57 protein-coding genes, 1 pseudogene and 2 riboswitches (2 of these 60 cut by a window edge) are annotated in these 56,704 nt (G+C 63.9%); of the genes and pseudogenes, 35 read left to right on the top strand and 23 right to left on the bottom strand.

All coding sequences use genetic code 11. The annotated features are described in order from the left end of the window. Nucleotides 1-457 carry the end of a solute symporter family protein gene (locus D9V28_RS02215; protein ID WP_121658075.1) on the top strand. It extends 1,124 nt beyond the left edge of the window, so the window shows 457 of its 1,581 coding nt (coding positions 1,125-1,581); its start codon lies off the left edge, out of view; its stop codon occupies nt 455-457. A gap of 168 nt (nt 458-625) precedes the next feature. After that, on the top strand, nt 626-1,918 hold the full coding sequence (locus tag D9V28_RS02210) for a CAP domain-containing protein (protein WP_183086402.1): 1,293 nt from the start codon (nt 626-628) through the stop codon (nt 1,916-1,918). 92 nt (nt 1,919-2,010) lie between these two features. On the opposite strand, the gene gcvP is transcribed toward D9V28_RS02210, so the two are convergent. From gcvP to gcvT, 3 genes are read right to left on the bottom strand one after another with little or no spacing between them, the layout of a single operon-like run. Continuing rightward, complete coding sequence (gene gcvP / locus D9V28_RS02205; RefSeq protein WP_121658073.1) at nt 2,011-4,869, bottom strand: aminomethyl-transferring glycine dehydrogenase; 2,859 nt, start codon at nt 4,867-4,869, stop codon at nt 2,011-2,013. Further along, complete coding sequence (gene gcvH, locus D9V28_RS02200; RefSeq protein WP_121658072.1) at nt 4,869-5,243, bottom strand: glycine cleavage system protein GcvH; 375 nt, start codon at nt 5,241-5,243, stop codon at nt 4,869-4,871. The genes gcvP and gcvH overlap by 1 nt, the downstream gene beginning before the upstream one ends. A 3-nt stretch (nt 5,244-5,246) precedes the next feature. Continuing rightward, complete coding sequence (gene gcvT, locus D9V28_RS02195) at nt 5,247-6,386, bottom strand: glycine cleavage system aminomethyltransferase GcvT (RefSeq protein WP_121658071.1); 1,140 nt, start codon at nt 6,384-6,386, stop codon at nt 5,247-5,249. Nucleotides 6,387-6,439: 53 nt separating this feature from the next. Continuing rightward, nucleotides 6,440-6,541: riboswitch (glycine riboswitch) on the bottom strand. 1 nt (nt 6,542) lies between these two features. Then, a riboswitch (glycine riboswitch) is annotated at nt 6,543-6,631 on the bottom strand. A 167-nt stretch (nt 6,632-6,798) separates the two neighbouring features. Here gcvT and D9V28_RS02190 point away from each other — a divergent pair. The 10 genes from D9V28_RS02190 to D9V28_RS02145 all read left to right on the top strand — a co-directional run bounded on the left by D9V28_RS02190 (nt 6,799) and on the right by D9V28_RS02145 (nt 17,598). Beyond that, nucleotides 6,799-7,515 (top strand): NUDIX hydrolase, encoded by a 717-nt coding sequence (locus D9V28_RS02190; protein ID WP_121658850.1) that lies wholly within the window; start codon nt 6,799-6,801, stop codon nt 7,513-7,515. Beyond that, nucleotides 7,512-8,810, top strand: a complete 1,299-nt coding sequence (gene nadA, locus D9V28_RS02185) for a quinolinate synthase NadA (protein ID WP_121658070.1) — start codon at nt 7,512-7,514, stop codon at nt 8,808-8,810. The genes D9V28_RS02190 and nadA overlap by 4 nt, the downstream gene beginning before the upstream one ends. A gap of 2 nt (nt 8,811-8,812) precedes the next feature. Continuing rightward, nucleotides 8,813-10,393 (top strand): L-aspartate oxidase, encoded by a 1,581-nt coding sequence (gene nadB / locus D9V28_RS02180; protein WP_121658069.1) that lies wholly within the window; start codon nt 8,813-8,815, stop codon nt 10,391-10,393. Then, complete coding sequence (gene nadC, locus D9V28_RS02175) at nt 10,387-11,262, top strand: carboxylating nicotinate-nucleotide diphosphorylase (protein WP_121658068.1); 876 nt, start codon at nt 10,387-10,389, stop codon at nt 11,260-11,262. Before nadB ends, nadC begins: the two co-directional genes overlap by 7 nt. Beyond that, on the top strand, nt 11,246-12,388 hold the full coding sequence (locus D9V28_RS02170; protein ID WP_121658067.1) for a cysteine desulfurase family protein: 1,143 nt from the start codon (nt 11,246-11,248) through the stop codon (nt 12,386-12,388). Before nadC ends, D9V28_RS02170 begins: the two co-directional genes overlap by 17 nt. Before the next feature lie 97 nt (nt 12,389-12,485). Next, nucleotides 12,486-13,034 (top strand): PadR family transcriptional regulator, encoded by a 549-nt coding sequence (locus D9V28_RS02165; RefSeq protein ID WP_121658066.1) that lies wholly within the window; start codon nt 12,486-12,488, stop codon nt 13,032-13,034. Between the two features lie 5 nt (nt 13,035-13,039). Beyond that, entirely contained in the window at nt 13,040-14,749 is a 1,710-nt protein-coding gene (locus D9V28_RS02160; protein WP_121658065.1) for an ABC1 kinase family protein, read from the top strand. Nucleotides 14,750-15,043: 294 nt separating this feature from the next. Further along, nucleotides 15,044-16,036: a ThuA domain-containing protein gene (locus D9V28_RS02155; RefSeq protein ID WP_121658064.1), complete on the top strand. Its 993-nt coding sequence runs from the start codon at nt 15,044-15,046 to the stop codon at nt 16,034-16,036. A 171-nt stretch (nt 16,037-16,207) separates the two neighbouring features. Then, entirely contained in the window at nt 16,208-16,939 is a 732-nt protein-coding gene (locus D9V28_RS02150) for an IclR family transcriptional regulator (protein ID WP_121658063.1), read from the top strand. Between the two features lie 5 nt (nt 16,940-16,944). Continuing rightward, a complete protein-coding gene (locus D9V28_RS02145) occupies nt 16,945-17,598 on the top strand; it encodes an IclR family transcriptional regulator (protein ID WP_121658062.1) in 654 nt (217 codons plus the stop codon). 123 nt (nt 17,599-17,721) lie between these two features. On the opposite strand, the gene D9V28_RS02140 is transcribed toward D9V28_RS02145, so the two are convergent. Next, entirely contained in the window at nt 17,722-20,409 is a 2,688-nt protein-coding gene (locus D9V28_RS02140; RefSeq protein WP_121658061.1) for an outer membrane protein assembly factor BamB family protein, read from the bottom strand. Nucleotides 20,410-20,938: 529 nt separating this feature from the next. Between D9V28_RS02140 and D9V28_RS02135 the strand changes: the two genes are divergently transcribed. The 5 genes from D9V28_RS02135 (at nt 20,939) to D9V28_RS02115 (ending at nt 23,750) form a co-directional block, all read left to right on the top strand. Continuing rightward, nucleotides 20,939-21,451 (top strand): GNAT family N-acetyltransferase, encoded by a 513-nt coding sequence (locus D9V28_RS02135; protein WP_121658060.1) that lies wholly within the window; start codon nt 20,939-20,941, stop codon nt 21,449-21,451. Between the two features lie 115 nt (nt 21,452-21,566). Next, nucleotides 21,567-21,914 (top strand): LysR family transcriptional regulator, encoded by a 348-nt coding sequence (locus D9V28_RS02130; protein WP_121658059.1) that lies wholly within the window; start codon nt 21,567-21,569, stop codon nt 21,912-21,914. A 25-nt stretch (nt 21,915-21,939) separates the two neighbouring features. Next, nucleotides 21,940-22,407 carry a DoxX family protein gene (locus D9V28_RS02125; protein ID WP_121658058.1) on the top strand — a complete coding sequence of 156 codons (468 nt, stop codon included), beginning with the start codon at nt 21,940-21,942 and terminating at the stop codon, nt 22,405-22,407. A gap of 63 nt (nt 22,408-22,470) precedes the next feature. After that, nucleotides 22,471-23,121, top strand: a complete 651-nt coding sequence (locus tag D9V28_RS02120; RefSeq protein ID WP_121658057.1) for an alpha/beta hydrolase family protein — start codon at nt 22,471-22,473, stop codon at nt 23,119-23,121. A gap of 65 nt (nt 23,122-23,186) precedes the next feature. Further along, complete coding sequence (locus D9V28_RS02115) at nt 23,187-23,750, top strand: hypothetical protein (RefSeq protein WP_121658849.1); 564 nt, start codon at nt 23,187-23,189, stop codon at nt 23,748-23,750. Between the two features lie 19 nt (nt 23,751-23,769). On the opposite strand, the gene D9V28_RS02110 is transcribed toward D9V28_RS02115, so the two are convergent. Then, a complete protein-coding gene (locus D9V28_RS02110; RefSeq protein ID WP_121658056.1) occupies nt 23,770-24,345 on the bottom strand; it encodes an HhH-GPD-type base excision DNA repair protein in 576 nt (191 codons plus the stop codon). A gap of 231 nt (nt 24,346-24,576) precedes the next feature. Between D9V28_RS02110 and D9V28_RS02105 the strand changes: the two genes are divergently transcribed. Then, the gene (locus D9V28_RS02105) at nt 24,577-26,031 is read left to right on the top strand and encodes an HNH endonuclease signature motif containing protein (RefSeq protein WP_183086401.1); all 1,455 of its coding nucleotides are present in this window, start codon (nt 24,577-24,579) and stop codon (nt 26,029-26,031) included. Nucleotides 26,032-26,153: 122 nt separating this feature from the next. Here the strand turns inward: D9V28_RS02105 and D9V28_RS02100 are convergent, their stop codons facing one another. Continuing rightward, nucleotides 26,154-26,684 (bottom strand): MarR family winged helix-turn-helix transcriptional regulator, encoded by a 531-nt coding sequence (locus D9V28_RS02100; protein WP_121658054.1) that lies wholly within the window; start codon nt 26,682-26,684, stop codon nt 26,154-26,156. A 39-nt stretch (nt 26,685-26,723) separates the two neighbouring features. On the opposite strand from D9V28_RS02100, the gene D9V28_RS02095 reads away from it, so the two are divergent. Further along, on the top strand, nt 26,724-27,683 hold the full coding sequence (locus D9V28_RS02095; protein WP_121658053.1) for an EamA family transporter: 960 nt from the start codon (nt 26,724-26,726) through the stop codon (nt 27,681-27,683). Here the strand turns inward: D9V28_RS02095 and D9V28_RS02090 are convergent. Both D9V28_RS02090 and D9V28_RS02085 read right to left on the bottom strand, forming a co-directional pair. Beyond that, nucleotides 27,655-28,236, bottom strand: coding sequence for a GIY-YIG nuclease family protein (locus tag D9V28_RS02090; RefSeq protein WP_121658052.1), 582 nt, complete (start codon nt 28,234-28,236; stop codon nt 27,655-27,657). The two genes, D9V28_RS02095 and D9V28_RS02090, sit on opposite strands and share 29 nt — an antisense overlap. A gap of 81 nt (nt 28,237-28,317) precedes the next feature. Continuing rightward, a complete protein-coding gene (locus D9V28_RS02085) occupies nt 28,318-29,907 on the bottom strand; it encodes an ABC-F family ATP-binding cassette domain-containing protein (protein WP_121658051.1) in 1,590 nt (529 codons plus the stop codon). Between the two features lie 174 nt (nt 29,908-30,081). On the opposite strand from D9V28_RS02085, the gene D9V28_RS02080 reads away from it, so the two are divergent. Continuing rightward, nucleotides 30,082-30,660, top strand: a complete 579-nt coding sequence (locus tag D9V28_RS02080) for a GNAT family N-acetyltransferase (protein ID WP_308472394.1) — start codon at nt 30,082-30,084, stop codon at nt 30,658-30,660. Between the two features lie 245 nt (nt 30,661-30,905). Next, nucleotides 30,906-31,448 (top strand): CarD family transcriptional regulator, encoded by a 543-nt coding sequence (locus tag D9V28_RS02075; RefSeq protein ID WP_121658049.1) that lies wholly within the window; start codon nt 30,906-30,908, stop codon nt 31,446-31,448. A 474-nt stretch (nt 31,449-31,922) separates the two neighbouring features. Here the strand turns inward: D9V28_RS02075 and D9V28_RS02070 are convergent, their stop codons facing one another. Both D9V28_RS02070 and D9V28_RS02065 read right to left on the bottom strand, forming a co-directional pair. Continuing rightward, complete coding sequence (locus D9V28_RS02070) at nt 31,923-32,309, bottom strand: PLD nuclease N-terminal domain-containing protein (protein ID WP_121658848.1); 387 nt, start codon at nt 32,307-32,309, stop codon at nt 31,923-31,925. Between the two features lie 88 nt (nt 32,310-32,397). Continuing rightward, nucleotides 32,398-32,721 carry a DUF2975 domain-containing protein gene (locus D9V28_RS02065; protein ID WP_268234401.1) on the bottom strand — a complete coding sequence of 108 codons (324 nt, stop codon included), beginning with the start codon at nt 32,719-32,721 and terminating at the stop codon, nt 32,398-32,400. On the opposite strand from D9V28_RS02065, the gene ligD reads away from it, so the two are divergent. The 3 genes from ligD to D9V28_RS02050 all read left to right on the top strand — a co-directional run bounded on the left by ligD (nt 32,712) and on the right by D9V28_RS02050 (nt 36,026). Continuing rightward, a complete protein-coding gene (ligD, locus tag D9V28_RS02060) occupies nt 32,712-33,935 on the top strand; it encodes a non-homologous end-joining DNA ligase (protein WP_121658047.1) in 1,224 nt (407 codons plus the stop codon). The two genes, D9V28_RS02065 and ligD, sit on opposite strands and share 10 nt — an antisense overlap. A gap of 249 nt (nt 33,936-34,184) precedes the next feature. Further along, the gene (locus tag D9V28_RS02055) at nt 34,185-35,177 is read left to right on the top strand and encodes a hypothetical protein (RefSeq protein ID WP_147440893.1); all 993 of its coding nucleotides are present in this window, start codon (nt 34,185-34,187) and stop codon (nt 35,175-35,177) included. Nucleotides 35,178-35,405: 228 nt separating this feature from the next. Continuing rightward, nucleotides 35,406-36,026, top strand: coding sequence for a dihydrofolate reductase family protein (locus D9V28_RS02050; protein ID WP_229727681.1), 621 nt, complete (start codon nt 35,406-35,408; stop codon nt 36,024-36,026). 111 nt (nt 36,027-36,137) lie between these two features. On the opposite strand, the gene D9V28_RS02045 is transcribed toward D9V28_RS02050, so the two are convergent. Further along, entirely contained in the window at nt 36,138-36,518 is a 381-nt protein-coding gene (locus D9V28_RS02045) for a DoxX family protein (protein WP_121658044.1), read from the bottom strand. Nucleotides 36,519-36,599: 81 nt separating this feature from the next. On the opposite strand from D9V28_RS02045, the gene D9V28_RS02040 reads away from it, so the two are divergent. The 4 genes and pseudogenes from D9V28_RS02040 (at nt 36,600) to D9V28_RS02025 (ending at nt 39,149) form a co-directional block, all read left to right on the top strand. Next, on the top strand, nt 36,600-37,481 hold the full coding sequence (locus D9V28_RS02040) for a sigma-70 family RNA polymerase sigma factor (RefSeq protein WP_121658043.1): 882 nt from the start codon (nt 36,600-36,602) through the stop codon (nt 37,479-37,481). 8 nt (nt 37,482-37,489) lie between these two features. Then, nucleotides 37,490-37,744 (top strand): annotated as a pseudogene (locus D9V28_RS02035) (VOC family protein); the annotation flags it as partial. A 60-nt stretch (nt 37,745-37,804) separates the two neighbouring features. Beyond that, nucleotides 37,805-38,344 (top strand): PadR family transcriptional regulator, encoded by a 540-nt coding sequence (locus tag D9V28_RS02030; RefSeq protein ID WP_121658042.1) that lies wholly within the window; start codon nt 37,805-37,807, stop codon nt 38,342-38,344. After that, complete coding sequence (locus D9V28_RS02025; protein WP_121658041.1) at nt 38,337-39,149, top strand: alpha/beta fold hydrolase; 813 nt, start codon at nt 38,337-38,339, stop codon at nt 39,147-39,149. Before D9V28_RS02030 ends, D9V28_RS02025 begins: the two co-directional genes overlap by 8 nt. A gap of 290 nt (nt 39,150-39,439) precedes the next feature. On the opposite strand, the gene ychF is transcribed toward D9V28_RS02025, so the two are convergent. Together ychF and D9V28_RS02015 are read right to left on the bottom strand one after the other, a co-directional pair. Further along, nucleotides 39,440-40,513: a redox-regulated ATPase YchF gene (gene ychF, locus D9V28_RS02020; RefSeq protein ID WP_121658040.1), complete on the bottom strand. Its 1,074-nt coding sequence runs from the start codon at nt 40,511-40,513 to the stop codon at nt 39,440-39,442. 95 nt (nt 40,514-40,608) lie between these two features. Further along, on the bottom strand, nt 40,609-41,499 hold the full coding sequence (locus tag D9V28_RS02015; protein WP_183086400.1) for a DMT family transporter: 891 nt from the start codon (nt 41,497-41,499) through the stop codon (nt 40,609-40,611). 66 nt (nt 41,500-41,565) lie between these two features. Between D9V28_RS02015 and D9V28_RS02010 the strand changes: the two genes are divergently transcribed. Beyond that, on the top strand, nt 41,566-42,939 hold the full coding sequence (locus D9V28_RS02010; RefSeq protein WP_121658038.1) for a DNA recombination protein RmuC: 1,374 nt from the start codon (nt 41,566-41,568) through the stop codon (nt 42,937-42,939). Nucleotides 42,940-43,016: 77 nt separating this feature from the next. Here D9V28_RS02010 and glpX read toward each other — a convergent pair whose 3' ends face one another. After that, complete coding sequence (gene glpX / locus D9V28_RS02005) at nt 43,017-44,009, bottom strand: class II fructose-bisphosphatase (RefSeq protein WP_121658037.1); 993 nt, start codon at nt 44,007-44,009, stop codon at nt 43,017-43,019. 229 nt (nt 44,010-44,238) lie between these two features. After that, nucleotides 44,239-45,216, bottom strand: a complete 978-nt coding sequence (locus D9V28_RS02000; RefSeq protein ID WP_121658036.1) for a class II fructose-bisphosphatase family protein — start codon at nt 45,214-45,216, stop codon at nt 44,239-44,241. An 84-nt stretch (nt 45,217-45,300) separates the two neighbouring features. On the opposite strand from D9V28_RS02000, the gene fbaA reads away from it, so the two are divergent. Continuing rightward, complete coding sequence (fbaA, locus tag D9V28_RS01995; RefSeq protein WP_121658035.1) at nt 45,301-46,326, top strand: class II fructose-bisphosphate aldolase; 1,026 nt, start codon at nt 45,301-45,303, stop codon at nt 46,324-46,326. 69 nt (nt 46,327-46,395) lie between these two features. On the opposite strand, the gene D9V28_RS01990 is transcribed toward fbaA, so the two are convergent. Further along, complete coding sequence (locus D9V28_RS01990; protein ID WP_121658034.1) at nt 46,396-46,959, bottom strand: DUF6264 family protein; 564 nt, start codon at nt 46,957-46,959, stop codon at nt 46,396-46,398. Next, the gene (locus tag D9V28_RS01985; protein ID WP_121658033.1) at nt 46,959-47,990 is read right to left on the bottom strand and encodes a 4-hydroxy-3-methylbut-2-enyl diphosphate reductase; all 1,032 of its coding nucleotides are present in this window, start codon (nt 47,988-47,990) and stop codon (nt 46,959-46,961) included. The genes D9V28_RS01990 and D9V28_RS01985 overlap by 1 nt, the downstream gene beginning before the upstream one ends. 87 nt (nt 47,991-48,077) lie before the next feature. Here D9V28_RS01985 and xseA point away from each other — a divergent pair, with 87 nt between their 5' ends. From xseA to D9V28_RS01960, 5 genes are read left to right on the top strand one after another with little or no spacing between them, the layout of a single operon-like run. Then, nucleotides 48,078-49,301, top strand: a complete 1,224-nt coding sequence (gene xseA, locus D9V28_RS01980) for an exodeoxyribonuclease VII large subunit (RefSeq protein WP_121658032.1) — start codon at nt 48,078-48,080, stop codon at nt 49,299-49,301. Nucleotides 49,302-49,326: 25 nt separating this feature from the next. Further along, nucleotides 49,327-49,557 carry an exodeoxyribonuclease VII small subunit gene (locus D9V28_RS01975; protein WP_121658031.1) on the top strand — a complete coding sequence of 77 codons (231 nt, stop codon included), beginning with the start codon at nt 49,327-49,329 and terminating at the stop codon, nt 49,555-49,557. Next, nucleotides 49,554-50,207, top strand: coding sequence for a DUF4245 domain-containing protein (locus D9V28_RS01970; RefSeq protein WP_121658030.1), 654 nt, complete (start codon nt 49,554-49,556; stop codon nt 50,205-50,207). The genes D9V28_RS01975 and D9V28_RS01970 overlap by 4 nt, the downstream gene beginning before the upstream one ends. Continuing rightward, complete coding sequence (locus tag D9V28_RS01965) at nt 50,207-50,860, top strand: carbonic anhydrase (protein WP_121658029.1); 654 nt, start codon at nt 50,207-50,209, stop codon at nt 50,858-50,860. Before D9V28_RS01970 ends, D9V28_RS01965 begins: the two co-directional genes overlap by 1 nt. Before the next feature lie 30 nt (nt 50,861-50,890). Next, a complete protein-coding gene (locus D9V28_RS01960; RefSeq protein WP_121658028.1) occupies nt 50,891-52,288 on the top strand; it encodes a class II fumarate hydratase in 1,398 nt (465 codons plus the stop codon). A 64-nt stretch (nt 52,289-52,352) separates the two neighbouring features. Here D9V28_RS01960 and D9V28_RS01955 read toward each other — a convergent pair whose 3' ends face one another. The 6 genes from D9V28_RS01955 to D9V28_RS01930 form a co-directional block, all read right to left on the bottom strand. Further along, nucleotides 52,353-53,336, bottom strand: a complete 984-nt coding sequence (locus D9V28_RS01955; RefSeq protein ID WP_121658027.1) for an aldo/keto reductase — start codon at nt 53,334-53,336, stop codon at nt 52,353-52,355. Between the two features lie 9 nt (nt 53,337-53,345). After that, nucleotides 53,346-53,843: a prepilin peptidase gene (locus tag D9V28_RS01950; protein WP_183086399.1), complete on the bottom strand. Its 498-nt coding sequence runs from the start codon at nt 53,841-53,843 to the stop codon at nt 53,346-53,348. A 17-nt stretch (nt 53,844-53,860) separates the two neighbouring features. After that, the gene (locus D9V28_RS01945) at nt 53,861-54,118 is read right to left on the bottom strand and encodes a hypothetical protein (protein WP_121658025.1); all 258 of its coding nucleotides are present in this window, start codon (nt 54,116-54,118) and stop codon (nt 53,861-53,863) included. A 257-nt stretch (nt 54,119-54,375) separates the two neighbouring features. Beyond that, a complete protein-coding gene (locus D9V28_RS01940; protein WP_121658024.1) occupies nt 54,376-54,975 on the bottom strand; it encodes a prepilin peptidase in 600 nt (199 codons plus the stop codon). 69 nt (nt 54,976-55,044) lie between these two features. Continuing rightward, complete coding sequence (phoH2, locus tag D9V28_RS01935; RefSeq protein WP_121658023.1) at nt 55,045-56,418, bottom strand: RNA 5'-3' helicase PhoH2; 1,374 nt, start codon at nt 56,416-56,418, stop codon at nt 55,045-55,047. 196 nt (nt 56,419-56,614) lie between these two features. Next, on the bottom strand, nt 56,615-56,704 hold the end of the coding sequence (locus D9V28_RS01930; protein WP_121658022.1) for an aminotransferase class V-fold PLP-dependent enzyme. Its footprint extends 1,032 nt past the window's final position; only the last 90 of its 1,122 coding nucleotides appear in the window; its start codon lies off the right edge, out of view; the stop codon is at nt 56,615-56,617.

The following is a 56,704-nucleotide window of genomic DNA, read 5'->3' as shown; positions in this document are numbered from 1 at the left end:
CGGCGAGGTCAAGGTTGCCCGAATTACGGTGGTGGTCATCGGCCTCCTCGCGATCGTCGGCGGCATCGGCGTGCAGGGCCAGAACATCGCGTTCCTTGTGGCGCTCGCGTTCGCCATCGCGGCCAGCGCGAACCTGCCGACCATCCTCTACTCGCTGTTCTGGCGCAAGTTCACCACCCGTGGTGCCCTGTGGAGCATGTACGGCGGGCTCGCGTCCGCGTTGATTCTGATCATCTTCTCGCCGGTGATCTCCGGGGCCGAGACGTCGATGTTCCCCACGGCGGACTTCGCCTGGTTCCCGCTGAACAACCCGGGTATCGTCTCGATCCCGCTCGGCTTCCTGCTCGGCTGGCTCGGAACTGTCACCTCCAGCGTGAAGGAAGACCCACGTATCGCCGCCGAAATGGAGGTGCGCTCACTCACCGGCCACGGTGCAGAGAAGGCGTCGTCGCACTAGGCGCGTAGTTCAAGGCCCGGGGCGAAACGAGGTCGACTTCTTTCGCTCCGGGCCTTTCGCACGTCCACTTCGGGCTGGCCGCTCCTCGAGAATTTCTGGTTGCAGTTGATAGGGTCTGCGGAAGTGGAGCGCCACTCGGCGCCACTTTTTCTCGGGGGGAGAAAATACTTGTTCACTTTGCACGCGCCCGCCAATCGCGGCCGATTACTCACCGCCACACTGGCTGCCGTCGCCCTGGCGGTTGCCCTAATATCCGTACCAGCGCCAGCCAGGGCAGCCGAACCGGTCGTCGGTGGCTATTCTCTGAGCCAGGCGCGCAAGATTATTCTTGATGACACCAACGCCATCCGCACGGGTCTGGGCCTCAAGCCCGTGGTGGAAAGTGCGGCGTTGAACAGCGTCGCCCAGAACTGGTCGACCAGTCAGGCACAGGTCGGCGCCATGTCCCACAATCCTGCGTACTCAAGCCAGTACCCAGCCGGGTGGACAACGGCTAGCGAGAACGTCGCCTACGGCTATGCGGTGACCGCAGTCGTTGCCGGCTGGAAAGCGTCGCCCGGCCACTACAGAAACATCACCCAGTCCTCCGCCAATGTGATCGGTATTGGGGTCGCCGCTGACAGTAATGGGCGTCTCTACTACACGCAGAACTTCGCAACCTATCCGGCAAGTGCCGTCCCGGCACCACCAACCGCGTCGCCGGGCACACCAGCACCGTCGTCCGCCTCCATCAGGAACGCCGGAGATGTCGTCGTCATTGATGGCGCCGGCTCGCTGTGGAATTACGGCAAACAAGGAGAGATCGGAGCAGTCGCGCCGACACGCATCGGGACGGGCTGGCAGGGAATCAAGGAACTGCACGTCACGGACTGGAACAGCGACGGTGTACAGGATCTCGTGGCCCAGCGGAAAAGCGGAACTCTTTCGGTATATCCGGGCCTGAAGACCGGCGGATTCGGGACAGCGTTCCTCATCGGCTCTGGCGGCTGGGGAGACGTCGAGGTGGACATCGCCAAGTGGAAAGCAACCGATGCGTATCCCTCCGTCCTCAGGAAGGACGGTGCTGGCGCCCTCTGGCTCTACCCGAACGCACAGGGGAAGGGTTTGTCTCCACGGACGGCCATCGCCTCGGGTTGGTCTGGCTTGACCGTCAAGATCGTCGATTTCGACAAGGACGGCAAGCAGGACGTGCTCGCGACGAACTCTGCTGGGGACATGCTCCTCTACCGCACGAACGGCTCCGGAAGCTTCGTGAACGAGCCGCGGCCGCGCATCGGCTCGGGCTGGTCGGGGTTCACGGCCGTCGTACTGACCGGCTTTGCCGGTGCGGACAGCGCCGGGATCATCGCGAAGGATCCGGCCGGACGGCTGCTGTACTACCCGATCGTCGCTAAGGCTTTCGGCTCGCCGCAGGTCCTCGGTGCGAGTGGCTGGGGTCCGATGACGCTGAGCAACAACTAACCCGTCGAACGGAGAAAGGCCCCGCGCAAGGACGAAAGCTGATGCTTCGGTCCATGCGCGGGGCCTTTCTCATTGCGTCGCCGCGCTGGCGTCTACTCGAACGCCTCGGGAGGCGGGCACGCGCAGACCAGGTTTCGGTCGCCGTACGCGTTGTCAACACGGCGCACTGGCGGCCAGTACTTCGTCCGCACGAGGGATTTCAGCGGGTAAACCGCCTGCTCACGGGTGTAGGCGTGCTCCCACTCCCCCTCGATCACCGACTGTGCCGTGTGTGGGGCGTGCACCAATGGGTTGTCGTTTGCCGGCCAGGTGCCGGAACCGATGGCATCCGCTTCGCCCTTGATGGCAATCATCGCGTCGATGAACCGTTCGATCTCGGTGAGGTCCTCACTCTCGGTCGGTTCGACCATGAGCGTGCCCGCGACCGGGAACGACATGGTCGGCGCGTGGAAGCCGTAGTCGACCAGCCGCTTGGCAACGTCGTCGACCGTGACACCTGTTGCTTCCTTGAGCGGACGCAGGTCGAGGATGCACTCGTGAGCGACCAGCCCGTTGTCTCCGGTGTAGAGCACGGGGAAGTGCTCGCGGAGACGCACGGCAATGTAGTTCGCTGCCAGAACAGCGGCGCCAGTGGCCTGCTTGAGTCCCTCCGCGCCCATCATGCGCACGTACGCCCACGAGATCGGGAGGATGCTCGGGCTGCCGTACGGCGCGGCCGAGATCGGCCCACCGGCGTGGGTGAACGCGCCGTGCTCGTCGCGCTGTGCCATCGGGTGTCCTGGCAGGAACGGCGCGAGGTGCGCCTTCGCCGCAACGGGACCGACACCCGGTCCGCCGCCACCGTGCGGGATGCAGAACGTCTTGTGCAGGTTGAGGTGCGAAACGTCGCCACCGAAGTCACCGAACCGGGCATAGCCGAGCAGCGCGTTGAGGTTGGCGCCGTCGACGTAGACCTGCCCGCCGGCGTCGTGCACGGCCTGGGTGATCGCCGTCACCTCGTGCTCATACACGCCATGCGTCGACGGGTAGGTGATCATGAGCGCCGCGAGGTTCTCAGCGTGCTGCGCGATCTTGGCGCGCAAATCGTCGAGGTCGACGTTGCCCATGTCGTCGCAGGCAACAACAACGACCTTCATTCCGGCCAGAACTGCGGATGCCGCGTTGGTGCCGTGCGCGCTCGAGGGAATCAGGCAGATGGTACGGTCCAGATCGCCGTTCGCACGGTGGTAGCCGCGGATCGCGAGAAGTCCGGCCAGTTCGCCCTGGCTTCCGGCGTTGGGTTGGAGTGACACCGAGTCGTAGCCGGTGACCTCGGCGAGCCAGCCCTCGAGCTGGTCGATGAGGCCGAGGTACCCGCGCACGTCAGCCTCGGGTGCGAACGGGTGCAGTGCGGCGAACTCTGGCCAGGTGATGGCCTCCATCTCGGTGGCCGCGTTGAGCTTCATCGTGCACGAACCCAGCGGGATCATGCCGCGGTCGAGCGCGTAGTCCCGGTCGGCCAGCTGCTTGAGGTAGCGCATCATGGCGGTTTCGGAGTGGTGCGTGTTGAACACCGGGTGCGTCAGGTACTCGCTGGCGCGAAGAAGGTCATCCGGGAGACCCCGGATGCTGCCACCGACGAAGGCGACGTCCCGTGACGCGGGCCCACCAAAGGCGTGAGCTACCGCTCCGATGTCGTGGAGCGTCGTCGTTTCGTCGACCGAAACGGACACCGTGTCCTCGTCGACCAGCCAGAGGTTGATGCCGGCGTCCGCCGCACGGGCAACGACCTCGCGCGCCTGTCCGGGCACGAGAACCTGGAGGGTGTCGAAGTAGGTGTTGTGCACGAGGCTGAGCCCGTCCTCGGTGAGGAATCGTGCCAGCAGCGCTGCCTGTCCGGCGACCTCTTTCGCGATCCGCCGGATGCCGGCCGGCCCGTGGTAGACGGCATACATCGACGCCATCACCGCGAGGAGCACCTGCGCCGTGCAAATGTTCGATGTGGCCTTCTCTCGGCGGATGTGCTGCTCACGCGTCTGCAGGGTGAGCCGGTAGGCCGGGTGACCGGCCGCATCCTGGCTCACGCCGACGAGCCGACCTGGCAGCTGACGCTCGAGTCCCTTGCGCACAGCCATGTAGCCGGCGTGCGGGCCGCCGAAGCCCATCGGCACTCCGAGTCGCTGGCTTGTGCCGACGGCGATGTCAGCGCCGAGCTCGCCAGGTGAAGTGATGAGGGCCAGCGCGAGCAGGTCCGCTGCGGCGACCGCGAGGCCGCCCTGGTCTTTCACCGAGGCGAGAACGGATGCCGGATTCCACACTCGTCCGCTCGCTCCCGGGTACTGCACGAAAACACCGAACGCGGCATCGGGCAGCGTCGCTCCCCCGGCGAGATCCACCTCGACGAGCTCGATCCCAACGGCTTCGGCGCGGCTCGACAGCAGCGCCTTCGTCTGCGGGAACGCGTCAGCATCGACCACGAACACATTCGTGGTGAGCTTGGACGCGCGGCGTGCGAGCAGCATGCCCTCAACAACGGCCGTGCCCTCGTCGAGCATCGAGGCGTTGGCGGTGTCGAGACCGGTGAGGTCGGTGACCATCGTCTGGAAGTTGATCAGAGCTTCGAGTCGGCCCTGCGAGATCTCGGGCTGGTACGGCGTGTACGCCGTGTACCAGGACGGGTTCTCGAGGACGTTCCGCTTGATCACCGCTGGCGTGAAAGTGCCGTAGTAGCCGAGCCCGATCATCGAGGTCCGCACCGTGTTCTGGTCGGCGAGCGCACGCAGTTCGGCGAGCGCCTCACGTTCGCTTGCCGCCGCAGGAATGGAGGAGTTGGCCAGGTCTTCGACGTGGATCGACTCGGGAACGGCGGCCTCGACGAGTGCGTCGACGGTGTCGTAGCCAACCGCAGCAAGCATGCGTGCTTGCGCCGCAGCATCCGTTCCGATGTGGCGCTCTGAGAAGAGTTCCGGCATTACTCGCCGACCAGCGCTGAGTACTCGTCCCAGCTGAGCAGGTTCGAGGGCAGCTCGGTGAACCGCACCTTGATCAGCCAGCCCTCACCGAACGGGTCGCTGTTGACGAGGGACGGGTCGTCGACGACGGCGTCGTTCGCCTCGGTGACCGAGCCATTTACCGGAGCGAACAGCTCACCAACCGACTTGGTCGATTCGATCTCGCCGACGACGGTTCCAGAGGCGAGGTCGCTGTCGACGGCGGGAAGCTCGACAAACACGACGTCCCCGAGCTTCTCGGCCGCAAAGTCGGTGATGCCGACGGTGACGACGTCGCCGTCGATGGCGAGCCATTCGTGCTCTGGGGTGTATTTCAGTGTGGTCTTGTCCGACATGGCTTACTTCTCTCTCCGGTAGAACGGCAGTGTGGTGACAGTTGCGGGAATTTTGGTGCCGCGAACATCGACGGCGAGTTCGGTGCCGGGCGCCGAGACGGCGGGGTCCACGTAGGCCATCATGATCGGATGCTGGAGCGTCGGTGACAGCGCACCGCTCGACACCGTTCCAACCTCCGTGTCGCCGGAGACGATGGCATACCCGGCCCGGCCGGCGCGCTTGCCCTCGGACGTCAGGCCGACAAGCACGCGCGCGTCGGCGGGCGGGCCGGCTTCGATGGCGGAACGACCAATGAAGTCGTTTCCCTTCGACAGCGCGACGACACGACCGAGGCCCGCCTGAGCGGGGAATGTTTCGGTGCCGAGTTCATGCCCGTACAGCGGCATGCCGGCCTCGAGGCGGAGGGTGTCGCGGCTAGCCAGCCCGGCAGGAACCAGTCCGTGCTTGTTCCCGGCTTCCTCGATGGCACGCCAGAGCAGAACTGCCGCATCGGAGCGCAGGTACAGCTCGAAGCCGTCTTCACCGGTGTACCCGGTGCGGGCGATCAGCAGAGGAACACCGTGGAAGAAGGCGTCGGTGGCGCGGTAATACTTCAACTCGTCGAGCGGCGATCCGAGCTCGCTGATGCCGACGGTCTCTTCGAGGATGGCGCGGGAATTGGGACCCTGCACGGCGATCAGCGCGTAGTCGTCGCTTTGGTCGTCAACCGTGACGGTGAACTCGGCTGCGCGGTCATGAAGCGCGGCAAACGCCGCGTCGCGGTTGCCCGCGTTGGCCACGACGAGGTATGTGGTCTCACCGATCCGATAGACCACGACATCGTCGAGAACCCCGCCGTCCTCCGTGAGGATGAGGCTGTACTTCGCCTGCATGAGGTCGATGGCCGACAACCGACCGGCGAGGGCTGCATCGAGAAAGGCTCCCGCGTCTGCGCCATAAACGAGGATCTCCGCCATGTGCGACAGGTCGAAGAGGCCGGCAGCCGAGCGCACGGCGGCGTGCTCGGCGAGGTCGCTGGTGTAGCGGACGGGCATTTGCCAGCCAGCGAAGTCGGTGAAGCTCGCTCCGAGTTCGGTGTGGACCGCAAAAAGCGGGCTGGTGCGTTCTGGTACGGGATCTGACACGAGTTCTCCAGGAGTCATCGCCGGGGCGACGGTCGCAAAAGCGGCTGCGGCACGCGAGGTGCCTTGGGAACTCCCCCTCTGTCATTGGCCTGAGAGTTTCGCGCGCCTCACCGGGTTTCGGTGGGGCGGCTTTCACCGTCGGCGGAACGCTGGGCGTTCACTTTCCAGAGTGGCCAGTTCGATGCGGTACATAGACCTGAGAGATTGGCAGGGAGGCTTGCTCCTTCGGTGCCGGGCGAACCCGGCTCTCCCGCATCGCGTGTGCGGCCCGATATTTGGTTTTGCCTCAGCCTACAGTGAGCGGCACCCACACCGCTCCGCTCATTGCCTCAAAATAATCTGCCGGCCATCTTCCAGTTAGGGTCACTCTGACACTAAGATGATCTTAGTTATGGTCACACTGACATTAACTCGAGCGTGAGAGGGAATGATGACCGCACAGGCCGCAGGCGTTTCCGTCGCCGTTTCGACAGTGATTTTCGCGCTCCGCCCCTCGCCCCACGACGGACGAATGACCGTGTGGCTCCCCCTGGTGCGCCGCATTCGCGAACCGTTCGACGGCAGGTGGGCCCTTCCGGGCGGCCCCCTCGAAGCCGACGAGGACCTCGCCGCGTCTGCGGCACGCACCCTCGCCGAAACCACTCTGCTCACACCCCAGTACCTCGAGCAGCTCTACGCCTTCGGCAACACCGACCGTTCCCCCGGCGAGCGCGTCGTCTCGATCGTCTACTGGGCGCTGGTCCGCTCCGACGAAGCCGACGTGGCGGTCGAAACCGAGAACGTGCGCTGGTTCGATGCCGACTCCGTTCCCGAACTGGCCTTCGACCACAACCTCATCGTCGAGTACGCACTGTGGCGACTCCGCAACAAGCTCGAGTACAGCCACATCGCCTCCGCCTTCCTCGGCGACACCTTCACCCTCTCCGAACTGCGCGAAGTCCACGAGGCCGTGCTGCAGAAACCGCTGGACCCGGCCAACTTCCGGCGCCAGATCGAGAGCTCCGGCCAGGTCGTTCCAACCGAACACCTGAAAACCGGAGGACGGCATCGCCCCGCCCGCCTCTACCGATACAACACAGCGGAACCCGATCCGAGCAACGGTCCCCTCGGAACCCGCCAGCCCTCCGCACCTAAGGACGCATCATGACTCTCACCGCCTCCGTCGACACCACCCTCACCGAGATCATTTCGGGCACGACACCAGGCGCAGCCTGCAGCCCCGACCTCGTCGCGAAGCCGTGGGTCTTCGACCTGCAGCCGCCGAGCTACGGCCCCGGATCCTCCATGGGCGACGTGATCCCGGCCGGGTCGCCGCGGCAGGGCACACTTCCCGCGTTCTATCGGGAGGCGTCGAGCGAAGAGTTAGACCGTCGCATCCGCTCGGCCAAAGAAACGCTCGGTGACCGGCTCGTCATTCTCGGTCACTTCTACCAGCGGGACGAGGTTGTGGCATACGCCGACTACGTTGGCGATTCCTTCCAGCTCGCGACAGCGGCCAAGGCCCGCACCGACGCCGAGGCGATCGTGTTCTGCGGCGTGCACTTCATGGCGGAGACCGCAGACCTGCTCTCCACGCCCGAGCAGTCGGTGATCCTGCCCAACCTCGCGGCCGGCTGCTCGATGGCCGACATGGCGAACATCGACCAGGTCGAGGAGTGCTGGGAGCAGCTCACCGAACTTTTCGGAAGCGAAGCGGATGCCACGGGGCGGGTTCCGGTGATCCCGGTCACCTACATGAATTCCTCGGCGGCGCTCAAGGGATTCTGCGGCCGCAACGGAGGCATCGTCTGCACCTCCTCGAACGCCGAAACCGTGCTGAAGTGGGCGTTCGAACGTGGGCAGCGTGTGCTGTTCTTCCCCGACCAGCACCTCGGGCGCAACACGGCAAAGGCAATGGGCGTTCCGCTCGAGCAGATGCCCATGTGGAACCCGAACAAACCATTCGGAGGCAACGACGCGCTCGCGCTGCAGTCCTCCCAGGTGATCCTCTGGCACGGCTTCTGCTCGGTGCACAAACGCTTCACCGTCGACCAGATCGAGCGGGCCCGCGCCGAGCACCCCGGTGTGCGCGTGATCGTTCACCCCGAGTGCCCGATGCCGGTCGTCGACGCCGCTGATGAATACGGGTCGACCGACTACATCCGCAAGGCAATCGAGGCGGCGCCGGCCGGAACAACCTTCGCCATCGGCACCGAGATCAACCTGGTGCAGCGGCTCGCCGCAGAACACCCCGAGCACACGATCTTCTGCCTCGACCCCGTGGTCTGCCCGTGCTCGACGATGTACCGCATTCACCCCGGCTACCTGGCCTGGGTGCTCGATTCGCTTCTGGACGGCGTGGTGCTCAATCAGATCTCCGTGTCAGATGATGTGGCCGCACCGGCTCGCCTTGCCCTCGAGCGGATGCTTGCGGCTAAGCCTCCGATCGCCGCGGGAGCCTGATCATGAATCGGGTGATCGTCGTCGGCTCGGGCATCGCCGGCCTCACCGCGGCGCTCACGGCGAGCGCCGATGCCGCGGTGACACTTATCACCAAGAGCACACTCGGGATGAGCAACACCAGGTTCGCCCAGGGAGGCATCGCTGGCGTGATGTTCGACGATGACAGCGTCGACGCGCATGTCGCCGACACCCTGGCCGCTGGCGCCGGTCTCTGTGACGAGGACGCCGTTCGTATCCTGTGCGCCGAGGGCCCGGAACGTATTCGCGAACTCGTGAACCTGGGAGTCGAGTTCGACCGTGAAGGACCCGCGTTTGCCCGGGGTCGCGAGGCCGCCCATTCCTACCCGCGGGTGCTGCACGCGGGAGGAGACGCCACAGGAGCGGTGATCGAGGCCGCGCTCGTCGAGCGGCTCCGCTCGAGTTCCGTGACGGTGCTCGAGCGCACCTTCCTTCGGGACCTCGTCCTCAGTAACGGCGCCATCGCCGGGGTCGAGTTGCAGGGCGCGGATGGCGTTGTATTTCAACTCGACGCCGACGCGGTGCTTCTGGCCACGGGCGGCGCCGGCCAGCTCTACCCGTACACAACGAACCCGCTGGTCGCGACGGGAGATGGCGCAGCGGCAGCGCTCAGGGCCGGTGCGGTGATGGCCGACCTCGAGTTCTACCAATTCCACCCGACCGCCCTTGTCACCTCGGGCAACTTCCTCATCTCCGAGGCGGTCCGCGGTGACGGGGCTGTCCTCCGCGACGCGGCAGGCAACAGGTTCATGCCGAGCGTGCACCCGAACGCGGAACTTGCCCCTCGTGATGTGGTCGCCCGCGGCATCGCCGCCACCATGGCGCTGCAGGGCGGCCGACCGGTCGAGCTCGACGCGACAGCGCTCGGCGCGGACTTCCTGGCCTCCCGCTTTCCCGGGATCGACGCGGCTGTGCGAGCGGCGGGAATCGACTGGTCGAAGGAAGGGGTTCCTGTTGCCCCAGCCGCGCACTACTGGATGGGTGGAATCGCGACAGACAGGAACGGGCGCACCTCGATCCCCGGGCTGTTCGCCATCGGGGAAGTGGCGCGCACCGGCGTTCACGGCGCCAACCGGCTGGCATCCAACTCGCTCCTTGAAGGTGCCGTCTTCGGGCACAGGGCTGCGGTTGCGCTGCGCGGCGATCTCGCACAGCCCGCCCACTTCGACGGAGCCGTCTCCTTGGCGGAGCTGAGCGGAACGAGCAACGATGAGCCGATCGAAAGCGTCCCGGAGTTCTCCCGTGAGGCGCTCCAACACCTGTTGTGGACGAGCGCTGGCCTCCACCGCAACGCCGAGGCGCTCACCTCGGCGTTCAGCGTCCTTGACGCGTGGAGTTCGCTCGACCTGCCAGCAAATACCGAATACGAGCTCGAGAACCGCAACCTGCTTGCACTTGGTCGGGCCCTCGCCGCAGCGGCACTCGCGCGCACCGAGTCTCGTGGCGCACACACCCGAACCGATTTCCCACACCTCGACCCCGCCGAGGCACACCCCACACTCCTCACCGACGCTGCACCGGCTCACTCACCCGCTTCCTCCCGAAAGGTCCTCTCCCCGTGCTGACTCCGCAACACATCGACCGTGTCGTCACCCTCGCGCTCGAGGAGGACGCGCCGTGGGGCGACCTCACGAGCCAGACGCTTCTCCCGGCGGGAGCGATCGCCACCGCGCGACTCGTTGCCCGCGAGCCCGGAGTCTTCAGCGGTGGTGCTGTGTTCGCCGCGGCCTTCCGGCTGACCGACCCACGGATCGAGGTCACCGTGCACACGGCGGATGGTGAGGCATTCGGAAAAGGTGACCAACTGGCATCCGTCACCGGCCCCGCACGCGGTGTGCTTCAGGCGGAACGCATCGGACTGAACTTCGTGCAGCGCATGTCGGGAATCGCCAGCCAGACCGCACGTTACGTCGCCGAGGTGGCCGGAACGAAAGCTCGTATCGTCGACACCCGCAAGACCACCCCCGGACTGCGCGCGTTCGAGCGCCACGCCGTGCGCTCCGGTGGCGGGTTCAACCACCGGTTCTCGCTGTCCGATGCCGTGATGGCCAAGGACAACCACCTCGCCGTGCTCACAGCCGGGGGCATCTCAGTCACCGACGCGCTCCTCGACGTGCGCTCCCGACTGTCGCACACCACACACCTCGAGGTGGAGGTCGACCGGATCGACCAGATCGAACCGGTTCTCGCCGCCGGAGTGGACACCATCATGCTCGACAACTTCACCCTCGACGAGCTCCGTGCCGGCGTCGACCTCATCGCCGGTCGCGCGATCGTCGAGGCGTCAGGCAATGTCACTCTCGACACCGTCGGCGACATTGCACGCACGGGCGTCGACGTGGTTTCGTCTGGGGCGCTGACCCACAGTGTGCGCTCGCTTGATCTGGGGCTCGACGTGGTGCTCGAGGCGAATCCCGATGCTGTACCTCGATAACGCCGCAACTACACCGGTGCGCCGGGAGGTGCTCGAGGCGATGTGGCCGTACCTCACCGCCGAATTCGGCAACCCGTCGAGCGTGCACACCGTCGGCGAACGCGCCGCGACGGCCCTGGCCGATGCCCGAAGTCGCGTGGCCCGTGTGCTCGGTGTTCGCGCGAGCGACATCGTCTTCACCTCGGGAGGCACCGAAGCGGACAACCTCTCGATCAAGGGCATCGCGCTCGGCGATCCTCGCGGCAGGCACATCGTTACGACGGCGATTGAGCATGAGGCAGTGCTTCAATCGGTCGACTACCTCCGCCGGTTGCACGGCTTCGAGGTCTCGTTCGTTCCACTTACCCCCGATGGCACGGTCACGACCGAGGCCCTGGCGGCGGTTCTCCGTGAGAACACCACCCTCGTCTCGGTGATGTACGCGAACAACGAGATCGGCACGATCCAGGACATCGCCTCGCTGAGCGCGCTCAGCCGCGAGCGCCGCATCCCTTTCCACACCGACGCTGTGCAGGCTGCCGGCTGGCTCGACCTCTCGATCCCGGCACTCGGTGTCGACGCGCTTTCTCTCTCCGGCCACAAGATCGGTGCACCGAAGGGAATCGGCGTCGCCTACCTCCGGGGCCGGTTGCCGATCGAACCCCTTCTCTCCGGTGGCGGCCAGGAACGCGCTCGCCGCTCAGGAACAGAAAATGTCGCATTCGCTGTCGGACTGGCAACGGCACTCGACCTGGCCGAAAGCGAGCGAGCGGATGCCACGGGTCGCGTGGGCGCACTGCGCACCGACTTTCTCACCCGCGTCTGCGAACTTCTCCCGCGCGCGATCGTCACAGGGCACCCCTCCCGCCGTCTGCCCGCTCACGCCTCATTCTGTTTCCCGGGGACGAGTGGTGAAGGTGTGCTCCTCGAACTCGAGCGCCGGGGAGTGATCTCCTCGAGTGGGTCGGCCTGCGCCGCTGGGAGCGCCGAACCGTCACACGTACTCACGGCGCTCGGGGTGCCAGCCGATGTCGCTGCAACGGCCGTGCGCTTCACGTTCTCGGCGGGCATTACAGCCGAGGAGCTCGAGCAGGTTGCCAACGCGGTGGCGGCATCCGTCCGCTCCCTCACCGACATCCGCCGCTGACCCCTCGACGGTAGGCGCGGCTGGCGAAAATCACCCTATCGCTCAGCCCCGCAACGATATATCGTTGAGTATCGTTCGAACTCGAGGAGGAGTCATCATGGGTAACGCATTTCCCGCAGGCGGATTCGGCCCTGGATTCAACGCCGACAGTATGTGGCAGGTGATGGAGCAGTTGCGGTCGACGTTCGAGAAGCGGCCGAGCACCGGTCGGATGGGTCGCGGCGACGTACGAGCCGCCGTGCTCGCGTTGCTGTTCGAGAAGCCGATGCACGGCTATCAGATCATCCGAGAGATTGAGGAACGCAGCAATGGCGCGTGGAAACCGAGCGCGGGCTCGGTGTACCCAACGTTGCAGCTTCTCGCCGATGAAGGGCTGATCAGCGCCGAGGAGTCGAACGGCAGGAAGACGTATGCGCTGACCGAGGCTGGCCGGGAGGTGGCTGCAGGTTCAGACACGACCGCGCCATGGGAAACCGTGGGCGGCGATGACAAGTCCGCGTTCACCGCGCTGCCGAAAGCGGGCGTCGAGCTCGCCCAGGCCGCTGCTCAGGTCGGCCGCACCGGATCTCCGGAACAGGTTCGAGAGGCAGTGACCGTGCTCGACGACGCTCGTCGCCGTCTTTACTCGATTCTCGCCCAGGGCTAAGCCGGGTGCCATCGGTTCGACCGGGTCGGGTGAAGTCACAATCCGGCGCAGGAAACACACGCGCCCGTTACCGGCGCATCCTGCGGTTCGCCGGATGGAATTTGGCGGTGACGTGGTGGTTCGAACTGTTTCTCCCACGCATCGGGTTGAGGAAAGTCGCTGAGCGCACGCGTGCACGGCGAATGAAGCGTTTCGCGCGGCGCTTCCACGCGCTCGCTGTCGACCTCGGCGGGCTGATGATCAAGGTCGGCCAGTTCATGTCGTCGCGGCTCGACGTCTTGCCGCCCGAGATCACCGCCGAGCTCGAGGGGCTGCAGGACGAAGTGCCTCCCGTGCCGTTTCCGGCGATCCGGGTTCTCGCCGAGGCGGAGCTTGGGCTTCCGCTCACCCGGGCATTCTCGACAATCGACGAGTCGCCGCTGGCTGCGGCGTCCCTCGGCCAGGCGCACCGCGCAACCCTGGGTGCGCTCGATGCGGAAGACACCGGGCTGAACACTGTCGTGCTCAAAGTGCAGCGGCCGGGCATCGATGAGATCGTGGACGTCGACCTGGCCGCCCTGCGCAAGGTCGGCGGGTGGCTCAGCCACGTGCGCCTGGTCTCCGACCGGGTGAATGCCCCTGCGCTCGTTGAGGAGTTCGCGGCCACGAGCCTCGAAGAGATCGACTATTCCCACGAAGCGGTGAACTCAGAACGGTTCGCTGCCGATTTCGCGGGCGACGACCGGGTGACGGTTCCCGCCGTCGTCTGGGAGCGCACAACGCGGCGCGTTCTCACCCTCGAAGATGTGACGGCGATCAAGATCACCGATGGGGATGCCCTCCGCGCGGCCGGAATCGATCCGAGCCACGTGGCATCCGTCTTCGCCACTGTGATGTTCGACCAGCTCTTCACCTCCGGCTTTTTTCACGCTGACCCGCACCCGGGCAATATTTTTGTCACTCCAATCACAGACGGCTCGAGTGCGCGGCCGTGGAAGCTGACGTTCATCGACTTCGGCATGATGGGCGAAGTGTCGAGCAGCACTCGCAGCGGACTGCGGAAACTGTTGATCGCGGCCGCTTCGCGCGACGGCAGGGGCCTGGTGAACGCGATGCGCGACGTCGGCGTGCTGCTGCCGACGGCGGAGACCTCCGAACTTGAGCGGGCGATGGTGCAGCTCTTCGCTCGTTTTGGCGGCATGGGGTTCGCTGAGCTTCGTGAGGTCGACCCGCGCGAGTTTCGTGACTTCGCCGAGCAGTTCGGTGACGTCGTGCGGTCGCTGCCGTTCCAGTTGCCGGAGAACTTCCTGCTGGTCATCCGCGCCATGTCGCTCACCTCTGGCGTGTGCAGTGCCCTCGATCCGAAGTTCAACCTGTGGGACTCCGTCGAACCGTACGCGGCGCAGTTGCTGCGAGACGAGAGCGGAAATGTGGTCAGGGATGTGGCCGATCAGGCGCGCGAAATCGCGGGCATCGCCGTTGGGTTGCCCCGACGTCTCGACGAGGTCATCACTCGACTGGAGGACGGCTCGCTCACCGTTCAGGTCCCTTCCATCGAACGTCGGGTCGCGCGACTGGAGCGAACAGCACAGCGTGCGGTTTCGGCGATCCTCTTCGGCGGCCTGCTCATCGCAGGTGCCCTCGTGCGGGATGACGATGCCGTGTTCGGAACGGTGCTGATCGTTGCGTCTGCCGTCCCTCTGCTGCACGCGCTGTTCGCTTTGCGACGCGGGTAGACGCTCCGTACCGACCGGCGCACCCGGCACCGCGGACAGTCGAGCGGAACGACATCCGAACCACCGGCCTCACCCGAGTCACCCGCGTCGCCCGGGTCGCCCGAGCGATTCCATTTCAGGACAAGCGGATGCCACGTGGCGGCTTACTGAGCGGAACCAGTGTTGCCTCGGCAAACCGGGAAGCATACATTTCCAGCAACCGGGCCTGGATTCGACCGTTCGCGGCACCGATCGCCTCAAACGATCGATCCGTGACCGGCGAAGGGCGCCGTTCGACCGATCAAAGGGGATCACATGAAATCGATAAAATCGATACTCAGCACGGGAACCGCCATCGCTGCGACAGCTGTGCTGAGCGCCGGCCTCGTGTTCGCGGGAACCGCCGCAACCGGCTCACGGGGAGGACACGGCAACGGTTCAGGCAATAAACCGACAACCGCCGACGCAATCTACCTGGACGAGATCAAGGACTACGGCGTCTGCCGCGGCACAGATCCCGCCTGTTACAACGAGTGGGGCAACGGCTGGAAAGAGGGCGAGCCGAAACGCATCCTGATTTGGAGCCGCACGGCAGGTCCTCGCCACGCTCACCTCGGAACGCCTCTCGGCCCAGGACTGAACCCACCTCTGAACGCTGACAACGTCGCCCAGGCCTCACTGAAAGCATGGGCTGCTGAACGGGGCATCCAGGCCGACTACACCGAGGACCTCGCTTCCTTCTCCCGCCTGAGCTCGTACCAGGCCGTCGTCTTCCTCGGCTCCAACCGCGACACACTCGATGACCCGGCACAGACCAACCTGATGCAGTACGTACGCGGTGGCGGCGGCTTCGTCGGCGTTCACAACGCGTTCGGTGCCGAGTATCACTGGGAGTGGTACGAAGGGCTGCTGGGTGGAGCGAACTTCTACGACCACGCACCGAACCGCCCGGGCACCATCGAGACCATCAACAAGAAAGACGTGTCGACCAACTTCATGCCGCGCAAGTGGGGATTCACTGACGAGTGGTACAACCTGGTTCCGTACCCGAGCTACGTCAACGTGCTGCTCGAGGTTGATCCAAAGACGAGCCTCAACGGCCGCGCGACCGGACACCCAGGACACGGCGAACAGCACGCGGTCAGCTGGTGCCAGTACTACGACGGCGGTAAGTCGTGGCTGACAACGCTTGGGCACGACGTGGCCGTCTGGACGGATGTGCCGCTCGCAGGCGACGACCTGTTCAAGGAACACCTGATGTCCGGCCTGGAGAGCTCGATGGGCATCAAGCCGTTCTGTGCGGTCTGACCTCGCGCACAATAATCTGAACGATCAGGGCCCGCACTCGGCATCGCCGGTGCGGGCCTTTTTCGTCAGCACAACGTCCGTCGAAGGGTGCGTGACCCATTCAGTGGGCCATCGCTGTGGTCTGTTCGCTCGATCCTTGCCGCGGTGAAGGTGCCGCCCAATACTTGACGTATGCGCAGCGGTCGATGGGACGAGCCGGTATCGGTGCTCGACCGCATCATCGCTATTCTGGAGGCGGTCCGGGAGGCCGACGGCTCGACGACGATCACCCGAATCGCCGTCGCCACGGGCACACCGAAGTCCACGGTTTCTCGTCTCGTTCGTGACCTCGTACGACAGCGATACCTCGCCCGGACCCAGGACGGCGTTGTCATCGGACTTCGGCTCTTTGATCTCGGAGCACGAGCGAGCGGTCCGCGCCAGCTCAGCCTGGCTGCGATGCCCGTTTTGGTCGAACTGTTCAACGCGACGGGAGAACACCTGAACGTCGCCGTGCAGGACGGTCACCACATGGTTTCGGTGATCTCGGTACAGGGGCGTCTTCGACCGTCCCCGTCACGCGCCGGAGCGCGAGTGCCGTCTGCGACAACAGCGCTCGGCAAGGCGGTCCTCGCCTTCAGCGACGACGACTCGGCACTCGACGAGATCACGAGAGGCTTCGCGCCCTGCGCCAGGGAGGCGTTCGAGCGGGAACTCGCCGGTGTGCGCACAAGTTCTGTCGCGATCGACCGCTGCGAGACCTTCCCTGGGGTGGTCGGCGTCGCGAGTCCCGTCCTCTCCGCTCGGCGCCGACCCGTGGCTGCGATTTCGATCGCCGGACCGGCTGCCGACATGGATCCCCGGCGGATGGCGCCGCTCGTTCGACACGCCGCCCGCCTGCTCTCGCAGCGGCTCGCCGTATAGCGGGCATGGCCGATGAGGCGGGTCGGCGGGACGACCTGTTGAGTGTGCTCGATCGCATGACGACCATCCTCGATGCCTTCGACGATGATCGAGGCCTCAGCCTTTCTGAGCTCGCGTCGCGGGCCGGTCTCCCGAAATCCACGGTGTCCCGGCTCGTCTCCGGACTTGTCCGGCAGCGCTACCTGGAGCGCGAGGGCAAACTCATCTACCTCGGCCTTCGTCTGTTCGAACTCGGGCAACTCGCTGAGGCGCCGCGGCAACTCAGGTCGGCGGCCCTCCCCGTCATGGCCGAGCTGCGCACGGTGACCGGCGAGACGACGCACCTGGCGATTCGTGAAAAAGAAGACATGATTCTCATCGCCATCGTGCGGGGCCGGACGTCCGCCGCAGAGGGATACCGGACCGGTGATCGTGTGCCCGTGCACCTCAGCGCTGTGGGCAAGGCGGTGCTCGCGCATCCTCTCGGTGTCGTGACCGAAGCACGCGAAGCTGCCCGCGGCATCCGTTGGGTGGCCAGTGCCATCCTTGTGCCTGGAGGGAACGTGGCTGCCGCCATCGCGCTGAGCGTTGGCGCGACGGATTCCGACGTCACTCGTGCAGCACTCAGGATTCACGACGCTGCTCGGGCCGTTGAGCGCCGTCTGGCGATACCGGAATAGCAGGCACCCTGATGCCAGGCGCCTGCGCGACGCATGGAACCGCCTCCCCCGCTCCACCCTCACCGTGCCGGTGAGGGTGGAGCCGAGAAGAGGCGGTTCCGTGGACGTGCCGGATCGTGCGCCTTACTTGATCACCCTCACCGTCACCGTGGACGTGATCTGTTTTTGCACGCCCTTGTGAAGCACATTCAGGACGAGGGTCAGGGGCACCTTGCCCTCGGGCACGTTGTTATCGAGATCGTCCTTGTTGAACTGCACGAACACGTGGTTCCTGAAGTCGGTCACCTTGGCCGCCTCCACCGGGGTGGGCGAGAGCGGCGTTCGCACAACGGCGCCGCTTTCATACCTGTGCCCAACGGGAAGCTTGAAATAGGCCCCGACTTTGCCGTCGACATCCGTGAATATTCCGCTCCTCGCACCCAGATTAAGCGTGCTTGGAACGAACGTGGCTGCACCAGGCGTGTCTTGCGGTTGCAGGTAGACCTCGATCATTCCGGTCGGCCGTGGGTCGGTGCAGTCGTTGAAGTAGTACTCACCGGCTCGGTCGAACGTGTGCTGGTAGGTCTCACCCGGCTGCAGTTTCGCGTTGAACTCTCCCTCGAAGAACTGCGTCGCACAGTGCTCTTTCACGTTCGGGAAGTTCGGGAACGTCTCAGCACCCGGGTTCTTGAACGTGACCGTTGTTCCGACGGGCACCCGCATGCGGGTCGGCTGCATGGCGCTCTGCGAAACGCTGTCCCGCGATGCCGCCGTGTCGTCCGTCCGGCTGGATCGGGCGAGCAGGACCGTGTTCTCCACCGTCGCGCCCTCGACCGGGTTGCCGCTCACCGGGCGACGGATCGACAGTGGTGCCGTCTCTGGCCCCTCCTGGCTGCCAGACTCGGTGGTGTATTTGCCACCGAGCTTGAACGCCCAGAGCGAGTCGCCCTGTGTGACCGAGGCGCCGTACGGGTTGGTCGACCCGGCCGCGAACACCGCGACGTACTGCTCACCGTCCACCTCATAGGTGACCGGCGCCGAAGCGATACCTGAACCGGTCTGGAAGTCCCAGAGAACATCTCCACTCGAGCTGTCCATGGCCAGCAGCCTGCCGTCGATCTGCCCGACGAAGAGCAGGTCGGATGCGGTTGTCAGCGGGCCCTGACCGTGTGACATGTCAGTGCCGAGGTGGTTTTGCCACCGAACGGCACCGGTCGATGCGTCGTAGGCGAGGATCCCGCCGGTCTGGTACTGGCCCATTGCACGCTGCCCGTTCGCGGCTGCGCCGTTCCAGTGCGCCACCGGGTTGGTGCCGTACGAGTAGTACACAAGGTTGGTTTTGTGGCTGTATGCGTTGTTCGACCAGTCGGCGCCGCCGTTCTGGCTGGTGGTGGACAGAATTGGCTGGTCCCACTGTGGGTCATACATGCACCCCTGGCGGTGATCGGACGGGTAGCCCTCCGGGTAGGTCAGGAATGGCTTGTCAGCGGCAACGTAGCTGTCGGGGTTGAAGACGAGGTTGCCTTCCGCGTCTGGCTGGTAGCCGTTGTAGTTGGGCACGGCACGCCACGGGTCCCCCGGGATGTTATTCGGGTCGAGTTTCTCCCAGACGAGGCAGTCAGGGAGCAACCGGGTCTCGGGGAAGGGCTGCGTCTCGGCGTGGTTCTGACGGGAGTCGGTGATCATCGGCTTCTCGGTCACAGGAAGAACCGGTTTGCCGTTTGTGCGGTCGAGAACAAACTGATGTCCGGATTTGCTGCCGTAGAACAGGACTTTGCGCACAGCGCCGTTGAACTTCACGTTTGCCAGGGTCGGCGGGTGCACGTTGTCCATGTCCCACACGTCGTGGCGGATGGACTGGTAGTGCCACTTGTAGGCGCCTGAGGTGGCGTCGACGGCGACCATCGTGCTTGAGAACAGGTTGTCGCCCGGACGCTGGGATCCATCCTGCGACGAGTTACAGCTGCGCGCGTTTCCGAACGTCATGTAGTACATGTTCAGTTCGGGGTCCACTGCTCCGTGAATCCACGGCGTTGACCCGCCAACCAACGGGCAGTCCGTGCCGTCTGGCGCGATCGGTCCCCAGGTTCCACCAGCGTCGACCGAATTTCCGTTCACATCTGTGTACACGGTGCCTCGGTCTGGTCCTCCGAAGAAGTGCCAGAGGTAGCTGCCATCACTCGCGTCGAGACCGACAACCGCGGCGCGGTCACCGTTCGCCGCGTGGGCATAGACGACGCCGTTGTGGTAGACCGTGGCCACACGGTCGAAGTTGCCGAGGAATTCACCTTGAGGCCCCGTGGGCTGAACCGCCCACACTTCGGCTCCTGTCGCCTGGTCAAGGGCAACCACGCGGTCATCTGCAGCCATGGTGAAGATCTTGTTGTCGCCTGCGGAGACGCCGCGTCGGGTGTCAGCGGTTCCGTATGCGGTCGGCTCCCATTTCCACACGGATTCACCGGTCTTGCCGTGTACAGCGATGACGCCACCGCTCGGAGTGTCGAGGTAGATGATGCCGCCGACAACGATCGGTGTGGTCTGCTGACCCACATCGTCAGAGGCAGGCGCGACCCCCGAGACGTGGGTTCGCCAGGCGGGCCCCATCTTGTCGAGGTTACGCTTGTTGATCTTGGTAAGTGCCGAGTAGTGCTGGTTTCCCAGGTTGCCTCCGACGGTCGGCATATCCGCGCCGGTTGGCTCGAGGCCCGTGAGCCCGGCGGGAGGCACCGGCGTGGCTGAATTGGTGCCGTAGGCCGGTGAGACCGCCACTGTCACCACCACCACTGCTCCGAGGCTGAGCGCTGCCAGCCTCCTGGACAGATGTTTACGCATCCTGAACTCCTTGATCGTCTTTGACCGATCACGGGCGTGCGATGCTCGCCCGCGTTGAGATGAGTCGGGCGTCCCGCTGAATTCCCAAAACCCGCTGGCCCCCCGGCGCCTCGCACACTAACGGCGGGTGCTGCCTGGCAGCAATGGCGCGACCCACCGAGTGGCACAGCCAACTTTTGCGCTCGTGCTGTTGCGCCAAAAGGGAATGGCTTCGCGCGGATTCACTGGGGGCACTCGAACCGCTTGACAAGCCGTGCCCGAAGCGTACGGTGAGCATATGAACAAGGCATGGGGTCCGGTTCGGAGGTTCGGCGCAGATGACGCTCCTCCCGTGAGCGAAAAACACGACGTCTCAAGCGAGGAGCTACCGGGGCCAGGATCTGGTCCGGTTCCGAGCCGTCGGGAAACCTGGGTCGTGCCCGGGTTTATCACCCCGCCGCACGGTCGCGTTTATCCACGAGCGTATGACTCACGCGGGAGCGACTTCTAACGCACGCGGATCGGCATGAGCTGATGGCAGACTAACCGGGTGATCGCAACTCTGAACCTGCCAACCACGCTGGACGCACGGACGACGCGAGTGCGTCTCCGTCGGGCGACAGCCGATGACCTTCCCGCCCTGATGAAGTTGCTCTCCGATGACCCGATCAGCGCGTCAAGGGGTGATCGGGCTGCCGAGGCTGACATCGCAGCGTACGAAGCAGCGCTGGCAGAGATTGTGAGCGACACGTCGAACGAGATCGTCATCGCGGACGATGGCAACGACGGAGTACTCGCCACCATGCAGCTCACCCGGATCCCGGGTATGGCCAGACGCGGAACGACCCGACTACTCGTCGAAGCGGTTCGCGTCTCACGCGCGCACCGGTCCGGTGGCATCGGCGGTGCCATGATGCGGTGGGTAATGGACGTCGCAGCGCCGACGACGGGAGCGGGGTTGGTTCAACTGACCTCAGACGAGGCCCGGACGGATGCGCACCGCTTTTACGAGCGCCTCGGTTTCGCGGGCTCCCACCGCGGCTTCAAATACCAGGTCGAATGAGGCCCGCGGGGAACAAACCCGGAACCATCCACGGGCGCTCGGAGAACGGTTCGCACCCCGACCGCGTACGCTTGGGCTGCAGCCGCGTTCCTCGCGGTGGATAAGAAACGAGACCATGGATACGATCGCGCTTCGGCGTTTCGTCGTCGCTGCCGAAGAACTTCACTTCGCGCACGCCGCTAAACACCTCAACATTCCACGGTCGTCCCTGCTTGCGTCCGTCCGAGAGCTGGAGAGCGAACTCGGCACGCCGCTGTTCGACATGAACGCCTCAACGACGACCCTGACCCCGGCGGGCCAGGCTCTTCTTGCTGACGAGCAACGCAAGCAGGCTGCGACGGCCGCGTCGGTTCAGAACAAGCCGCAGCCAGCAGGGGGCAAGGCAAAGGCAAACAAGGGCAAGGGCCGCGCACCGGCTGTGAAGGGCCAGCCCCGCCCGGGCAAACGGCGTCAGTCCCGCTAACAGGGTGTCCATCTAGGCTGAGGTCATGACCCCATCGGACACGACCCGGCCCGTCCGCCGAACGTCAGTCGGCGCGATAGTTGCCCAGATACTTCTGGGTGTTTTTCTGCTCACCGCGGGCGTCGGACACCTGACCGTCGCACGAGACGCCTTCCAGGCGCAGGTGCCCACGTGGCTGCCGATCGATGTCGACGTCGTGGTGGTCGCATCCGGGATAGTGGAAATCGTGCTGGGACTGGCCCTGCTCGTACTGTGGCGCTGGAGAGTGCCCGTTGGCTGGATCGTTGCGGCGTTCTTCGTCGCTATTTTTCCGGGCAACATCTCGCAGTTCACGACAGGTACTGATTCGTTCGGGCTCAATGATGACCTGAGCCGCGGAATCCGCCTGCTGTTCCAGCCGTTGCTCGTACTCTGGGCCCTCTGGTCGACGGGGGCGTGGCGCGCGTGGCGGAACCGTCGCGATGAAGCGAAGCGGGATGTAGTTTCCGTCTGACCCGCTCCATCGCTTCTCACCGCCCTGAGCACTCGAATCTCGACGGCGAGTACCCTCGAGTTCATGATCATCGACGTGCCCACCTCGCTCGGACCCGGGCGGCTCACGGTCAGCACGGCCGCCGATCCTCGAGCTGTTGTGTGGCTTGGTCACGGCGCCGGGGGCGGGATTGACGCCCTTGATCTTGCCGCTCTGGCGGAGCAGCTGCCAGCACACGGGTTCACCGTCGCTCGATACGAACAGCCGTGGCGAGTGGCCGGGAAGAAGATCGCTCCGCGCCCGGCGACACTTGATGTTGCGTGGCGGGAGACTTTGCCGGCCGTCGCTGACCTCGCGAATGGTCTACCGCTGGTTGTGGGTGGTCGAAGCGCAGGCGCACGGGTCGCCTGCCGGACGGCAGATGATCTGGGAGCCGCGGCAGCGGTCTGCCTGGCCTTCCCTCTGCACCCTCCGGGGAAACCTGAGGCGACGCGGCTGCCGGAACTGCTGGCTCCGAGCATTCCGACCCTTGTACTTCAGGGAGACAGGGACACTTTCGGAACGGCGGGTGACATCTCACGTGAACTCGGCGATCGGGCGTCCGTTCGGGTGATTGCAATCGCAGGTGCTGACCACAGCATGAAGGTGTTGGCGTCATCGCCTCTGAAGGCGAGGGACGTGGCCGCGCTGGTGACAGCATCCGTTGTCGAATTCTTGGATGATGTGCTGGCCTGACGCTTGAGCAGTCGCCGAAGGACGTGATGAAGCGGATCGGCCCGGCTATCGATAGCCTGAGTGGCATGGCCTCCAGAACGCTGGCGCGAGGCGCCAACGCGAACTCGCCCGTCGCCGTGCTTCTTCCCGGTACCGGATACACGATTCACGCGCCGTTGCTGTACTGGAGCGGGAAGCTTCTCGCTGAGCGCGGGTGGCATGTGCAGGGCGTTGAGTGGGAAGTGGATGCCGCTGCCGGCCCTGTTTCTTTCGTCGAAGAGGCCGTGACCGCGGCGTTCGAAGACGCACCGGGCACGTCACGGCGACTCATTGTTGCTAAGTCGTTCGGATGCTTTGCGCTGCCGTGGGCTCAGCGAGAAGGCGTTGCTGGGATTTGGCTCACGCCGGTGCTCACCAGCGACGATGTGACGGCCGCGCTTCGCAACGCGTCCTCGTCACATCTTGCAATCGGGGGAAACGCCGATGAGATGTGGCTGCCGGATGCTGTCGCCGGAACCCGTGCCCGGGTTGTGAACGTCATCGACGCGGATCATTCGCTTACGGTGAAGAACGACTGGCGAGCGTCGCTCAGCGCCCAGTCGCGCGTTTTCGACGCGGTCTCGACACACCTCGACGAGCTCGCGTTCTAAACTCGGCCCGCCAATCGCGTTACTTTCGCCTGGCGGCGGCCTTCGCGACGCGTTTCGTTTCTCGCACCTTGGCGAGGGAGTCAGAATCGACAATATCGGCGACCGAGCGGTGGCTTCCCGGCTCGCCGTATGCACCCGCAGCTTCCCGCCAGCCATCGCCATCGAATCCGTATTGCTTACCGAGAAGCGCGACGAAGATCTTCGCCTTCTGGTCGCCAAAACCGGGGAGCGCCTTGAGGCGACGGAACACTTCGGCGCCGGTTGGCTCATCTTTCGTCCAGAGCGATGAGGCGTCACCGCTCCAGTCGTCAACGATAGCCTGGCACAGTGCCTGGACGCGGCCGGCCATGTTCGCCGGGTAGCGATGGACCGCTGGAGGTGTCCGGAACAGCTCCGTGAATGCCTCGGAATCTGCGTCCGCAATGGAGTGCGCGTCGAACGAACCCAGGCGGTCGCTGATTTTGAGCGGACCAGCGAATGCCGACTCCATGGGAACCTGCTGGTCGAGGAGCATTCCGATCAGCAGAGCGAGCGGGTCGTTCGAAAGGAGGGCGTCGGCGTTAGGGTCGCCGGTGATGTTCAGGGTGCCGGTCATGGAACTATCCTCTCAGCCGCCCCGGGCTGCTGCCATCATTCGACCGAGGATATGGCGGCGTCTTTGCAGCATCGATGCCGATGTCAGAGGTGGGTGGTGTACTGAAGTCATGAACGAAGCAGTTCGACACTCCGGGTTCCGCACCTTTGCGGGCGCCGCGCCGTGCCGCTGCTGCCTGGGTGTTGCTGCTGGTTCGGTGTTCGGTGGTGACCGGGTGTTATGACTCTCGCGGTGAGTGATCTTCTCCCGGCCGTAGGGTCGGAGGGAGAGGCTGCGCTCACCGGACTGTTGCAGCACGTTGGTGACGTTCTCACTGTTCTGGATTTGGATCATCTGGACCGGTTGAGTGGGGACCAGTTGTTGACGCAGATGAGTCAGGTTGCTCATGTGCTGCGCGGCAGTGAAGCCGCGCTCGCGGCGATGAGCGCGGAAGTGGCGGTGCGGTCCGACCCGGTCCGGGGTGGGGAGGGCCTTGCCGCGAAGCACACCTATCAGCGTCCGTCTCAGCTGATCGAGGTGATCACCGGGCTGTCGTCCGCGACAGCGGGCCGGTTGATCCGGGTCGGGCAACGCACCACCCAACGCGTCAGCGACGCCGGACTGCCGCTGCCGCCCCTGTTCCCGGCCGTCAGCAAAGCGTTGCATGAGGGTTTGATCGGAGTGGACGCGGCGGAGAACATCACCCGTGAACTCTCTCTCGCCGCACCCCGAGCCGAGGTGGAGCACCTCGCGATCGCGGAAACCGCGCTCGTGGAACAGGCCACCGGCGCAGGATGGCGTGACGGCCTGCCCCTCTCAGCGGACCTGATCGCGATACAGGCACGGCAGTGGCGGGAACGACTCGACGAAGACGGCATCGAACCCCGCACCGAGAAAGCATTCCAAAAACGCGACTTCTGGATCTCCCGCACCACCACCCCCGACGGACTGGTGAAGTTCGGCGGCCAGGTCACCGTCGACGTCGGAGGCAAACTACACGCCCTACTCGACGCGATCCTCAGCCCCCGAACCGACGACCGCTACCAGCCCACCGACACGGACACCGACCCTGTCGGGCCCGCAGCCGACGGCGCCGGCCCGGCAGGTCCCGCCGTTGAGGGTGCCGTAGATGTGGGCGAAGAGGTCCAGTCCCGGGACCGCCGCACGGCCGGGCAGAAGCGAGCGGACGTGTTCGCGGCGATGATCGACGCTCTCGCCCGCTCCGACGACGTGCCGACCGTGACCGGAGCATCGCCCACCGTTGTGGTGACCGTGACCGCTGACGTTCTGGAACGACAAAAAGGCACCGGACAGATTGTCGGCATCAACACCCCGGTGGCGTACTCCACCATCAAACAAATCCTCTCCGACGCCGATATCGTCCCCATCTTTTTGGACCCCGACGGCGCGATCGTTGCCCTCGGCAACACCCAGCGAGGCTTCAACCGCACCCAGCGCATGGGCATGATCGCCAGGGACGGCCCGACCTGCTCCATGCCCGACTGCCAGATCCCGGCCACCGGTTGTGAAGCGCACCACGTCATCGAGTACAGCGAAGGCGGCCCCACCCACATCGACAACGGTGCACTGTTCTGCTGGTACCACCACCGCGCGATCCAAACCGGTGCATTCACCGTCGAAATGGTCAACAAAAAACCCAAGGTCACCATCGCCGAATGGCTCCGCCGCAAACCCTACTTCCAATGACGAGAATGGCCCCGTGGCGCCAATCGTTCAATGACGAGAACGGCCCCGTGGCGCCAATCCTTCGGTTCTCTTTTGGTCGCCAGACTCTCTCGATAGCCATGGAAGTACGGCGCCGATCCAGTTCAGTCGCGGATCGAAGGCCGCCCTTTGTCCCCTCCGACTTCGAACTCACCCAACCACTTGGCGAGAATGCTCTGCAGCTGAGAGCGCTCGTCCCGATCTAGAGCAGCCAGCAATCTATGCTCGTTCGCGATGTGCTCCGTGAACGCCTCATCGATGAGCCGTCGACCCGGCACTGTGAGTGCAACAACTCGCCCTCGGCCGTCAAGGTCGCTCTGGCGCCTCGTCACAAGACCAGCGTCAACAAGCCGATCGACTCTCTTTGTCATGGCCCCCGTCGTCACCATCGTGAACTGCGCCAGCTCCCCGGGCGTTCTCTCAAACGGCTCGCCAGCCCGCCGCAGGGTCGCAAGAACATCAAAATCTCCCTCGCCCAAGCCGTGCGCCCGATACACGGAAACTAACTCGTCAGTGAGGAATCCACCGAGCCGATGGAGCCGGCCGATTATCCCCTGCGGCGACACATCCAGATCGGGACGTTCGCGCCGCCACTCACTTTGGATTTCGGCGACGTGGTCCGATGGCTCATTCATGCCTTCATTATATCTTCCAAGTAAGATATAATGTCTTCCATGGAAGGTAATCTGCGGTGGGTCGCTGTGACGGCGATCGCACCAGTGGCGTGGGGGTCAGCATACTTCGTCACCCAGCACCTGCTGCCAGCTGAATCGCCGCTATTCGGTGCGGTCTACCGCGCGTTGCCTGCGGGCATACTGCTGCTTCTAATTACCCGATCTAGACCGCGAGGCTCGTGGTGGTGGAAGTCAGCTGTACTTGGCACTCTCAATGTCGGCACGTTTTTTGCCTTGGTCTACGTTTCGGCCCAATTACTTCCCTCGAGCGTCGCATCCACCCTCATGGCCCTGTCCCCCGCCGTCATGATGCTGCTTGCCTGGCCAATGCTCGCCGATCGGCCGCGAGCGTTGACTCTGGTCGGTGCCGCAATCGGAATCGGTGGAGTGTTCCTCCTACTCGGCGCCGCCGGAGGCACTGCTGATCTCGCCGGCGTCCTGGCCTCCCTGGCCGCCATGACGCTGTCTTCCTTCGGCTTCATCCTCACCAAGAGGTGGAATGACGGCGGTAAGGTCCTCCCCCTCACCGCATGGCAGCTCGTCGCGGGTGGGCTCGTCATCCTGCCGCTCGCGATCATCGTGGAGGGTGCACCTCCTGCGCTCGATCCCCCAGCCATCCTCGGCTTCGCGTACCTGACCCTCATCGCAACGGCAGCGGCGTACGTTGCGTGGTTCACAGGTCTCCGACACTTGACCGCCGGAACAGTTGGTCTCATCGGCCTTCTAAACCCAGTTACCGGAGTACTTCTGGGCACCGCCATCGGCGGAGAAGCATTCGGCATTCCTCAGCTGATCGGAATGGTTCTGGTACTGATCGGCATACTGCTCGGTCAACCAGCCGAATCGCGCCGACGCAGACAATCACTATTCGAAGGAACGTCATCGGCTCGGTGCCGAAAGAGAACTCCTGAGCGGCTCTCGTCGATCACGACTAACCGTGCAACGCGATCTTCTCGCTGAGCCAACGCTTGTGCAGGAGCCACGGGTCATCAACTCCCGCAGCTACCACCCGGATGTGCCGCAGCAGCGCATCGTGCACCTGGAACCACTCACTCGAGTCGAGACGATGACTGGCAAATTGCGCATGCCTCCGCCGCTCGAGCTTGCGCCCTCCGAGCTCGAACCCGAGCAGTTCGTCATGGACGATACTGCCCAACCGGCTTTTCGGGTTTGAGGACGTGCCGATCTTGATGCGGTCATCGAACCGAAGGTAATAGACGACGTCCACTCGAGCGCGGACGACCCCACTGTCTGGAATCTCGCCGACCTTCCATTCGCAGACAGCGCACAACCATCCGGACGGGTATCGAACACCGAGTCTCGATCCGCAAGCCAGGCAGGGCGACTCAAGCGTGTCGGTAACACCAACGTCGCGTGACACCCACTCGTGAGCCACAAGCAGGTGGTGACGGCACAAATTCACCGGGGTGTGTGCCTCAACGGGAAGCCCGCAGACGCGGGCCGAAGAAACCTCAACACCACAGCGCGTGGTTCGATCGGCAGCGTCACTCACCTGGCTACCGCTATTCGTGCACACATAGGCCAACGGTACCTCCGGCCGCCGACGCCGCAGTCACCACCCAGCAAATTCTCGCTACGTCGCTCGAACGACGAGCTCGCCCGCTCGAGTTCCGTCTGCACCGAATTCGATCTTGCGGTTGGCGACCTTGTCGCTGAAAAAGCGGTCGTGACTGACCACAACAACGGCCCCCGGGAAATGGACGAGCGCGCGTTCCATCACCTGGGTACTTGCAAGGTCCAGGTGGTTGGTCGGCTCATCAAGAATCAGCACAGAGGCCCCAGACAACAGACACTGTGCCATGGCTACGCGAGCCCGCTGCCCTCCGGAGAGGTTCCCAATGCGCTGCTTGAGGTCAGCCTCCGAGAATTGGAACATCGCCAGGAACCGTGCAACAGACTTGCGTGTCGCCGCGAACGCGAGGCTACCCGGCGCGGCATTCACCGCGTGAGTGATCGTGTCGTCCAGGTCGAGGTCCGCGAGCATCTGGTTGTACGACACCACGCCGCTCCCCTTGGCCCACGCTGCTTCGCCCGAGTCTGCTTTCTCCTCACCGGTGAGCACGCGCAGCAGCGTCGATTTCCCGCTTCCGTTAGACCCGTGCACAACTATCCGGTTGCCTCGGCGCAGCTCGAAGGTGAGATCCCGGAAGAGCAGCTTGTTCCCGTACGACTTGGACAGCCCGGTCACGCGACACAGCACGTCCTTGACGTGCAACCCGCCATAAATTTCGGTGATGATCTGGTCCACTGGTCGCGGTGCTCGCGATTTTTTGATTCCGGACAGTTTCTTGTCCAGGCCCCGGCTTGCCGCTTTTGCGGCCTCACGGCGGTCCGCGATGCCCTCGGCCTCGAATGCCAGCAACTCCGACTCATGCACGAACTGCGCTTCGAGAGTTTTCAACCGGAACTGCTTCTGCACGACATACTCGGCGAAGTTGCCCGGGTACTCGTGCAGGTGGAAGTTCTCCAGTTCGACGATGCGGGTGACGACCGAGTCCAGGAATTTACGATCGTGCGACACGATGATCGCGGCACCGCGGAAGTCACGGAACCACGCTTCGAGCCACTCAACTCCGGCGACATCAAGGAAGTTCGTTGGTTCATCGAGAAGCAGTACGTCCGGGCGCTCCAGCACGAGCTTGGCGAGCGCCGCGCGGTTGCGCCACCCTCCAGACAGCTGGTCGATAGGGAGCACCCGGTGCGCCTGATCGAATCCGAGCCGTGTCAGCGCTTCGTCGATCCTGCGGGTGTAGTCCCAACCGTCGAGGCGGTCCATCTCTTCGAACAGTTCGCCCTGGCGCGAAATCAACGTGTCCAGGTCGGCACTCGGGTCGGCGGCGATCGCTGCATCGATCGAGGCAAGTTCGGCTTCAACGGCGCGGATGTTGCTGAACACCTCGTCGAGCACCTCGGTGATCGTCGCCGTTCCGTCAAGCTCAGAGAACTGAGAGAAATAACCAAAACGGATGCCATTTTCAAGCGTCAGCGTTCCGGCATCCGGCGAGACTTGACCGAGGATCAGCTTGATCAGAGTCGATTTGCCCGAGCCGTTCCGGCCGATGAGGCCCACGCGATCGCCAGGCTCAAGACGGAAGAATGCCTCTCGAAGCACCTGCACGGAGTCGAAGCGAACGGTGACGTCGTTCAGACGGATGAGGCTCATGCCTGTTGTCCTCTCGGGTGGGATATCGCACAAGGCCCACCCGGCTTTGAACGCATGTGTCCTTCTACCGTAGCCGAGGGTGCTGCGCCCGACGGATGCCACTCTTTCCCTCATGCGCCGTCGATGACACGATGGAGCGAACATTTCACGGCAGCAAGTGTGGAGGCAAGCTCTGTGCACAACATTGAGGTGAAGCCAGCTCACTCGTTCGAGGACATGGCCACGATGCTCGGCCCGAAGAACCCGCAGTCCTCCGTGTGCTGGTGCCTGTCGTGGCGCCTGAGTTCCACGGAGAACCGGAGTCTCGCGGGAACCGATCGAGCGGACGTGGTTCGCCAGCTCGTCGCTCGCGACCATGCACCAGGAGTGCTCGCCTATAGCGATGGACAGGTGGTGGGATGGGCTGGGGTCGCGCCACGGGCGGAGCTGCACCCGATCGAGCGTTCCCGCAGGATCCCGCACATCGACGAGGTACCGGTGTGGTCGCTGTGGTGCATCCGTGTGCGGCCCGGTTTCCGCAAGCAGGGGGTGACCGCCGCCCTCATTGACGGTGCTGTGCGCTACGCACAGCAACAGGGCGCGCCCATTGTGGAGAGCTACCCGGTCGACAATCGCGGGGAACGCGTAGACCAGACAATGGCGTTTGTCGGCACGCGCACGATGTTCGAGCGGGCAGGATTCACCCAGGTCGCCGAAACTCAGTCCGTATCCGGTGGCTTCCCCCGAATAGTCATGCGACGGATGCTCGACTGATACCTCCTAGAGGGAACCTTTCCCGGGGACATGTCAGAGCCATGTGAGATAATTGGAGGAGCCAAGCTCGCGAAGCCAGGCGCTTCCACCCACGTGGAAACGGCTGCTCGCGTGCCCATCCAACCCCGCGGATGTACCGTCTCATCCGCCCGGAATTGGGACGACTGTCTCGGTTCGGGAAAACTCCGGTTTTGCCGAAACCTGACGTTGAGTGTGGCGCTCGTGCGCACCCGGAGGTACATTCCATGCAGTTTTCCGAAGGCCAAACCGTCGTCTACCCACACCACGGCCCAGCCACAATCACCTCGATCTTCTCTCGCACCGTCAAGGGCAACGAGATTGAATACCTCAAGCTTGAGGTCCACGACACGAAACTGTCCGTCAGCGTTCCTGTGGCGAGCGCCGACCAGGTTGGCATCCGCGCGGTTCTCGGCGAGGACGAGATGAAGGCACTCTTCGATGTCCTTCGCGCTCCCACCGTCGACGAAGAAGACAAATGGTCCCGTCGAATGAAAGACAACCAGGAGAAGATCAAGGTCGGCGACATCCTGACCATTGCCAGCGTCGTTCGCGACCTCACCCGTCGCAACGAAGAAAAGGGACTTTCCCTCGCCGAACGTGATCTGTTGCGTCACGCGCAGGGTCCCCTCGTGACTGAGATCGCGCTTTCGCTCGGCATCGAGCATGACGAGGCCGAGGCGGCGCTCCACAACGCCCTGAGCCCAGATTCCGCGACGACTCCGAGCGAGCCGTCGAAGGCGACCGACTCTGGAACAGCGGCTGCTTAAACCAGCGCCACGCACCAACCGGAGCCCGGAGAGCGGGACACGCGACTCCCCGTCAACATTCATGACGGTGTACTCCACTGCGCCCCGGCTCCAGCGTAAGGACGCGCTTCCACGCAACGCGTTTAGCGCATCGAATCACAGAGCCGACGGATTTAGCCCATGAAGACCATGTGAGTCGGCCGATCTTCAATGTCCCGTGTCGCGTCACAATAGCGGCATCCCCAGTAGCGATGCACCTCTGGTGTGTCCTGCTTCATGATCCACTTGTGAAATCGCAGACGGCACCTGAGACGACGGTCCATGTCGACCTCCATTTCATCGTGACAGTGGCCTGCGCCTGCGCCTGCGTTGCCGCGGTGGCATGGCGTCAAGGGCACCGCTTCACAGCAGGCTAGGCATCGTCTGTGATCCGAAGGAACCGGCGTGGCACCTCATGTTTCTCTTGAGCAAGCCAATACAGGTGAGGAGCTACCCTCACGCCCCTTCGCGACGCTGCTCGAGCTCCCGCTGGAGACGCTCGACGCGTGCCTGCTTGTCGTGGAATTCGATCTCTCGCTCGAGGTCGGCGAGCTGCTCTTCGGTGCTTCGAATGGAAGTCGACGTTGTTGCAAACTGGTCGTGCTGAGGCTGGTGTTGGCGGCCCCTGGCCCGAGGTCGCGCCATTGACCGATCGGAGTGCTCAGTCGTGTACTCGCGACCGAGGACAAACCAGAGAATGCTTCCGATGAGCGGAAGGAAGACGACAAGCATCACCCAGACGATCTTCGGAAGATGCTTCACCTGGGTGTCCTGCCGCGTAATGATGTCGATCAAAGCGCCGATCACGAGGACGAAGGACACTGCTGAGATCACGAGATACATGACCGAGAGCATATTGAGCGCACTGTGTTCCGCGCCACACTCTTCTCGGACGTTACGACACTGTGCGGTCGTGCTGACGCCGAGACAGTCAAGGGCGCTGACTCTCAGACCACCTCATCGAGGTAAAGCGCCTGACCGGAGGCTTGAACGAGCCGCGCAGAACGAACACGACGAGGGCAAGCGCCGCACAGACCAACGCCACCCCGAGTGCAAGGACGAAGAATCCAGGCTCCCCCACATCAGCGGTGATTTCCATCGTCAGCAACGAGACAGCGATGAGCGCCGCGGCGACGAGAAGCGCGCCGATCATGATGTCGACGTAGCGGAACGACCCTGCCTTGAGTTTTTGTCGCGTCGCAGAAGGGCTGTCCGACTTCTTGGCGCGGAGGTTAGGGTAAAGCCGTGAGCCCAAAGACGAGCGAGGCAGAAGTTCTGGAGATCGACGGCCGCGAGGTTCGGATCTCGAGTCCAAACAAGCTGGTCTTCCCGGAACCGGGAATCACGAAGCTGGAGTTGGTGAAGTACTACCTCGCTGTGGCAGACGGAGCGCTCCGCGGTGTTGCAGGGCGGCCGATGGTGCTGAAGCGATTCGTGAAGGGCATCGACAACGAGGCCTTTTTCCAGAAGCGCGCACCCGAAAAACGACCCGACTGGATCGAGACCGCCACCCTTCACTACGCCTCGGGCAATTCCGCCGAGGAGGTCGTTGTGCGAGACGCGGCGGCGCTGGCTTGGGTCGTAAATCTCGGCTGTATCGACCTGAACCCACACCCGGTCCGCGCAGACGATCTCGAGCACCCCGATGAGTTGCGCGTTGACCTCGACCCGATGCCCGGCGTCGACTGGAGACAGATTGTGGACGTTGCGATGATCGCGAAAGACGTGCTTTCTGACCACGGCCTTGTCGGCTGGCCGAAAACCTCAGGGTCTCGTGGCATCCACATCTACGCTCGCATCGAGCCGCTTTGGAACTACCGCGAGGTGCGGCTCGCCGCCGAAACCCTCGCTCGGGAGGTGGAACGGCGAGCGCCGGGTTTGGCCACCGCAAAGTGGTGGAAGGAAGAGCGTGGAGAGAGCGTCTTCGTCGATTTCAACCAGAACGCGAAAGACCGAACCGTGGCATCCGCCTATTCCGTGCGCGCACTGCCGGACGCACGGGTGTCGACACCCCTGACCTGGGAGGAAGTGCCCGATTCACGTCCGGAACGGTTCACCGTGCGCTCAGTCATCGACCGTTTCGCGGACCGCGGTGACCCTGCGGAAGGAATGGATGGCGCAGTTGGCAGCCTGACCGGACTGCTGGCACTCGCCGAGGAGCTGGGGCCTGCTGAAAAACCTCCGAAGTCGCCCGATGGGTCAGGCCGACGTGCCTCGACGATGCCACTGGTGGAGATCGCCCGCGCGAAAACGAAGCCCGAGGCACTAGAAGGACTCGAACGCTGGAAGTCCAGGCACTCCGACGTCGTGAAAGTCCTCGAGCCAGCCGATGTGCTGGTGGACGGGATGCGCGGTTCCAGTTCGCTCTGGTACCGGATTCGCGTGAACCTCCAGCACGTCCCCGAGAACGAGCGCCCCATGCAAGAAGCGCTCGAGGTGGATTATGACCCCTGGGCTGGAAAGCACTAGCCAGAGACCTCACCGGTGTCGTGCCTCAGCCGGCGATACCGTCGGGACGAGGCGTTCGCTGTCGCTATGCCATCCGGGCCCGCCGGGCGCATTCCGGCGGGCCCATGAGTTTGATTCGCGGGCCCCGTCACCTAGATGGCGGCGAAGCGGGGTGGCTTCTGCCTGACTCGAAGGCTGCTGCCTATACCGCTAGACACAGGTCGCGGACAGCGGGAAAATTGGCCTGAGGGTCCTCGTGGGGAGGCGCTCATGGACTCGAATTGGGCGACCAGACGACGCGCGCAGCGAATGCGCGTTGTTGCGATGGTCATTCTTTGTCTGGCCGCACTCGCCGGCATTGGTGCATGGGAAGCCTGGGTCCGTAAGGCTTACGGCAATGCGGAGGTCATCGACGTTTCGGTGTTCACCCTTGCGTCGACCGGCGCGGTATTTGTCGGCCCAGACACCACGAAAATTATCTGGAGAAACAATCGACTGGACCAGAAATCGATCGGAGCGGACCCGTGGCAAAGCCCGATCCAAGCGCTCGAGAGCGACCTCACCAGGTTCCCGGCGTGGCGTGATAACCGCGACATTGTGGGAAACCCGGCTTACGACTTGGTTTCTTGGGTGGAGACGGTCGACGAAAAGCGCGGAGACGTTCTTGTCGTGGAAGCGAGCACCGGCCACGTGTTGGCCCGAGCCGCCATTCAGGCGGCCCTGAACCGCACGGTGGTCATCGCCTCCGTGAACCCTGAGACGGTCTACTTCGCTACCCCGGATCCACGAACCGGGTTTCCCGATGTGCCAGGAGACACCATCTGGATCTGGAGGTGGGCGGCAGGGGAAGACCCTGAAAACCTCCAAAGCAGCCGATACTACAACGATGTCAGCGCCGGAACGTGGGCGGTGTATGGCGATGGACTCGAGTTCGAGGACGCGCCAAACCAGACGGTCGCAACGGTGGGCATCACTGACGATTACCCAACGGATTTTGGCAGCTCGATGAGCCCGGACGGTGCGTATTGGTACGGCGCAGGATCCGGCAAAATCATCGAGACGGCAACGGGGAACATGGTGACCATTCCGACCGTGAGCAAACACGACTATGGATGGACGGGAGCCGCTGAGCTGACCGTGACCCAACCATTCTCGGTGTGCTCCGCGCGCACAGGGCAGTGTCATAGCCCTCCGGAAGTGTCTCCAAACGGCGCCTGCGCACGATACGCAATTGTTTGCGGCGCCAATCCCCCCGTGAACTGACACGAATGTTCGCGCTTCTCTTGCGACAGTCTCTCGTTTAGTGAACACTTTTGTGCCAAGGCATCGACGGCACAGCCGCGCATTGGGGCGGCGATGCCGAAGCAGCCGCTCAAGATCAAGTCGCGCGATTCTCCAATGTGAGGTTCCTGAAGCAGCAGTCTCACATTCTCGTTGGAGTGCTGCCGCACACGCCATCGCGACGCCGAGGCATTGATGAAGGAGTTGCACGTGTCAGGTCGCATTCTTATCGATCACTTCACCACGCTTGATGGGGTCGCCCAAGCTCCAGGCGGTCCAAACGAAGACACCGACGGTGAATTCGTATTCGGCGGTTGGCAGGCGCCCCTGCTCGACAACACCGTCGGAGCGCAGGTAGACGTAGGAATTCAGTCGATGGACGCCCTTCTACTTGGGCGGCGTACATACGACATCTTCGCCTCCTATTGGCCGAACCAGCTCGACGGACCTAACGCAGAAATAGCTCGGAAGTTTGACGCCATTCCCAAGTACGTGGCGTCGAGGGGAACGCCGCAACTCGGGTGGCGAGGGTCACACCTTCTCGATAGGGATCTTCACGAAGAGTTGAAAACGCTCCGGGAGAAGCACTCGGATATTCACGTGATCGGCAGCATCAACTTCGCCAGGACCCTCCTCGCTGAAAGCCTTTTCGATCAATTGAACATCTGGGTGTACCCGATCGTCGTGGGCCCGGGCAAGCGGCTGTTCACAGAGGACGGACCACCGGCTTCTCTCGAACTGCTCAGTTCGGAGCCCGCGTCCGAGAAGGGCGCAGTGCTCCTGCGGTACGGCTTGAGGAACGCCATTCCGGCGACAGGTGACATGACCTGAACGGGACAAATGGCCGACGAGTTGACCCGCTCCCCAACGGAGCTTCTGCGCTCGCGACTGGAACCTTTAGCCTGCGAAGCGCCACGACCGGACCGCGCGCGATCCACCGTCTCACGCGAAAGATGCGGGACCGAACCGCCCCAATGCGACGAACAAAGCCATGGAGAAATAGGTCACGTCGAGCAACGCGTGCTTGAACTCGCCGCGCCGGGAGGTAACGAACGTTGCACCGAGCATGATGATCGCCAATCCGATAGCGGCCACCGGCACCAAAACCGGTGCGATATTGAGCACAGCGGGCAGGATGAGGCCAAACGCCCCCACAATCTCGATAGCTCCAAGGGACTTCACGAAGCCAGCGCTGAAGTCGTTCACCCAACCCGCGCCGGGAGCTTCGGCCAGCTTCTTGTATGGAATAAGCACCTTATTCGCCCCTGCCGTCAGAAAGACCGCGGCGAGCAGACCGGCGACAATCCACAACGCAATGTTCATGAGTTTCCTACCTATCGGTTACATCGACCCAATTGGGCCCGTCATTATTTATGACGGCACACGCGCGGAGCAGGTAACACTATGGCGGCATCAGACTCGGACGAATTCATCACGGAAACGTTCCGCGAGCAACGCGGTCGCCTCTATGGGGTGGCCTACCGCTTGCTTGGATCTTCCGCGGACGCCGAGGACGCTGTGCAGGAGGCGTGGCTTCGATTCGCGCGCCAAGACGCATCATCGATCGACAATCTCGGGGGTTGGTTGACGACAGTGGTAGGCAGAGTATGCATCGACATGCTTCGTTCCCGCGCGGCCAGAAAGGAGGTTCCCTTCCAGAACGAAATGCCCGAATTGGCCGTGATAGACGACGCAGAAGGGGCGCCCGAAGACGAGGCACTACTGGCGGACTCGCTCGCGGCCGCAATGCTTGTCGTACTAGACACCCTCAGTCCCGCTGAGCGGCTTTCGTTCGTGTTGCACGACATGTTCGCGGTGCCTTTTGAAGAAATTGGCCCGATCGTCGGTAAATCGACGAACGCGAGCAAGATGCTCGCGAGCCGCGCGCGCCGGAAAGTGCGGGGTGCGCCTCGTCCGGATGGCCAGCGAAGGCAGGAGCGCGCAATAGTCGACGCCTTCCTCGCCGCAGCAAGAAATGGCGACTTCGACGGGCTACTCCGCGTTCTCGATCCGAATGTGACATGGCACACCTACGGCGCACACGGCGTCGACGTCATAACGGGAGCAACCGAAGTCGCCGCCACAGCCCAGCGACGGGCGCGCGCGACCGGAAGAGCGCATCCCGTGCTCGTCAACGGCATGCCCGGCATAGTGGCATGGACGGCGACAGGCAAGCCGGTCGGTGTTCTGGCCTGCACCGTTGTCGCAGGGCGCATTGTTCAGATCGTCTCATCGCGAGACCCGCAACGCCTTGCGAGGATGGATCTGCCCGGATCTCCCGGCTGACGTTGGTGCTCGCTCACGGTGTGCTCAGCGGCCTCGTTGCGCTTGGCGGTTCCGACGCGCCTGCCGGCGAGACCACTCTCAAACTGGAGGGTGTCAGGCTTGCGCTGCTGGGGACGGCAGAACCCGACGTCCTCCACGAGTGGTTCGACAGGCTCTCCAACGGCGGCGTCGTGCTCGATCCTCTCGCTCCGAAGCCATGGGGTGCGTCAGACGGGCAGGTCGTCGACCGTCACGGATTCCACTGGCTCATCGGCTACGAATAGGCGATCACCCGGCCGAACTCATACTTGAAAAGTCCTATATAGGACGATTACAGTACCGCCATGAAGCTGAGATATGCGGTGCTGGGGCTCCTGTCGCTCGAGCCGCACAGTGGGTATGACCTGGGTCGAGCATTCGCGGGATCGGTCGCCCATTTCTGGTACGCCGACCAGTCACAGATCTATCGTCTGCTCGATGATCTGGACGCCGAGGGCGCGATCACAACCGAGGTCGTCCGACAGAACGGTCGCCCTGACCGCCGCGTCCACTCTCTGACCGAGACGGGCAGGCACGAACTCGACGACTGGTTACGCTCACCCCTCGACGTCCAACGCCCGAAGAACGCCTTCCTGGCCCGCCTGTTCTTCGCCGGGTCGCTTGGCCCCGACCACATTCGACGGATTCTCGATGAGGCCGAACAACTCGTGACCGATTCACGCGAACAACTTCGTACGATCGAGCATTCTGCCACCACCCTCGACGAGGTCATTCAGAACGCGACCCTCCAGTTCGGCTTGTCACATGCCGAGACAACCCTCACGTGGATCGCGGAAACCAGAGAAGCGGTGGCGTCGTTCGAGAGAGGAACACCCGATGACTGAATCAAGCATGTCGCGGCTGGAACACGGCCCCAGGCGCGGCGAAACCATCATCATGCTGCACGGCAACAATGCCGGGTCGTGGATGTGGGAACCACAGACAGACCGACTCCCGGACCGCCACGTTCTCACTCCTGACCTGCCGGCTCTCGGCGAGCGCTACCGCGAACCCTGGCCGGGCATGGCGGGAGCGGCCGACGATATCGCCGAAATCATCCGTGAGCACGCACTCGACGGCACCGCACACGTTGTCGGACTGTCGCTCGGCGGGGTTGTTGCGACCCACTTGGCGCACCGGCATCCGGGGCTCGTCCGCAGCTGCATGATCACCGGTGCCCCGCTCGCCGGGCTGACGCGTCTCGAGCGCCTCCTCATCCCCCCTCAGCTGCCCCTGTGGCGGCAGCGCTGGTACTGGCGAGCGCAGGCCATGGCATTCGGCATCCCAGCTGACGCGCGAGACGTCTTCGTCGACTCCGCTGTGCGCGTCGCGCCGGAGACGAACCGTGAAACCTACCGCGAGGTGGCCGCCGGCATCCCGGAAGGACTGATCGCGTATCCAGGTCCGCTCCTCGCGATCGCGGGCGAAAAGGAACAGCGTTCCGTGAGGGATGCCTTCCCGACGTTGCGACGGCGGGCACCCCAGTTGCAGTCGTGGATCGCACCAGGAATGCACCACCCCTGGAACGTTGAGGATCCTGATTTGTTCACCGATGTCATCCGTGAATTCGTGGATACCGGCAGGTGGACGCCGGCCGACCGCCGCCCACAAGCCTCGGACGCCCCCGGCGGCCCGGCCGCCCAGCGGTGACCCGTCAGCCGATCTCCCGCGGCGGGTTATGCATGAACTCGATCCGGATGCCGTTGTCGTCTTCGACGAACGACGCGTATTACCGGTCGGTGAACCGGGGGTACTCTTTCGGGCTACGAAATGACTCCGGCACGAACGGTGTCGCTCAAAGCATGCAGCTCAGGACGGCTTCCTGCAATGCCGAGTCTGAGCACACACACAAGTTCCCTCACGAAGCTGTCCGCTTCCAGGGTGTGACACGTCCTTGCCGACGGGTTCGTTCAGGTAGCTCTCGAGGCTAATGCGGGTGTTTAAACGTTGAAGCGGAACTCCACCACATCGCCATCGGCCATGACGTAGTCCTTGCCCTCCATGCGGGCTTTGCCCTTGGCGCGAGCCTCAGCAACAGAACCTGTCGCGACGATGTCCTCGAACGAGATGACCTCAGCCTTGATGAACCCGCGCTCGAAGTCAGTGTGGATCACACCGGCAGCCTGGGGTGCCTTGGCCCCCTTGGGAATGGTCCACGCGCGCGACTCCTTCGGACCAGCCGTGAGGTAGGTCTGCAGCCCGAGAGTGTCGAAGCCGACACGAGCCAGCTGGTCGAGACCGGACTCGGTCTGACCGGTCGACGCCAGCAGTTCGGCTGCGTCTTCCGGGTCGAGGTCGATGAGCTCCGACTCGAGCTTGGCGTCGAGGAAGATGGCCTTCGCCGGCGCGACCAGGGCAGCCAGTTCAGCGAGCTTCGTCTCGTCCTGCAGCACGTCTTCGTCGACGTTGAAGACGTAGATGAACGGCTTCGACGTGAGCAAACCCAGTTCGCGAATCGGCTCCAGGTCGAGCCCCGAGCTCGAGAGCGGCTTGCCTGTGTTCAGGTACTCCTTCGCGGCGAGCGCAGCGGTCAGCACGCTGGGGTCGAGCTTCTTGCCCTTGACCTCTTTCTCGAACCGAGACTGCGCCTTCTCGAGCGTCTCGAGGTCAGCGAGGATCAGTTCGGTGTTGATGGTCTCCATGTCACCGGCGGGGTTCACCGCACCGTCAACGTGCACCACGTCTTCATCGGAGAATGCGCGAATAACCTGCGCAATGGCATCCGCTTCTCGAATGTTGGCGAGGAACTTGTTGCCGAGCCCCTCCCCCTCACTTGCGCCGCGCACAATGCCGGCGATGTCGACGAACGACACGGCAGCTGGCAGGATGCGTTCGCTGCCGAAGATCTCAGCGAGCACCGCGAGGCGCGAGTCGGGCAGGTTCACCACACCGACGTTCGGTTCGATCGTCGCAAACGGATAGTTTGCCGCGAGAACCGAATTCTTCGTGAGTGCGTTGAAAAGCGTCGACTTGCCGACGTTAGGGAGACCGACGATACCGATAGTTAGAGCCACGAGGGTCTATCGTACCCGGCTCGCCTGCGGAAGCCGTGCGAGCTGCGCGGTCGGGTGCCGCAGTTTGGTGGAAAGACGAGAACGGATGCTCCGGCTTACGCCACGAGCACCTGTGCGGTTCTGCGGGCGGGCCTGCTGGTCAGCCACACTCCCGTGATCACCAGGGCACCCCCAAGAATCTGGATCAGGGTGATCGGAGTGCCGATGGCGAGCGCCATCAGTGCCGTGAAAACCGGCATGAGGTTGAGGTAGATCCCCGCTCGAGCGGCACCGATTTTCCTAACGGAGATGTTCCAGAGCATGAGGCTCAGCACGGAGGGGAAGATGCCGATGTAGAGCACACCCCACCAGCCAGCGCTGTCGAGGGTGACGGGTCCGCCGAGAGCCAGGCTGAGGGGCACGAGGGCGACGGCCGCGATCACCGATTGCAGGGCTGCGCTTGTCACCGGAGTCGTTGTCAGGGTGCGCCCGAGGATCGTATACGCCGTCCAGACGATGACGGCGCCGAGCATGTACAGCCCACCGACGTTGTACTCAGTGGTGAACACCTCAAGGATGTTGCCGTGCGTGAGGACGAGGAGCACTCCGAGCAACGACGTCACCAGGCCCAGGATGCTGGAGCCTCGGAGGCGTTCGCGCACGAGCAGCGCTGCGACGATCGCGATGAGGACCGGGTTCGTGGCTCCGACGAGTGCGGCGTTGAGTGCGGTGGTGTGCGCAAGGGCCTGGTAGCTGAACAGGCAGAAGGCGACCAGGCCGAGGGCAGCCTGCAGCACGTGCATTGGCCATTCGCGGAGGGCGCTCCGCCAGGCCGGTTTCTCCAGGAGGACGGCGAGCACGATCAGCAACGGCGCGGCGATCGCCCAGCGGATCGCGGTGAGCTGGAGGGGACTGATGCCCCCGGCCAGGAGGTGGCCGACGACGTAGTTGCCTGACCAGAACAGGTTCGCCAGCACGAGGAACAGATAGACGCGCCACGAAGCCATTCCTCGATCGTATCGAGGCACGCGAGTCCCCGAAGCCATGTCGGTGGACGCTGTCACACTGTGGGCATGGACCCTCTCGTCATGCTTCTTCTCGGACTGTTCCTCGGCCTGCTTGGCGGTGCGGCCATCGGCTGGCTCGTGCGGTCGCAGTCGACTCGGGCTCTCGGAGCCGAGAACCCCGCGCTTCTCGCGGCCAGGCACGAGGCAGAGCTCACGCGAATCCAGTCGCAGGAGGCCGAGCGCCGGGCGCAGCTGGCCGAACTGCTCGGTCGGGCGGAGACCCGGGCCGACGGGCTGCAGGAACGCATCGATGCGCAGCGCGAGCAGTACCAGGAACTGGTTGAGCGCCACAGGCTCGAGCGCGATGCCGATGCCGAACGTGCCCGCACCGAAAGCCGCGTGCTTCAGGCGCTTGCTCCCGTGCGCGAAAGCCTTTCGGACATGCATCAGAAGGTGGCTGAGCTCGAGTCGCAGCGCAGCCTGCAGCACGGTGAACTGGCGCAACAACTGCGCAGCGCCACCGAGTCAGAAGAGCGCTTGCGCTCGACGGCCGAATCGCTCGCAGCTGCGTTGACCAACAACTCCACACGCGGCGTCTGGGGCGAGACCCAGTTGCGCAGCGTCGTTGAGGCCGCCGGCCTCATCGAGCGGGTGAACTTCGATGTGCAGTCGAGCATTATTTCCGACAGCGGAGCTGGGCGCCCAGACATGGTCGTTTACCTGCCAGGCGGCAAGAGCATCGCCGTTGACGCGAAGGTGCCCTTCAACGCCTACCTCGAGGCCAGCGCGATCCCGCTGACCGCGCCAGAGCCTGAACTCGCACGCCGCGCCCAGTTGATGAAAGACCACGTGAAGGCCGTGCGCGGCCACATCACCACGCTCGGCAGCAAGACCTACTGGGAGGGTCTCGACGCGAGCCCCGAGATGGTCATCGCATTTATTCCGAGCGAGTCCCTCGTGTCGTCAGCACTCGAGGCTGACCCGACCATCATGGAGTTTGCCTTCAGCAAGCGGGTCGCGCTCTCCTCCCCCGTGACGCTCTGGTCGGTGCTGAAGACCGTTGCGTTCAGCTGGCAGCAGGACGTCGTTACGCAAGAGGCGAAAACGCTGTTCGACCTCAGCCGCGAACTGTACGGCCGGCTAGCGACAATGGCCGGGCACATCGACAAGCTTGGTCGCTCGGTGAAGGCGACGGTGAACGACTACAACCGTTTTGTCGGTTCGCTCGAGCGACAGGTGTTGCCGTCTGCACGCAAGCTGAATGTGCTCGATGAGTCGAAGACGATTCCGCCGTTGACCGAGATCGACGACGCTGCTCGCGATCTCAGTGCGTTCGAACTGCGTGGCGAACTCGAGCGGGCCGGCATTGCCCCAGAAATCCGAGAGCGTGCAGCGGCCGAACCAGTGACGCGGGCATCCGAGGATGGTAGTTCGGCTTAAGCGGCTTCCCGAGCAGCGGAAAAGCCGGTCACCTTCGAGGTTGACCGGCTTTTCGCGGTGATGGGCTTCGGGCCGGGTTATTCTTCAAGCCACTTCGCGGCGAGGTGATCTGCAGTGATGCGGCGGATCGTGCCGGACTTTGAGCGGAGCACGACGCTGCTGGTTCGGATGATCGGTCCCATTCGCCGCACACCATCGACGAGCCCGCCGTCGGTGACGCCGGTGGCCACAAAGAACGTGTTGTCGCTGTTCACAAGTTCGTGGGACTCGTAGACGTAGTCCATTTTCAGCCCGGCGTCGATCCCCTTCTGGCGCTCCACGTCGTCCTTCGGCGCCATGATTCCCTGAATCAGTCCGCCAATTGCTTTCACGGCACAGGCCGTGACGATCCCTTCGGGGCTGCCGCCAATGCCTGCGCACATGTCGATGCGGGTCTCGTAGCGGGCAGCGTTGATGCCGCCAGCGACATCACCGTCGAGCATCAGACGGGTTCCGGCGCCTGCGGCGCGGATCTCCTCGATCAGCTGCGCGTGGCGGGGCCGGTCGAGAACGGCGACGGTGATGTCGCCGACCTCTTTGCCTTTAGCCTTCGCCAGTGCACGAATGTTCTCGCCGATGGGCTTTCGGATGTCGACGACACCGATGCCCTCTGGTCCAGTGACGATCTTGTCCATGTAGAACACACTCGATGCATCGAGCATGGTGCCCCGGTCAGAGACCGCGATCACCGAGAGCGCGTTCTGCCGACCGGCAGCGGTCAGGCTCGTTCCGTCGATCGGGTCGACCGCGATGTCGCACGCGGGGCCACGGCCGTTTCCGACGTGCTCCCCGTTGAAGAGCATGGGCGCCTCGTCCTTCTCGCCCTCGCCGATGACGACGACCCCGTCGAAGTTCACGGTGCCGAGGAAGGCGCGCATCGCGTCGACCGCCGCGCCGTCAGCGGCGAGTTTGTCCCCTCGACCGATGTACGGGACGGCCCGAATGGCCGCAGCCTCTGTGGCTCGAACCAGCTCGAGGGCGAGGTTCCTGTCGGGGTGAAGAAAGAGAGAAGCGGTGTCTGTACTGGTCACGATGGTCCTTTATCGAAAACTTCGGCGGTTGCGATGGCGGGCTCGCGCTGACCCTTCCACCCTATCCGCGCAGGTCCGGCGGGGCACGTCCGGAACTCCGGACAGCGCAAATTTGCACACCCGGCCTCACCCAAAAGCGAGGCGACCTCGACAACTGCCCCGAGGCATCCGTTCATTAATCGCCCACCTCGAACGCAGGTGCCCGGCTGTTCCGACGAGTATCGTGCAGCTACTCCGCCATCCGCTTGACGAGAATCAAGGGGCGAATTCCAGCGCCGATGATCCACGATGTTGTCACGACCACACCCGCATCACGATGGATGCCACGGAGGACACCTTCGGTGCCGACGCGGCAGTCGGTGATCGCTGTGAGGAACAGCCATGAGTCGCGACTGCACAGTTCGGGAAGGGTGAGCACGCGACCCGTGTCAAGGCCCGCGCTACGGAGTCTGGCTGCCTCACGGCGCCCCTGTGGAGCGAGCCTTGCCTGCATCGAACCGCCGAGCGCGCGAACCGCTGCCGCGGTCAGGATGCCCTCGGGCGCCCCGCCGATCCCAACGAGGAGGTCGATGTCGGTCCCCGGTCGCGCGGCCCTCAGGCACCGTTCGACGTCGCCGTCGGCGAAGCTGTCGACCCGTGCGCCAGCAGCCTGCGCGTCCGCGACATAACGAGCGTTCCTGGGTCGATCCTGAACGGCGACCACAAGATCGCTGACGGGCTTGCCGAGCGCGCCGGCCAGCTCGTGAAGATTGTCGGCGAGCGGCGCATCCAGTGAAAGTTTGGCGCCGGCCGCACCGGTGACCAGCTTCTCCATGTAGTGAGCCGGTCCGATGTCGAAGAGCGCGCCGCGTTCTGCGACAGCGAGAACCGCGACCGAACCGGGCAGGTTCTCAGCTGCAAGCCGGGTCCCGTCGACCGGATCGACAGCGATGTCGATACTCGGACCGTTGCCGGTCCCGAACTTTTCGCCGATGTGCAGCATCGGCGCTTCGTCCTTCTCACCTTCACCAACGAGCACCAGCCCGTCGACGTCAAGACCGGAGAGCGCATCCCGCAGCGCCGCAACGGCAGCCTGGTCCACCTCGTGTTTTTGCCCGGATCCAAGCAGGTCAATGGTGGCAAGCGCAGCGTGCACGGTCGCCAAATGGAACCCCGACACGACGTCCTCTGACAGCAGCCGGTCCTGCGCTCGAATCTCTTCACTCATGCGACCATCCTGCCGTGTCTGCCGCGACCGCTTCTCCCGTCAGTAAGCTAGCGACGAAGACAACCCCTCTCTCAAGGAGCAGTTATGCCCGTCGCAACCCCAGAGCAGTACGCCGAGATGCTCGACACCGCCAAGGCCAAAGGCTTCGCCTTTCCCGCCTTCAACGTCTCGAGCTCACAGACCATCAACGCCGTACTGCAGGGCCTGACCGAAGCCGGATCCGACGGCATCATCCAGGTCACCACAGGTGGAGCGGACTATTTCGCCGGCCACACCGTCAAGAACCGCGCAGCCGGCGCGATCGCGTTCGCGAAGTTCGCCACCGAGGTCGCCAAGAACTACCCGATCACCGTTGCCCTGCACACCGACCACTGCCCGAAGAACGCACTGGACAGCTTTGTTCTGCCGCTCATCGCCGCGTCGGAAGAAGAAGTGAAGGCCGGTCGCAACCCGCTCTTCCAGTCGCACATGTGGGACGGCTCCGCTGTTCCGCTCGACGAGAACCTCGACATCGCTCAGGACATGATCAAGCGCACCCGCGCGATCAACGCCATCCTTGAGGTCGAGATCGGCGTCGTCGGCGGCGAAGAAGACGGTGTCAGCCACGACATCAACGAGCACCTCTACACCACGCTCGATGATGCCATCGCCACGGTTGAGGCCCTCGGCCTCGGCGACCAAGGTCGCTACATGGCCGCGCTGACCTTCGGCAACGTTCACGGCGTTTACAAGCCGGGCAATGTCAAGCTCAAGCCTGAGCTGCTCAAGGAGATTCAGGACGGCCTGGCTGCCAAGTACGGCACCGCAGCGAAGCCGCTCGACCTCGTCTTCCACGGCGGATCCGGATCGACCGACGCCGAGATCGCTGAGGCGGTTGCCAACGGTGTTATCAAGATGAACATCGACACAGACACGCAGTACGCGTTCACTCGCTCGATCGCCGACTACATGCTGAAGAACTACGACAGCGTGTTCAAGATCGACGGTGAAGTCGGCAACAAGAAGATCTACGACCCGCGCGCCTGGGGCAAGGTCGCCGAAAGCGCACTCGCTGCCCGCGTCGGCGAGTCGACCCGCCAGCTCGGTTCGGCAGGGAACGCTATCCGCTAACCCTTTGCACAAAGACGGATGCCCCGACCATCTTGGTCGGGGCATCCGTCTTCTCACGAGACACTGACGTTATCCGCCTGAGCTCATCCTGTTGACGTATTCGGTGAACGCCGGGTCGACGGTCATTGCGACGGTGATCGCCCCAAAGACGACAATGTTCGCGACCACTCCGAAGACAACGGGAATCCACCAGGCCCGTTTTCCCTTGCGCAGAGCGCGGGTCGAGAGCCAGGCAGCGACGATCCACAGGACGATCTCGGTGACCAGGGCACCAACGCCAAGCGAATGTGCGAGCCCGTCAGACGTGTACTCGCCAACGTCCAGTTGAGCGAACGCTGAGGTGATGGCCGGAGGCAGGTTCGTGAGCGCCGGAATGGTCATCAGAACAGTGATCAGGCCAATGCCAAGCAGCGCTATAGTCGCGAACCGGTCACCCGCCGACGGTTTTGACGCCCCGGCTGCGGGAGCGCTCGTGTGTGGAGTGCCCTGCACAGAGATGTGGCTCGTCGGAGACACGTGCGATTCGACCGGGATGGATTCGTGATCATCCAACGGGACCTTGATGGCGTCCCGCTGCTGATCGGGGGTGGCGTATTCGCCGAACTGCGGCCGTTGCCGCTCGTTCTCGGCCATCAGCGAGTGCGCCCTCCCAAGGCGCGCTCCTCGCGGGCACCCTTAAGGTTCGTCCGAAGCTCCTTCGGCAGCGAGAACATGAGGTCCTCCTGTGCCGTCTTCACTTCCTCGACGTCCCGGTAGCCCGCACCAGAGAGGTCAGCGAGCACCTCATCGACGAGCACCTCGGGAACCGACGCGCCACTGGTGACGCCGACCGTCTCCACACCGTCGAGCCACTCCTGGCGGATCTCGCTGGCGTAGTCCACCCGGTAGGCGGCCTTGGCGCCGTACTCGAGCGCGACCTCGACGAGTCGCACGGAGTTTGACGAGTTCGCCGAACCGACAACGATCACGAGGTCGGCGTTCTCCGCGACCTTCTTGATCGCCACCTGGCGGTTCTGGGTTGCGTAACAAATGTCGTCGCTAGGCGGATCCTGCAGGTTGGGGAACCGGGCGCGAAGACGTCGAACGGTCTCCATGGTCTCGTCGACGCTGAGCGTGGTCTGTGAGAGCCAGACAACCTTGTTCGGGTCGCGCACAACGACGGTGTCTGCTTCATCGGGGCTGCCAACGAGGGTGGTGTGCTCGGGTGCCTCACCCGCGGTGCCCTCGACCTCTTCGTGTCCTTCGTGGCCGATGAGCAGGATTTCGAAATCATCTCGCGCGAATCGCACGGCTTCCCTGTGCACCTTTGTGACGAGAGGGCACGTCGCGTCGATCGCCTGCAGGCCGCGATCGGCTGCCGCGTTGACAACGGCTGGCGACACACCGTGTGCGCTGAAAACTATGTGAGCTCCCTCCGGGACCTCGTCGACTTCCTCGACGAAAATCGCACCCTGCTCCTCAAGCGTCGAGACAACGTGCACGTTGTGAACAATCTGCTTGCGCACGTAGACCGGAGCACCGTAGTGCTCGAGTGCTTTCTCAACGGCGATGACCGCACGGTCAACACCGGCGCAGTAGCCACGGGGTGCGGCGAGCAGGACCCTCTTGTGTCCGACGACCGGGGTATCCTTGAGCCTCGAACGCACGCCGGGAATCCTCGGCATGGGCAGGCTGACAGTAACGTTACTCACGCGTCAATGATATGCCGCCCCCACTGTGCACAGGCTGGACGAAGCTGAGGGAGCGAACGAATGGCGACGGAACCGGCAACGGCAGAAAAACCGTGGCCGGTCGGGCTCCTCAGCTCGAAGATCCGGGAGTACATCGACAGGCTCGGAACCGTCTGGGTCGAGGGCGAGATCACCCAGTGGGGGCTCTCCGGCGGCAACGTCTACGGCAAGCTCAAAGACGTCGACGGCGATGCAACAGTGAGCTTCACCATCTGGTCGTCCGTGAAGGCCAAGATCCCCGACGACCTCAAGCACGGTGACAGAGTCATCGCCCTCGTGAAACCCAACTACTGGGTCAAGGGCGGCAGCCTGACCATGCAGGTATTCCAGATGAAGCATGTGGGCCTCGGCGATATGCTCGAGCGGCTCGAGCGACTGCGGCGCCAGCTCGCCGCGGAGGGGCTCTTCGATCCGGCACGCAAGAAACGCCTCCCGTTCCTCCCCCACTGCATCGGTCTGATCACCGGTAAAGACTCCGACGCTGAAAAAGACGTGCTGCGCAACGCCCAATTGCGCTGGCCCGCTGTCGACTTCCGAGTCATCCACGCCGCGGTTCAAGGCGACCGGACCGTACCCGAAGTCATCTCGGCACTCCGGACCCTCGACGCCGACCCGCGTGTCGACGTCATCATCGTCGCTCGAGGTGGGGGCGATTTCCAGAACCTCCTGGGCTTCAGCGACGAGCGCGTCGTCCGGGCCGTCGCCGAGTGCTCCACCCCCCTGGTCAGCGCGATCGGTCACGAAGCCGATCGCCCGCTCATCGACGAGGTCGCCGATCTTCGGGCATCAACGCCAACGGATGCCGCGAAGCGCGTCGTTCCGGACGTCACCGAAGAACTGTCCCGGGTTCAGCAAGCCCGCACCAGACTCACCATGAGGCTCACCGGTTTCCTCAGTAACGAGACGGCGCGGCTCGCGTCGGTCCGCTCGCGCCCGGCCCTCGCCTCCTCATCGTGGATCGTCGACTCCAGGTCGCAGGAGCTCACGAGGTACGTCGCGCGCGGAGCCGAACTCGTCGAACGCGCCATCGATCACGAGTTGCGCACAACAGCGGAGCTCAGGGCCCACGTCAGGGCACTGTCGCCACAACGCACGCTGGATCGCGGATACGCGATCGCCCAGGGGCCGGACGGTCACGTCCTCCGCTCAGCGGCAGACGCCCCGCAGGGAACGATGCTCCGGCTCACGCTCGCCGAGGGCGCCCTCGCGGCCTCCAGCGAGGGTCCTCTCGCCGGGAAACTGTAATCTCGCCCGCCGATAGGATGGATTCATGCCAGAAAACCCCGAGGTCTCCAGCCTCAGCTACGAGCAGGCGCGCGACGAATTGATGCGCGTCGTTGCCGAACTCGAACAGGGTGCATCGACTCTCGAACAGTCTCTTGCCCTGTGGGAGCGGGGCGAAGCACTGGCACAGCGTTGCGAGGAATGGCTGATCGGAGCCAAGGCACGGCTCGACGCCGCCCGCGTTGCCAACAACACTTTGGGACAGCCCGCAGAATGAGTCGTTCACGCCCTCCCCGGGTCGTCGCCGAACTCGGCAGACCGGAAACACCCGAGGAAACCGCTGCGCGCAAGGCAGAGAACTCCCGCAAATACCGAGGCGCGAAGACCGTCAACAACCTGGTCTACTCGCTCCTGGTCACCGTCGTTCTTGTTGGCATCATCGTCCTGGCCGTTCCACGGTCGGACGAATCACTGTTGGAGAATGTCGACTACGGCGCCGTGGCGGCCACCGCGCAGGAGTCGTATCCACAGCCGCTTGCGAACCCCGACCTTCCCGGATCCTGGACGTCGAACCGAGCGGACGTCAGCAAGATCGACGGCGTGCAAAGCTGGAATATCGGCCTGATCACGCCATCGGACCAGTTCATCGGAATCACCCAGGGCATCGACGCCAATGAGACCTGGACGGCACAGCAGCTCAAGAAATCGCTGGCCTCGTCAACTGTCACCATCGACGGAATCGAATGGACGGTGTACGACAACGGCCGCGACACTGACGGTCGCGGCAACGTGCACTACGCGCTCACCACCGTTGCAGGCGAGAGTACATTCCTCCTGTTCGGAACGGCGAGCGAGTCCGAGTTCAGGACGGTCGCCGAGTCCATTTCCGACGACGTCACCGCCAACCTCAACGAAGGGAACCGCTGATGCCAACAACAAGACCGACAAAAGCATGGGAAGTCATGATGCGCGGCAACGCGCGATTTGTTTCCGGTGCGCCGCGGCATCCGCGTCAGGACGTGGAACGCCGGGAATCGCTCGCCCTCGCCCAGAAACCAGACGTTGTGCTGTTCGGCTGCTCTGACTCGCGCCTTGCCGCCGAGATCATCTTCGATAAGGGTCTCGGTGACCTGTTTGTGGTTCGGAACGCCGGTCAGGTGATCTCCGACTCTGTCATTGGGTCGATCGAGTACGCGGTCGGTGTTCTCGAGGTTCCCCTGATCGTTGTGCTTGGCCACGATGAGTGCGGCGCTGTGCGCGCGGCCATCGATTCGATCGCGCCTGACGCTCCCCCGCTTTCGCCGTACATCAACGGTCTCATTCAGCAGATCGTGCCAGCCGTTCGTCGAGTGACCGGCGGTGAAGGCGTTGATCCGGCAGGGGTGGACGCGAGCGAGGTTGGGCGGGAACACCTGCGCGACACAGTCGCCGAGCTGCTCGAACGGTCCGAGATGATCAGCGACGCTGTCGCCAGGGGTGTCCTCGGCATCGTCGGCGCCAACTACAAACTGCTCGAGGGCACCGCGGTTCCCGACGTCATCATCGGCAACATTTCAACCACCGACACCGGCGCAAAGTAGCGCTTTCACAACACGAGGAGAAGACAGACAGTGTCAGACACAACCGACTACCGCATCGAACACGACACGATGGGTGAGGTGCGCGTGCCTCGATCAGCGCTCTACAGCGCCCAGACGCAGCGAGCCGTTGAGAACTTCCCGATCTCAGGCTCGGGCCTCGAGTCCGCTCAGATTGCGTCCCTCGCCCGGATCAAGAAGGCCGCTGCGGCAGCGAACGCCCGGCTCGGCGTTCTCGACTCCGCCATCGCCGAAGCCATCGGCAGCGCCGCAGACGAGGTCATCGCCGGAACCCACGACGACCAGTTCCCTGTCGACGTCTACCAGACCGGGTCCGGCACCTCATCAAACATGAACATGAACGAGGTGCTCGCAAGCCTGGCGTCCACCCGCCTCGGCTCACCGGTGCACCCGAACGACCACGTGAACTGCTCGCAGTCGTCGAACGACGTCTTCCCGACATCCGTGCACATCGCGGTGACGAGCGCACTGATCGACGACCTCATCCCGGCCCTCGACCACCTGGCAGTCGCGCTCGAAGCGAAGGCAGAACTGTGGAAGAGCGCCGTCAAAGCCGGCCGTACCCACCTCATGGACGCAACGCCCGTGACCCTCGGCCAGGAGCTCGGCGGCTACGCCCGCCAGGTCCGCCTCGGCATTGAGCGGGTGCGCACCGCGTTGCCACGCGTCGCAGAGGTTCCCCTCGGCGGCACGGCCGTCGGAACGGGCATCAACACACCTCAGGGGTTCCCGCAGCTGGTCATCCAGTTGCTGCAGGAAGACACCGAGCTTCCCATCACCGAGGCAGCCGACCACTTCGAGGCGCAGGCCAACCGAGATGGCCTCGTCGAGGCATCCGGCGCCCTTCGCACCATTGCGGTCAGCATCACGAAGATCTGCAACGACCTGCGCTGGATGGGATCAGGCCCCAACACCGGTCTCGGCGAGCTCAACATTCCCGACCTGCAGCCGGGATCGTCGATCATGCCGGGCAAGGTCAACCCGGTGATCCCGGAGGCCGTTCTCATGGTTGCGTCACGCGTGATCGGAAACGACGCCACCATCGCGTGGAGCGGCGCCTCAGGCTCGTTCGAACTCAACGTGCAGATCCCCGTCATGGGAACGGCGCTGCTCGAGTCCATTCGCCTGCTGTCCAACGCCAGCCGCGTGCTCGCGGACAAGACGATCGACGGCCTCGAGGCGAACACCGAACGCGCAGCGGCTCTCGCCGGAATGAGCCCGTCCATCGTGACCCCGTTGAACAAGATCATCGGGTACGAGAAGGCCGCGAAGATCGCGAAGCACTCGGTCGCCGAAGGAATCACCGTGCGCGAAGCGGTGATCGACCTGGGCTTTGTTGAGCGCGGTGACATCACCGAGGAGCAGCTCGACTCTGCACTCGACCTGCTGTCGATGACGCACCCGGGCTAACCTGCACATCAAAATACCGGCCGTGCGGTTCGCCCGCACGGCCGGTATTTTTTATGCCAGGGACCTACCAGCGTTCATGAATGGCCGCACGGAAGTCAGCGTCGTAGATCGACCGGACCGCGTCGAGGTATTCCTGTGGCAGCGGGCCTGTAGTACCGGCCATCGCGTTCGCCTTCGCCTGTGCGATCGATCGCGCACCCGGAATGACCGTCGACACGCCGTCCTGCTGGGTGACCCAGGCGATTGCGGCCTGGGCCGGCGTCAGTTCTTCAGGCACGAAACCGGAAAGCTCGGTTGCCGCACGGACACCCGTCGCGAAGTCGACACCCGAGAAGGTCTCCCCCACATCGAACGCGCTGCCGTCCCGATTGAAGGTGCGGTGATCGTCGGCCGCGAACTCGGTCTCGGTCGTGTACCTGCCGCTCAGCAGCCCAGACGCCAGCGGAACCCGGGCGATGATGCCGACCCCGGCCTCGCGCGCGGCAGGCAGCACCTCATCGAGCGGCTTCAGGCGGAACGCGTTGAGAATGATTTGAACGGATGCCGTCCCCGGACGCGCGATCGCGGCGAGCGCTTCGGCAGTGGTTTCGACGCTCACACCGTAATTGGCGATGACACCGTCCGCGACGAGCGTGTCGAGGGCGTCGTAGACGGCGTCCGTGGAGAGCACGACCGATGGCGGGCAGTGCAGCTGCACCAGATCGAGTTGGTCAACACCGAGATTGGTGCGCGACCGGTCGGTCCACTCGCGGAACTTCGCGAGGGTGAAGTTGGCGGGGTCCTGTGCTTCGCGCCTGCCCATTTTGGTGGCGACAGTGACATCCGTGTTGGGATTCGCGGCCAGGAATCGACCGATGACCGTCTCGCTCCTGCCGTCACCGTAGACGTCTGCCGTATCGAAGAAGGTGACACCGGCTTCAACGGAAGCGTCGAGAACGGCGAGCGCGTCGCCCTCTGACACGTCACCCCAGTCCGCGCCGAGTTGCCAGGTACCGAGGCCGACGATCGAGACTGAGCGGCCTGTTCGTCCGAGAGTGCGTTGTTCCATGTACTCAGACTATGCCGTGGCATCCGCGAGCAAAGGGAAACACACGACCGCGAGCCAGAAGCCCCCGAGGAGGAAGGGCCCGAAGGGCACCCGGAGCGCTCGACGCGACGCCCCACCGCTGGCCGGGTGCCGAAGGAGGACAATCACGCCGCCGATGGCGCCCGCAACGAACGCGAGCATCAGCCCACCGATCGCCGTCACCACGCTCAGGCCTCCAAGGCAGAGCCCGAGTACACCGCCGAGCTTCACATCACCCATCCCCATGCCTCCGGCCAGACACAGCACCAGGAGAAACAACAACCAGCCGGCGCCCGCCCCAATCCCGACCAGCGGGTTGCTTCCGGAGATCGCTCCGTCAGCAATCAGGCTCAGCAGCACAACCGGGTAGAGGGGAAGGACGAGTCGATTCGGAAGACGGCGCTCGGCGACATCCACCCGGCCAAGTTCCTCGGTGACCGCGGCGACCGCGACGATTCCGAAAATCAGAGGACGGATCCCTGTGGCCACCTCATTGCGGCAAGTCGTTATCGACGCCCGTCACCTCTCGGGAAATACGCTCGGACGATGGTGACTCCGATGAGCGCTACCAAGACCACTGCGCTGATGCCGATGAGGTACATCGAACCGAACCCGACAGCCACTGGCAATGCAGCTTCCGGGCTATCCATCGGACCGAACTGCACACCAAGCCCTCGGCCGATGTCCGCATACGTCTTGACCGCGAGCAAGGCAAAGATACTGAGAACGAGGATGCTCGCAACACCGATAATCCATCGCTTCATGCTTCTTCCCTTCGTCTAACTAGTCGCGGTTGCAACCATTCGGGGCGATCGCTTGCCAGAACAAGGGCGGACGTTATGACTCCATATTGTAAACCCCGGTTGGGAGCCAGCCACCGCCACGTGACAGACGAACTGCTGCTCGATGTTGTAGTTGACCCTGCACGCCTGCGTACCGAGAATCGACTTCAGGTACTGCGCGGGCGCTGTGTCGACCCGCGGCCTGTTAGACCGAGAGTGCGTTGTTCCATGTACTCAGACTATGCGGTGGCATCCGCCAGCAAAGGGAAACACACGACCGCGAGCCAGAAGCCCGCGAGGAGGAAGGGCCCGAAGGGAACCCGAAGCGCTCCACGCGATGCCCCACCGCTGGCCGGGCGCCGCAGAAGCACAATCACACCGCCGATGGCGCCCGCGACGAACGCGAGCATCAGCCCACCGATCGACGTCACCACGCTCAGGCCACCAAGGCAGAGCCCAAGAACACCGCCGAGCTTCACATCACCCATTCCCATGCCTCCGGCCAGACACAACACCAGGAGAAACAACAACCAGCCGGCACCAGCCGCAATCCCGACCAGCGGGTTGCTCCCGGAGATCGCTCCGTCAGCAATCAGGCTCAGCAGCACAACCGGGTAGAGGGGAAGGACGAGTCGATTCGGAAGACGGTGCTCGGCCACATCCACCCGGACAAGTTCCTCGGTGACCGCGGCGACCGCGACGATTCCAAGGGCAAGCGGACGGATGCCAGTGGCCAGGACCCCGAGGACGGCCAGCACGGAAGCGACGGGTACCCGAGCCACCAGCTGCCGCAGCAGCAGCGGCGCTGCTGGCGGTTCGTGAAGCCGCGTCGAGGTCATCGCACCACGCTAGCCGGACCGGAGATTGCCCGTGAGGGTTATCCACAGCCCGGCCGCGGGCGAACCGGGTCACGCCAGTTCGTTGCCCTCAAGCATCTCGGTGACCAGTGCCGCGATCGAGCTGCGCTCTGACCTGGTGAGTGTGATGTGGCCGAACAGGTCATGCCCCTTGAGCGCTTCGATGACGGATGCCACTCCGTCGTGCCTGCCCACCCGCAGGTTGTCGCGCTGGGCGACATCGTGCGTCAGGATCACGCGCGAGTTCTGGCCTATGCGAGAGAGCACGGTGAGCAGCACGTTGCGTTCGAGCGATTGCGCCTCGTCCACGATCACGTAGGCGTCGTGCAGCGAGCGACCACGGATGTGCGTGAGTGGAAGCACCTCGAGCAGGTCACGTTCAATCACTTCGTCGAGCACGTTCTGCGACACGACAGATCCGAGGGTGTCGAACACGGCCTGGCCCCACGGGCTCATCTTGTCGCCCTGGTCTCCTGGCAGGTAGCCAAGTTCCTGGCCGCCGACCGCGTACAGCGGACGGAAGACCATGATCTTGCGGTGCTGCTGCCGCTCGAGAACGGCTTCGAGCCCAGCACAGAGGGCGAGAGCGGACTTCCCCGTCCCCGCTCGACCTCCAAGCGAGACAATGCCGACCCCCGGGTCGAGCAGCAGATCGATGGCGAGCCGTTGTTCGGCGCTTCTGCCGTGGAGGCCGAAGACGTCGCGGTCGCCGCGAACCAGCCTGAACTCGCGTTTGCCTGTCACCCTGCCGAGCGCCGACCCGCGGTCGGAGGAAACGACGAGCCCCGTGTTGACCGGCAGGTTTTCGACGGCCTTGGACAGCCCGACCTCGCTCTCGTAGAGGTCACTCATCTCTTCGGCCGAGATGCGGATCTCCGCCATACCTGTCCACCCCGAATCGACAGCCTGCTCTGCGAGGTACTCCTCAGCGCGCAGTCCGATCGAAGCGGCCTTGACCCGAAGAGGCAGGTCCTTCGACACCACGGTGACAGCCAGACCGTCATTCGCGAGGTTGAGCGCGACGGCAAGGATCCGCGAGTCATTGTCGCCCAGTTGAAGCCCGCTCGGCAGCACTCCCATGTTTGAGTGGTTGAGCTCCACCCGGAGCGACCCTCCGTCACCGACGGGAACCGGAAAGTCGAGCCGTTCGTGCTCGATCCGCAGTTCGTCGAGGATCCGCAGGGCCTGGCGGGCAAAGTAACCGATCTCGGGGTCGTTCCTCTTGCCCTCCAGTTCGGAGATCACAATCACCGGAACGACGATGGCGTGTTCGGCGAACCGGAAGAACGCCTTCGGGTCAGACAACAAAACCGAGGTATCCAAAACATAGGTACGTTCGGTTTGCTTCGTCGGGTTCTCTGCGGTTCTGCTGAGCTCGTCCCTTTCCTGTCGCTGCGTTGGTGCTGAGGTTCGTGTCGCGGTCATAACCACTCCCAGCCGGACGAACGTCCGGGTCTCTTCTACGAGCGGCCACAACGGGTATCGAGTCGAACTTATGTGGCCGTCTCGATCAGGTGCGGTACCTGATAACTGGAACGCTACGACCGGCAACTGTTCGACGCAGGAACGACACGCTGGGCGAGAGTTGCGCGCAGGTTAACTCTTGTCCCCAGCCCGGGTGTCAGCGGGCGACAGCGGTCTGGAACGAGACGAGCGCGTCCCGCAGCATCCCGAGGGTGTCCTGGGTCGTTCCGGCGTGCACCGAGAGACG

Source organism: Mycetocola zhadangensis, from assembly GCF_003668565.1.
Classification (GTDB): Bacteria; Actinomycetota; Actinomycetes; order Actinomycetales; family Microbacteriaceae; genus Mycetocola_A; species Mycetocola_A zhadangensis.
Note: the sequence above shows the minus strand (reverse complement) of the source record. Positions and strands in the feature narration are given on the sequence as shown.

Coding starts and splice junctions, on each gene's coding strand:
- gcvP (WP_121658073.1), bottom strand. CDS start 4,869: ATGCCGGAACTCTTCTCAGAGCGCCACATCGGAACGGATGCTGCGGCG.
- gcvH (WP_121658072.1), bottom strand. CDS start 5,243: ATGTCGGACAAGACCACACTGAAATACACCCCAGAGCACGAATGGCTC.
- gcvT (WP_121658071.1), bottom strand. CDS start 6,386: ATGACTCCTGGAGAACTCGTGTCAGATCCCGTACCAGAACGCACCAGC.
- D9V28_RS02190 (WP_121658850.1), top strand. CDS start 6,799: ATGACCGCACAGGCCGCAGGCGTTTCCGTCGCCGTTTCGACAGTGATT.
- nadA (WP_121658070.1), top strand. CDS start 7,512: ATGACTCTCACCGCCTCCGTCGACACCACCCTCACCGAGATCATTTCG.
- nadB (WP_121658069.1), top strand. CDS start 8,813: ATGAATCGGGTGATCGTCGTCGGCTCGGGCATCGCCGGCCTCACCGCG.
- D9V28_RS02170 (WP_121658067.1), top strand. CDS start 11,246: ATGCTGTACCTCGATAACGCCGCAACTACACCGGTGCGCCGGGAGGTG.
- D9V28_RS02165 (WP_121658066.1), top strand. CDS start 12,486: ATGGGTAACGCATTTCCCGCAGGCGGATTCGGCCCTGGATTCAACGCC.
- D9V28_RS02155 (WP_121658064.1), top strand. CDS start 15,044: ATGAAATCGATAAAATCGATACTCAGCACGGGAACCGCCATCGCTGCG.
- D9V28_RS02150 (WP_121658063.1), top strand. CDS start 16,208: ATGCGCAGCGGTCGATGGGACGAGCCGGTATCGGTGCTCGACCGCATC.
- D9V28_RS02145 (WP_121658062.1), top strand. CDS start 16,945: ATGGCCGATGAGGCGGGTCGGCGGGACGACCTGTTGAGTGTGCTCGAT.
- D9V28_RS02140 (WP_121658061.1), bottom strand. CDS start 20,409: ATGCGTAAACATCTGTCCAGGAGGCTGGCAGCGCTCAGCCTCGGAGCA.
- D9V28_RS02130 (WP_121658059.1), top strand. CDS start 21,567: ATGGATACGATCGCGCTTCGGCGTTTCGTCGTCGCTGCCGAAGAACTT.
- D9V28_RS02125 (WP_121658058.1), top strand. CDS start 21,940: ATGACCCCATCGGACACGACCCGGCCCGTCCGCCGAACGTCAGTCGGC.
- D9V28_RS02120 (WP_121658057.1), top strand. CDS start 22,471: ATGATCATCGACGTGCCCACCTCGCTCGGACCCGGGCGGCTCACGGTC.
- D9V28_RS02115 (WP_121658849.1), top strand. CDS start 23,187: ATGGCCTCCAGAACGCTGGCGCGAGGCGCCAACGCGAACTCGCCCGTC.
- D9V28_RS02110 (WP_121658056.1), bottom strand. CDS start 24,345: ATGACCGGCACCCTGAACATCACCGGCGACCCTAACGCCGACGCCCTC.
- D9V28_RS02100 (WP_121658054.1), bottom strand. CDS start 26,684: ATGAATGAGCCATCGGACCACGTCGCCGAAATCCAAAGTGAGTGGCGG.
- D9V28_RS02095 (WP_121658053.1), top strand. CDS start 26,724: ATGGAAGGTAATCTGCGGTGGGTCGCTGTGACGGCGATCGCACCAGTG.
- D9V28_RS02085 (WP_121658051.1), bottom strand. CDS start 29,907: ATGAGCCTCATCCGTCTGAACGACGTCACCGTTCGCTTCGACTCCGTG.
- D9V28_RS02075 (WP_121658049.1), top strand. CDS start 30,906: ATGCAGTTTTCCGAAGGCCAAACCGTCGTCTACCCACACCACGGCCCA.
- D9V28_RS02070 (WP_121658848.1), bottom strand. CDS start 32,309: ATGTATCTCGTGATCTCAGCAGTGTCCTTCGTCCTCGTGATCGGCGCT.
- D9V28_RS02055 (WP_147440893.1), top strand. CDS start 34,185: ATGGACTCGAATTGGGCGACCAGACGACGCGCGCAGCGAATGCGCGTT.
- D9V28_RS02045 (WP_121658044.1), bottom strand. CDS start 36,518: ATGAACATTGCGTTGTGGATTGTCGCCGGTCTGCTCGCCGCGGTCTTT.
- D9V28_RS02040 (WP_121658043.1), top strand. CDS start 36,600: ATGGCGGCATCAGACTCGGACGAATTCATCACGGAAACGTTCCGCGAG.
- D9V28_RS02030 (WP_121658042.1), top strand. CDS start 37,805: ATGAAGCTGAGATATGCGGTGCTGGGGCTCCTGTCGCTCGAGCCGCAC.
- D9V28_RS02025 (WP_121658041.1), top strand. CDS start 38,337: ATGACTGAATCAAGCATGTCGCGGCTGGAACACGGCCCCAGGCGCGGC.
- D9V28_RS02015 (WP_183086400.1), bottom strand. CDS start 41,499: ATGGCTTCGTGGCGCGTCTATCTGTTCCTCGTGCTGGCGAACCTGTTC.
- D9V28_RS02010 (WP_121658038.1), top strand. CDS start 41,566: ATGGACCCTCTCGTCATGCTTCTTCTCGGACTGTTCCTCGGCCTGCTT.
- D9V28_RS02000 (WP_121658036.1), bottom strand. CDS start 45,216: ATGAGTGAAGAGATTCGAGCGCAGGACCGGCTGCTGTCAGAGGACGTC.
- fbaA (WP_121658035.1), top strand. CDS start 45,301: ATGCCCGTCGCAACCCCAGAGCAGTACGCCGAGATGCTCGACACCGCC.
- D9V28_RS01990 (WP_121658034.1), bottom strand. CDS start 46,959: ATGGCCGAGAACGAGCGGCAACGGCCGCAGTTCGGCGAATACGCCACC.
- D9V28_RS01985 (WP_121658033.1), bottom strand. CDS start 47,990: ATGCCGAGGATTCCCGGCGTGCGTTCGAGGCTCAAGGATACCCCGGTC.
- xseA (WP_121658032.1), top strand. CDS start 48,078: ATGGCGACGGAACCGGCAACGGCAGAAAAACCGTGGCCGGTCGGGCTC.
- D9V28_RS01975 (WP_121658031.1), top strand. CDS start 49,327: ATGCCAGAAAACCCCGAGGTCTCCAGCCTCAGCTACGAGCAGGCGCGC.
- D9V28_RS01970 (WP_121658030.1), top strand. CDS start 49,554: ATGAGTCGTTCACGCCCTCCCCGGGTCGTCGCCGAACTCGGCAGACCG.
- D9V28_RS01965 (WP_121658029.1), top strand. CDS start 50,207: ATGCCAACAACAAGACCGACAAAAGCATGGGAAGTCATGATGCGCGGC.
- D9V28_RS01955 (WP_121658027.1), bottom strand. CDS start 53,336: ATGGAACAACGCACTCTCGGACGAACAGGCCGCTCAGTCTCGATCGTC.
- D9V28_RS01945 (WP_121658025.1), bottom strand. CDS start 54,118: ATGAAGCGATGGATTATCGGTGTTGCGAGCATCCTCGTTCTCAGTATC.
- D9V28_RS01940 (WP_121658024.1), bottom strand. CDS start 54,975: ATGACCTCGACGCGGCTTCACGAACCGCCAGCAGCGCCGCTGCTGCTG.
- phoH2 (WP_121658023.1), bottom strand. CDS start 56,418: ATGACCGCGACACGAACCTCAGCACCAACGCAGCGACAGGAAAGGGAC.